The sequence below is a fragment of the Paraburkholderia sp. J76 genome (assembly GCF_905220295.1).
Taxonomy (GTDB): domain Bacteria; phylum Pseudomonadota; class Gammaproteobacteria; order Burkholderiales; family Burkholderiaceae; genus Paraburkholderia.
Window position 1 is genome coordinate 57672 of sequence record NZ_CAJMZJ010000005.1, and the last position, 55746, is coordinate 113417.

The 55746-nt window shown below is 66.1% G+C and carries 58 protein-coding genes and 1 other RNA gene (2 of these 59 running past the window's edge); 31 read left to right on the forward strand and 28 right to left on the reverse strand.

What is annotated here, in order from left to right:
- On the reverse strand, positions 1-539 hold the 5' portion of the coding sequence (locus U5768_RS11520) for a ParA family protein (protein ID WP_322030525.1). It extends 88 nt beyond the left edge of the window; only the first 539 of its 627 coding nucleotides appear in the window; its start codon is at positions 537-539; its stop codon lies off the left edge, out of view.
- 208 nt (positions 540-747) lie between these two features.
- Between U5768_RS11520 and U5768_RS11525 the strand changes: the two genes are divergently transcribed.
- On the forward strand, positions 748-1167 hold the full coding sequence (locus U5768_RS11525) for a PaaI family thioesterase (protein WP_322030526.1): 420 nt from the start codon (positions 748-750) through the stop codon (positions 1165-1167).
- A gap of 25 nt (positions 1168-1192) precedes the next feature.
- Here the strand turns inward: U5768_RS11525 and U5768_RS11530 are convergent, their stop codons facing one another.
- Complete coding sequence (locus U5768_RS11530; RefSeq protein WP_322030527.1) at positions 1193-2716, reverse strand: cobyric acid synthase; 1524 nt, start codon at positions 2714-2716, stop codon at positions 1193-1195.
- Positions 2717-2857: 141 nt separating this feature from the next.
- Between U5768_RS11530 and cobU the strand changes: the two genes are divergently transcribed.
- Genes cobU through U5768_RS11550 form a run of 4 tightly spaced genes read left to right on the forward strand, consistent with a single transcriptional unit; the run spans position 2858 to position 6282 of the window.
- A complete protein-coding gene (gene cobU, locus U5768_RS11535; RefSeq protein WP_322030528.1) occupies positions 2858-3412 on the forward strand; it encodes a bifunctional adenosylcobinamide kinase/adenosylcobinamide-phosphate guanylyltransferase in 555 nt (184 codons plus the stop codon).
- Entirely contained in the window at positions 3412-4356 is a 945-nt protein-coding gene (gene cbiB, locus U5768_RS11540; protein ID WP_322030836.1) for an adenosylcobinamide-phosphate synthase CbiB, read from the forward strand. The genes cobU and cbiB overlap by 1 nt, the downstream gene beginning before the upstream one ends.
- Positions 4349-5374 (forward strand): threonine-phosphate decarboxylase CobD, encoded by a 1026-nt coding sequence (gene cobD / locus U5768_RS11545; protein WP_322030529.1) that lies wholly within the window; start codon positions 4349-4351, stop codon positions 5372-5374. Before cbiB ends, cobD begins: the two co-directional genes overlap by 8 nt.
- Entirely contained in the window at positions 5374-6282 is a 909-nt protein-coding gene (locus U5768_RS11550; RefSeq protein ID WP_322030530.1) for a cobalamin-binding protein, read from the forward strand. Before cobD ends, U5768_RS11550 begins: the two co-directional genes overlap by 1 nt.
- A 21-nt stretch (positions 6283-6303) precedes the next feature.
- Here the strand turns inward: U5768_RS11550 and cobC are convergent, their stop codons facing one another.
- The 5 genes from cobC to U5768_RS11575 are packed head-to-tail and all read right to left on the reverse strand — an operon-like array spanning position 6304 to position 10672.
- Entirely contained in the window at positions 6304-6891 is a 588-nt protein-coding gene (cobC, locus tag U5768_RS11555) for an alpha-ribazole phosphatase (RefSeq protein ID WP_322030531.1), read from the reverse strand.
- Positions 6876-7652 carry an adenosylcobinamide-GDP ribazoletransferase gene (locus tag U5768_RS11560; RefSeq protein ID WP_322030532.1) on the reverse strand — a complete coding sequence of 259 codons (777 nt, stop codon included), beginning with the start codon at positions 7650-7652 and terminating at the stop codon, positions 6876-6878. Before U5768_RS11560 ends, cobC begins: the two co-directional genes overlap by 16 nt.
- A gap of 10 nt (positions 7653-7662) precedes the next feature.
- Positions 7663-8727 (reverse strand): nicotinate-nucleotide--dimethylbenzimidazole phosphoribosyltransferase, encoded by a 1065-nt coding sequence (cobT, locus tag U5768_RS11565; RefSeq protein ID WP_322030533.1) that lies wholly within the window; start codon positions 8725-8727, stop codon positions 7663-7665.
- 56 nt (positions 8728-8783) lie between these two features.
- Positions 8784-9617, reverse strand: a complete 834-nt coding sequence (locus tag U5768_RS11570) for an ABC transporter ATP-binding protein (RefSeq protein WP_322030534.1) — start codon at positions 9615-9617, stop codon at positions 8784-8786.
- Complete coding sequence (locus U5768_RS11575; RefSeq protein ID WP_322030535.1) at positions 9614-10672, reverse strand: iron ABC transporter permease; 1059 nt, start codon at positions 10670-10672, stop codon at positions 9614-9616. The genes U5768_RS11570 and U5768_RS11575 overlap by 4 nt, the downstream gene beginning before the upstream one ends.
- Positions 10673-10962: 290 nt before the next feature.
- On the opposite strand from U5768_RS11575, the gene U5768_RS11580 reads away from it, so the two are divergent.
- The 5 genes from U5768_RS11580 to U5768_RS11600 all read left to right on the forward strand — a co-directional run bounded on the left by U5768_RS11580 (position 10963) and on the right by U5768_RS11600 (position 13388).
- Positions 10963-11316: an ATPase gene (locus U5768_RS11580; RefSeq protein WP_322030536.1), complete on the forward strand. Its 354-nt coding sequence runs from the start codon at positions 10963-10965 to the stop codon at positions 11314-11316.
- On the forward strand, positions 11313-11627 hold the full coding sequence (locus tag U5768_RS11585) for a cell division protein ZapA (protein ID WP_042268772.1): 315 nt from the start codon (positions 11313-11315) through the stop codon (positions 11625-11627). Before U5768_RS11580 ends, U5768_RS11585 begins: the two co-directional genes overlap by 4 nt.
- 139 nt (positions 11628-11766) lie before the next feature.
- Positions 11767-11948: non-coding RNA, 6S RNA (gene ssrS / locus U5768_RS11590), on the forward strand.
- Positions 11949-12049: 101 nt separating this feature from the next.
- Complete coding sequence (locus U5768_RS11595; protein WP_322030537.1) at positions 12050-12508, forward strand: EVE domain-containing protein; 459 nt, start codon at positions 12050-12052, stop codon at positions 12506-12508.
- Between the two features lie 145 nt (positions 12509-12653).
- Positions 12654-13388 (forward strand): SIMPL domain-containing protein, encoded by a 735-nt coding sequence (locus U5768_RS11600; RefSeq protein WP_322030538.1) that lies wholly within the window; start codon positions 12654-12656, stop codon positions 13386-13388.
- A 96-nt stretch (positions 13389-13484) separates the two neighbouring features.
- Here the strand turns inward: U5768_RS11600 and lgt are convergent, their stop codons facing one another.
- Positions 13485-14420: a prolipoprotein diacylglyceryl transferase gene (lgt, locus tag U5768_RS11605; RefSeq protein ID WP_322030539.1), complete on the reverse strand. Its 936-nt coding sequence runs from the start codon at positions 14418-14420 to the stop codon at positions 13485-13487.
- Positions 14421-14587: 167 nt separating this feature from the next.
- Positions 14588-15547 carry a LysR family transcriptional regulator gene (locus tag U5768_RS11610; RefSeq protein ID WP_322030540.1) on the reverse strand — a complete coding sequence of 320 codons (960 nt, stop codon included), beginning with the start codon at positions 15545-15547 and terminating at the stop codon, positions 14588-14590.
- A gap of 134 nt (positions 15548-15681) precedes the next feature.
- Between U5768_RS11610 and ilvD the strand changes: the two genes are divergently transcribed.
- Both ilvD and U5768_RS11620 read left to right on the forward strand, forming a co-directional pair.
- Positions 15682-17355 carry a dihydroxy-acid dehydratase gene (ilvD, locus tag U5768_RS11615; RefSeq protein ID WP_322030541.1) on the forward strand — a complete coding sequence of 558 codons (1674 nt, stop codon included), beginning with the start codon at positions 15682-15684 and terminating at the stop codon, positions 17353-17355.
- Between the two features lie 122 nt (positions 17356-17477).
- Positions 17478-17837 carry a c-type cytochrome gene (locus tag U5768_RS11620; RefSeq protein ID WP_322030542.1) on the forward strand — a complete coding sequence of 120 codons (360 nt, stop codon included), beginning with the start codon at positions 17478-17480 and terminating at the stop codon, positions 17835-17837.
- A 22-nt stretch (positions 17838-17859) separates the two neighbouring features.
- On the opposite strand, the gene U5768_RS11625 is transcribed toward U5768_RS11620, so the two are convergent.
- From U5768_RS11625 to U5768_RS11635, 3 genes are read right to left on the reverse strand one after another with little or no spacing between them, the layout of a single operon-like run.
- Positions 17860-18261, reverse strand: a complete 402-nt coding sequence (locus U5768_RS11625; RefSeq protein WP_322030543.1) for a DUF2486 family protein — start codon at positions 18259-18261, stop codon at positions 17860-17862.
- A 59-nt stretch (positions 18262-18320) separates the two neighbouring features.
- Positions 18321-18737 (reverse strand): DNA polymerase III subunit chi, encoded by a 417-nt coding sequence (locus U5768_RS11630; protein ID WP_322030544.1) that lies wholly within the window; start codon positions 18735-18737, stop codon positions 18321-18323.
- Positions 18738-18789: 52 nt separating this feature from the next.
- Positions 18790-20301 (reverse strand): leucyl aminopeptidase, encoded by a 1512-nt coding sequence (locus U5768_RS11635; protein WP_322030545.1) that lies wholly within the window; start codon positions 20299-20301, stop codon positions 18790-18792.
- A gap of 134 nt (positions 20302-20435) precedes the next feature.
- On the opposite strand from U5768_RS11635, the gene lptF reads away from it, so the two are divergent.
- The 3 genes from lptF to U5768_RS11650 are packed head-to-tail and all read left to right on the forward strand — an operon-like array spanning position 20436 to position 23120.
- A complete protein-coding gene (gene lptF / locus U5768_RS11640; RefSeq protein ID WP_322030546.1) occupies positions 20436-21536 on the forward strand; it encodes an LPS export ABC transporter permease LptF in 1101 nt (366 codons plus the stop codon).
- Positions 21537-21551: 15 nt separating this feature from the next.
- Positions 21552-22700: an LPS export ABC transporter permease LptG gene (lptG, locus tag U5768_RS11645; protein ID WP_322030547.1), complete on the forward strand. Its 1149-nt coding sequence runs from the start codon at positions 21552-21554 to the stop codon at positions 22698-22700.
- 42 nt (positions 22701-22742) lie between these two features.
- Positions 22743-23120: a CbiX/SirB N-terminal domain-containing protein gene (locus U5768_RS11650; RefSeq protein ID WP_322030548.1), complete on the forward strand. Its 378-nt coding sequence runs from the start codon at positions 22743-22745 to the stop codon at positions 23118-23120.
- Positions 23121-23197: 77 nt separating this feature from the next.
- Here the strand turns inward: U5768_RS11650 and cobA are convergent, their stop codons facing one another.
- The 6 genes from cobA to U5768_RS11680 form a co-directional block, all read right to left on the reverse strand.
- On the reverse strand, positions 23198-23971 hold the full coding sequence (gene cobA, locus U5768_RS11655) for a uroporphyrinogen-III C-methyltransferase (RefSeq protein ID WP_322030549.1): 774 nt from the start codon (positions 23969-23971) through the stop codon (positions 23198-23200).
- A 57-nt stretch (positions 23972-24028) separates the two neighbouring features.
- Positions 24029-25357 (reverse strand): sulfate adenylyltransferase subunit 1, encoded by a 1329-nt coding sequence (locus U5768_RS11660; protein WP_322030550.1) that lies wholly within the window; start codon positions 25355-25357, stop codon positions 24029-24031.
- A gap of 26 nt (positions 25358-25383) precedes the next feature.
- Positions 25384-26346, reverse strand: coding sequence for a sulfate adenylyltransferase subunit CysD (gene cysD, locus U5768_RS11665; RefSeq protein WP_322030551.1), 963 nt, complete (start codon positions 26344-26346; stop codon positions 25384-25386).
- A gap of 99 nt (positions 26347-26445) precedes the next feature.
- On the reverse strand, positions 26446-27225 hold the full coding sequence (locus tag U5768_RS11670) for a phosphoadenylyl-sulfate reductase (protein ID WP_322030552.1): 780 nt from the start codon (positions 27223-27225) through the stop codon (positions 26446-26448).
- Positions 27222-27758 (reverse strand): DUF934 domain-containing protein, encoded by a 537-nt coding sequence (locus tag U5768_RS11675; protein WP_322030553.1) that lies wholly within the window; start codon positions 27756-27758, stop codon positions 27222-27224. The genes U5768_RS11670 and U5768_RS11675 overlap by 4 nt, the downstream gene beginning before the upstream one ends.
- A gap of 30 nt (positions 27759-27788) precedes the next feature.
- Positions 27789-29468: a nitrite/sulfite reductase gene (locus U5768_RS11680; RefSeq protein WP_322030554.1), complete on the reverse strand. Its 1680-nt coding sequence runs from the start codon at positions 29466-29468 to the stop codon at positions 27789-27791.
- 247 nt (positions 29469-29715) lie between these two features.
- Here U5768_RS11680 and U5768_RS11685 point away from each other — a divergent pair, with 247 nt between their 5' ends.
- Together U5768_RS11685 and U5768_RS11690 are read left to right on the forward strand one after the other, a co-directional pair.
- A complete protein-coding gene (locus U5768_RS11685) occupies positions 29716-30657 on the forward strand; it encodes a CysB family HTH-type transcriptional regulator (protein ID WP_028210583.1) in 942 nt (313 codons plus the stop codon).
- A 106-nt stretch (positions 30658-30763) separates the two neighbouring features.
- Positions 30764-31930, forward strand: coding sequence for an ABC transporter substrate-binding protein (locus tag U5768_RS11690; protein WP_322030555.1), 1167 nt, complete (start codon positions 30764-30766; stop codon positions 31928-31930).
- Between the two features lie 35 nt (positions 31931-31965).
- Here the strand turns inward: U5768_RS11690 and U5768_RS11695 are convergent, their stop codons facing one another.
- The 8 genes from U5768_RS11695 to U5768_RS11730 all read right to left on the reverse strand — a co-directional run bounded on the left by U5768_RS11695 (position 31966) and on the right by U5768_RS11730 (position 39777).
- Entirely contained in the window at positions 31966-32247 is a 282-nt protein-coding gene (locus U5768_RS11695) for a type II toxin-antitoxin system RelE/ParE family toxin (RefSeq protein WP_322030556.1), read from the reverse strand.
- A 2-nt stretch (positions 32248-32249) separates the two neighbouring features.
- Positions 32250-32573 (reverse strand): type II toxin-antitoxin system RelB/DinJ family antitoxin, encoded by a 324-nt coding sequence (locus U5768_RS11700; protein ID WP_322030557.1) that lies wholly within the window; start codon positions 32571-32573, stop codon positions 32250-32252.
- A 187-nt stretch (positions 32574-32760) separates the two neighbouring features.
- Positions 32761-33909: a Gfo/Idh/MocA family oxidoreductase gene (locus U5768_RS11705; RefSeq protein WP_322030558.1), complete on the reverse strand. Its 1149-nt coding sequence runs from the start codon at positions 33907-33909 to the stop codon at positions 32761-32763.
- 25 nt (positions 33910-33934) lie between these two features.
- Positions 33935-34984 (reverse strand): sugar phosphate isomerase/epimerase, encoded by a 1050-nt coding sequence (locus tag U5768_RS11710; protein ID WP_322030559.1) that lies wholly within the window; start codon positions 34982-34984, stop codon positions 33935-33937.
- Positions 34985-34998: 14 nt separating this feature from the next.
- A complete protein-coding gene (locus U5768_RS11715) occupies positions 34999-35967 on the reverse strand; it encodes a substrate-binding domain-containing protein (protein WP_322030560.1) in 969 nt (322 codons plus the stop codon).
- A 98-nt stretch (positions 35968-36065) separates the two neighbouring features.
- Complete coding sequence (locus U5768_RS11720) at positions 36066-37088, reverse strand: ABC transporter permease (protein ID WP_322030561.1); 1023 nt, start codon at positions 37086-37088, stop codon at positions 36066-36068.
- Entirely contained in the window at positions 37069-38556 is a 1488-nt protein-coding gene (locus U5768_RS11725; RefSeq protein WP_322030562.1) for a sugar ABC transporter ATP-binding protein, read from the reverse strand. The genes U5768_RS11720 and U5768_RS11725 overlap by 20 nt, the downstream gene beginning before the upstream one ends.
- Positions 38557-38682: 126 nt before the next feature.
- On the reverse strand, positions 38683-39777 hold the full coding sequence (locus U5768_RS11730) for a LacI family DNA-binding transcriptional regulator (protein ID WP_322030563.1): 1095 nt from the start codon (positions 39775-39777) through the stop codon (positions 38683-38685).
- A gap of 260 nt (positions 39778-40037) precedes the next feature.
- Between U5768_RS11730 and U5768_RS11735 the strand changes: the two genes are divergently transcribed.
- From U5768_RS11735 to ureG, 14 genes are all read left to right on the forward strand, one after another.
- Positions 40038-40691, forward strand: coding sequence for a protein-L-isoaspartate O-methyltransferase (locus U5768_RS11735; RefSeq protein ID WP_322030564.1), 654 nt, complete (start codon positions 40038-40040; stop codon positions 40689-40691).
- Between the two features lie 71 nt (positions 40692-40762).
- Complete coding sequence (locus U5768_RS11740) at positions 40763-41086, forward strand: rhodanese-like domain-containing protein (RefSeq protein ID WP_322030565.1); 324 nt, start codon at positions 40763-40765, stop codon at positions 41084-41086.
- Positions 41087-41481: 395 nt separating this feature from the next.
- Entirely contained in the window at positions 41482-42786 is a 1305-nt protein-coding gene (gene urtA, locus U5768_RS11745; RefSeq protein ID WP_322030566.1) for an urea ABC transporter substrate-binding protein, read from the forward strand.
- Positions 42787-42870: 84 nt separating this feature from the next.
- Positions 42871-44511, forward strand: a complete 1641-nt coding sequence (urtB, locus tag U5768_RS11750; protein ID WP_322030567.1) for an urea ABC transporter permease subunit UrtB — start codon at positions 42871-42873, stop codon at positions 44509-44511.
- 1 nt (position 44512) lies between these two features.
- On the forward strand, positions 44513-45742 hold the full coding sequence (gene urtC, locus U5768_RS11755; protein WP_322030568.1) for an urea ABC transporter permease subunit UrtC: 1230 nt from the start codon (positions 44513-44515) through the stop codon (positions 45740-45742).
- A complete protein-coding gene (gene urtD, locus U5768_RS11760) occupies positions 45739-46620 on the forward strand; it encodes an urea ABC transporter ATP-binding protein UrtD (RefSeq protein WP_322030569.1) in 882 nt (293 codons plus the stop codon). The genes urtC and urtD overlap by 4 nt, the downstream gene beginning before the upstream one ends.
- 22 nt (positions 46621-46642) lie before the next feature.
- Positions 46643-47338: an urea ABC transporter ATP-binding subunit UrtE gene (urtE, locus tag U5768_RS11765; protein ID WP_322030570.1), complete on the forward strand. Its 696-nt coding sequence runs from the start codon at positions 46643-46645 to the stop codon at positions 47336-47338.
- A 57-nt stretch (positions 47339-47395) separates the two neighbouring features.
- On the forward strand, positions 47396-48301 hold the full coding sequence (locus U5768_RS11770) for an urease accessory protein UreD (RefSeq protein ID WP_322030571.1): 906 nt from the start codon (positions 47396-47398) through the stop codon (positions 48299-48301).
- Positions 48302-48541: 240 nt separating this feature from the next.
- A complete protein-coding gene (ureA, locus tag U5768_RS11775; RefSeq protein WP_322030572.1) occupies positions 48542-48844 on the forward strand; it encodes an urease subunit gamma in 303 nt (100 codons plus the stop codon).
- 19 nt (positions 48845-48863) lie between these two features.
- Positions 48864-49169 carry an urease subunit beta gene (locus tag U5768_RS11780; protein WP_322030573.1) on the forward strand — a complete coding sequence of 102 codons (306 nt, stop codon included), beginning with the start codon at positions 48864-48866 and terminating at the stop codon, positions 49167-49169.
- 41 nt (positions 49170-49210) lie between these two features.
- Complete coding sequence (gene ureC / locus U5768_RS11785; RefSeq protein ID WP_322030574.1) at positions 49211-50917, forward strand: urease subunit alpha; 1707 nt, start codon at positions 49211-49213, stop codon at positions 50915-50917.
- A 9-nt stretch (positions 50918-50926) separates the two neighbouring features.
- Positions 50927-51544, forward strand: coding sequence for an urease accessory protein UreE (gene ureE, locus U5768_RS11790; RefSeq protein WP_322030575.1), 618 nt, complete (start codon positions 50927-50929; stop codon positions 51542-51544).
- On the forward strand, positions 51531-52211 hold the full coding sequence (locus U5768_RS11795) for an urease accessory protein UreF (RefSeq protein ID WP_322030837.1): 681 nt from the start codon (positions 51531-51533) through the stop codon (positions 52209-52211). The genes ureE and U5768_RS11795 overlap by 14 nt, the downstream gene beginning before the upstream one ends.
- 12 nt (positions 52212-52223) lie before the next feature.
- Positions 52224-52868 (forward strand): urease accessory protein UreG, encoded by a 645-nt coding sequence (ureG, locus tag U5768_RS11800; protein WP_322030576.1) that lies wholly within the window; start codon positions 52224-52226, stop codon positions 52866-52868.
- 18 nt (positions 52869-52886) lie between these two features.
- Here ureG and U5768_RS11805 read toward each other — a convergent pair whose 3' ends face one another.
- Together U5768_RS11805 and waaA are read right to left on the reverse strand one after the other, a co-directional pair.
- Positions 52887-54890: an acyltransferase family protein gene (locus tag U5768_RS11805; RefSeq protein WP_322030577.1), complete on the reverse strand. Its 2004-nt coding sequence runs from the start codon at positions 54888-54890 to the stop codon at positions 52887-52889.
- A gap of 360 nt (positions 54891-55250) precedes the next feature.
- Positions 55251-55746, reverse strand: the final stretch of a protein-coding gene (gene waaA / locus U5768_RS11810) for a lipid IV(A) 3-deoxy-D-manno-octulosonic acid transferase (protein WP_322030578.1). Its footprint extends 812 nt past the window's final position; the window shows 496 of its 1308 coding nt (coding positions 813-1308); the start codon falls outside the window, past its right edge — the gene reads right to left on this strand; it ends in the stop codon at positions 55251-55253.

A 55746-nucleotide genomic window follows, 5' to 3' on the forward strand; every position in this document is an offset into this window, starting at 1 on the left:
CCGTGCGCGGCCAGTTGCACGTAATTCTGCGTGTCGCGCAAATAGCCCAGCACCGGCAGATCCAGCCCCTCGACGAAGCGCTGCAACTGATCGGCCGAGCGCGTGCGCGCATCCACCCGCATGCCCACGACGCCCACCTGGATCGCGCCCTTGCGCACAGCCTTTTCCCGCGCGAGCCGGTTCAGAAAGTCCTGGGTGGCGAGAATATCGAACATCGATGGCTGCAGCGGCACGATCACCCTGTCCGCCAGTTCGATGATCGTCCCAAGCCGGTTGCCGTGCAGGCCCGCGGGCGTGTCGATGACCGCGTGTTCGAGTCCTTTGGGCGGCTTCGCCGGGTTGTCCAGATCGACCTGCCAGCTTTCGATGGCCGGCAGCGTCGCGGGCCGCAGATCGAGCCAGGCGTGCGAGGACTGCTGCCGGTCGAGGTCGGCGAGCGCCACCCACTCGCCTTGTGCGGCGAAATAGCCGGCCAGGTTGGTGGACAGCGTGCTCTTTCCAACGCCGCCCTTGGGATTCGCCACCACGATTACCGTCATGAATGCTCCCGTCAGGATGGCTGGCGCATGGCCAGCCGGATTGCCGTGATTGTTGCGTGATGCGTTGTTCGATACCTCGCGAGGCGACTTGCGGACGAGCCAGCGCCCCGGATCAACCGTCCGATATTATCGGCAAATTGCGCGCCGCCGAAGTCCCCCACGTGCGCTCACCGCTTTGTTCATATCAAAACCAGGAGACTGACCGACCATGAGCACGCTACGCCCCGAGATCACAATCGATTCCCTGCTCGAGCGCCAGCGCGGCCGCCTGCCCGATCTGCTGGGCTTTCGCCCGATCGCCCTGGAGCAAGGGCTGCTGCGCGCCGAACTCGACGTGCGCAGCAACCTGCTGGCCCCCAATGGCTTCCTGCACGCCGCCACGGTGATCGGTCTCGCCGACACGGCCTGCGGCTACGCGTGCCTCGCCCACCTGCCGCCCAACGCGAAGAACTTCACGACCATCGAGATCAAGAGCAATCACCTCGGCACCGCGCGCGAAGGCACGATCTCGGCCGTGGCGACGGGCGTGCACCTCGGACGCAGCACGCAGGTGTGGGACGCCAAAGTGAGCGGCCCGGACGGCAAGACCATCGCTCTCTTCCGCTGTACGCAGATGGTGCTTTACTGATCCGCCGCGCTTTTTAGCCGCGCTTTTAGCCGATCAAGCCGAACACCTTCTCCAGATCGAGCGCCGCCGCGAGCGTATCCGCCAGCCGCTCCAGCGACGCCTCGCGCAGCGCCGGATAGTCCACGGTATGCGCCTGCGCGAGCCCGGCCCAGCGCACGAGCGCGGCGCACGCCTCGGGCGTGTCGAAAAGGCCGTGCACGTAGGTGGCAAGAATCTGGCCATCCGCCGAGCGCGCGCCGTCCGGGCGCGTCGCGCCCTCTTCTCCTTCAGCGAGCCGCAGCGCAGGGCAATCGAGCGCGCGCCCGCGCGTCTCGCCCATATGAATTTCGTAGCCCGCCACGCGCGCGCGGGCCGCGTGCGCGCCCTCCAGCGCGAGCACGCCCGTTACGTTCTTCAGCGTCTTCTCGCGTGTGAGCACGGTCTCGTAGTCGAGCCAGCCGAAGCCCTCGACCGCGCCCGGCTCGCCCTCCACGCCATGCGGATCGGCAATCGCGCGCCCGAGCATCTGCATGCCGCCGCAAATGCCGATCACGCGCCCGCCATAACGCAGATGCCGCGCTAGCGCCGTCTCCCAGCCGTGGGCGCGCAGCCACGCGAGGTCGTCGCGCACGTTCTTCGAGCCCGGCAGGATCACGAGATCGGCGGCGGGCGGCGCTTCGCCCGTGCGCACATAGGTGAAATCGACCTGCGGATGGGCGCGCAGCGCGTCGAAATCGGTGTGGTTGCTGATGTGCGGCAGCGCCGGCACCGCCACGCGCAGCGTCTCGCCTTCGGCCTGCGGGCCGCTGCGGGCCGCGCCCGGCAGCATGTCCTCGGCGTCGAGCATGAGGCCGTGCAGATACGGCACGACGCCGAGCACCGGCTTGCCCGTCTGCTGCTCGAGCCAGGCGAGACCGGGTTCCAGCAGTGTGCGGTCGCCGCGAAAACGGTTGATGACGAAACCTTTGACGCGCGCGCGCTCGCTCTCCGAAAGACAAGCCAGCGTGCCGATCAGATGCGCGAACACGCCGCCACGGTCGATGTCGGCCACGAGCACGACGGGGCAATCGACCGCCTCGGCGAAACCCATATTCGCAATGTCGTTGGCGCGCAGGTTGACTTCGGCTGGACTGCCCGCGCCTTCCACGAACACCGTGCCGTAGCGCGCGCGCAGCCGCGCATAGGACTCCAGCACGGCCTCGCGCGCGAGCGGCTTGTAGTCCTGATACGCGCGCGCGTTGAGATTCATGCGCGCCTTGCCGTGGATGATGACCTGCGAGCCGAGATCGCTATTGGGTTTGAGCAGCACCGGATTGAGGTCGGTGTGCGGCTCGATGCCCGCGGCGACAGCCTGCAGCGCCTGGGCGCGGCCGATCTCGCCGCCATCCACGGTCACGGCGCTGTTGAGCGCCATGTTCTGCGGCTTGAACGGCGCGACCCGCGCACCCGCGCGGCGCGCGAGGCGGCACAGGCCGGCGACGAGTGTGCTCTTGCCGGCGTCGGAGGTCGTGCCCTGGATCATCAGCGTGCCGGCGGGTACGGGAGGCACGGCGGGAAGCGTGGCGGTCATGGAGCGCTTGTGTGGGCGGCGAAAGGCGAACGCGCATTATCCCATCGCCTCGCTGCACCCTGCAGGCCCCGGCGCGACGTTGGCCGAACGGATGACGGCGCGCCCGCCTGGCACACGGAGCGCAGCCGTTACAATCACGCGATGAATTCGCGCGATCTCACCTTCATCGTCGGCGGCGCGCGCTCGGGCAAGAGCGCGCACGCCGAACGTCTCGCCGCCGCGAGCGGCCTGCCGGTCACCTATATCGCCACCGCGCGCGCGACGGGCGACACCGAGTTCGCCGAGCGCATCGCGCACCATCGCGCGCGGCGGCCAGCGCACTGGGCGCTCGCCGAAGCGCCGGTCGATCTCGCAGGCGCACTCGACGCAGCGGCGGCGCCCGGCCAGTGCGTGCTCATCGACTGCCTCACGCTGTGGCTCGCGAACCTGCTGTGCCCAGCCGACTCCGCCTCGCCGCTGCCCGACTGGCGCGAGCGCCTCGACGCCTTCGCCGCCGCCTGCGAGCGCGCGCAAGGCACGGTGCTCGTGGTGAGCAACGAGATCGGCATGGGCGTCGTGCCGATGGGCGCGGCCACGCGCCTCTACGTGGATGAACTGGGCCGCCTCAATCAGCGCATCGCGGCGCTCGCCGAGCGCGCCACGCTCGTCGCCGCGGGCCTGCCGCTGGTGCTCAAGGCACGGCAAGAGACGTCATGATGCTCACGCTACCCGTGTCCGCCGCGCTCGCCGTGGCCGGCGTCGCCGTGGACCGCTGGCTCGGCGAGCCGCGCCGCGCGCATCCGCTCGTCGCCTTCGGGCGCTACGCGAGCCGTATCGAAGCCCATCTGAACACCGGGCGGCGCGGCCGTCCGCTCGGCCTGCTCGCGTGGCTCGCGTGGCTCGCCGCCGTCGCGCCGCCCGTCGTCGTCGCCGCGCTGTTGTGCGCGCTGCTGCCCTGGCCGCTCGCCTGGGCGACGCACGTCGCGCTGCTGTGGTTCGCGCTCGGCGCGCGCAGTCTCGCGGAGCACATCGCACCGATCGGCGCCGCCCTGGCACGGCGCGACCTCGTGGCCGCGCGCGAGCTGACGGGCCGCATCGTCTCGCGCGACACAGCAGAAGCGGACGCCACCGCGCTCTCGCGCGCCGCTGTCGAATCGGCGCTGGAAAACGGCAACGACGCGATCTTCGGCGCGCTGTTCTGGTTCGCGATCGCGGGGGGCCCTGGCGCGCTCGCGTTTCGTCTCGCCAACACGCTCGACGCGATGTGGGGCTACCGCACGCCGCGCTTCCTGCGCTTTGGCTGGGCGGCCGCGCGCATCGACGACGTGCTCAACTGGATTCCCGCGCGCCTCACCGCCGCGAGCTACGCGCTGCTCGGCGACACGCGCATGGCGCTGCGCTGCTGGCGCGAACAGGCGCATCGCTGGGAGAGCCCCAATGCGGGCCCCGTGATGGCCTCGGGCGCGGGCAGCCTGAACGTGCTGCTGGGCGGCGCGGCTGTCTATCACGGTGTGATCGAGGAACGCCCGGCGCTCGGCGCGGGCTCGCCGCCGGGCGCGCAGCACGTGGATGCGGCGCTGCGGCTCGTCGAGCGCACCACCATCCTGTGGCTCGCGGCGCTGCTCGCAATGGCCTTCGTGAGCGTGGCGACCCATGTCTGAGCATCCGGTCACGCTGGTCGCGCACGGCGGCAATCTGCACGAAGCCGCGCAGCGTTACGGCATCGCCTGGGACGCCTGGATCGATCTCTCCACCGGCATCAATCCGCATGGCTATCCCGTGCCGCCTGTGCCGCCCGCCGCATGGCGGCGCCTGCCCGAGGACGGCGACGGCTTCGCCGCGTGCGCCGCGCGCTATTACGGCGCGCCGCACGCGCGCCATGTCTTGCCCGTGGCTGGCAGCCAGGCCGCGATCCGCGTACTGCCCGCGTTGTTGCCGCGCGCGAGTGTGGCGATCGCGCCGCTCACCTATGGCGAGTACGCGCCGGCGTTCGCGCGCGCGGGCCACGCTATCGTGCCGCTCGACGTGGAGCGCGACACGCTGCCCGAGGCCGTCACGCATGCCGTCGTGGTGAATCCCAACAATCCGACGGCCGCGCATCTTTCAGCCGCGCGTCTGCTGCATTGGCATGCGCAACTCGCGTCGCGCGGCGGTACGCTGATCGTCGACGAAGCCTTTGCCGATGCATTCGGCCATGATCGATCCGAATCGCTTGCGCACGCAACCAGTCGCGAAGGGCTCGTCGTGCTGCGCTCGCCGGGCAAGTTCTTCGGGCTCGCGGGCGCGCGTTGCGGTTTCGCGCTTGGCGCACCCGCGCTGCTAGCGGCGTTGCGCGCGCATCTGGGCGCGTGGACCGTGAGCGGACCCGCGCGTCACGCCGTCACCCACGCGTTCGAAGACAGCGCGTGGCAAAGCGAAATGCGCGTACGCCTCGCGGCGGAAAGCGCGCGCCTCGCCGCGCTGTTGCGCGTTCACGGCTTCGCGCCGTACGCCACGCCGCTCTTCGCGTGGATCGCGGACCCGCGCGCGGCAGCCTTGCAGGACGCGCTCGCGCGCCGCGCGGTGTGGACGCGCCGCTTCGACGCGCCGGCCAGCCTGCGCTTCGGCCTGCCCGCATCGGAAGACGAATGGCGGCGCTTCGAAAGCGCGCTCGCGCAAGCCATGCAGGCGATCGGCTGATGCGCGCGGCCTTCCTCGCGTTATCGGTTGTCGTCGCGGCGCTCGGCCCGTGCGCCGCCCGCGCGACCGTCACCGCCATCGACGACGCCGGCAACGCCGTCACGCTTCCCGCGCCCGCGCAGCGCGTCGTGAGCCTCGCGCCCCACGTTACCGAATTGCTCTACGCCGCGGGCGGCGGCGCGAAAGTGATCGGCGCGGTGGCCTACAGCGACTACCCGCCGCAAGCGCAAAAGGTGCCGCGCGTGGGCGACAATCGCTCGCTCGACCTGGAGCGCATCGCCGCGCTCAAGCCCGATCTCATCGTGGTCTGGCGTCACGGCAACGCACAGCAACAGCTCGATCGTCTGCGCGATCTGCACATTCCGCTCTTTTTCAGCGAGCCGCATAAGCTCGACGACGTCGCGACTTCGCTCACGCGTCTTGGCGTGCTGCTCGGCACCCAATCGGCGGCGCAGGCCGCAGCGAACGCCTACCGGAGCGACATCGCGCAACTGCGCGCACGCTATGCGCAGCGCGCCCCCGTGAGCGTCTTTTATGAAGTCTGGGATCAGCCGCTGATGACCATCAACGGATCGCACATGATCAGCGACGTGATCGCGCTGTGCGGCGGCCGCAACGTGTTCGCGGCGCTCGATCCGCTCGTGCCGACGGTTTCGACGGAAGCCGTGCTCGCCGCCAATCCCGATGCGATCGTCACCGCGTCGCCGGGCGCGACTTCGCCGGATCGTCCGCTGCCGGGCCTCGAACGCTGGCGCGCGTGGCCCGCGCTCACTGCGGTTGCGCGCGGCAATCTCTTCGCCATCGACGGCGATCTGCTCACGCGCCCGGCGCCGCGCATCGCCCAGGGCGCGGCGCAGCTATGCAAGGATCTCGACCTCGCCCGCTCGCGCAGCGCCATGGCGCATTGATTCGATATCCTGATCGGTTTATCAGGCGTTCCAGCGCGCGAGCAGCCACTGCGCGTGATGAACGTCGTAACGCAGGCAAACGATGGCAGCCATCTCCAGCGGCCAGCGCAGGCAGCGCGCCAGCGGCATGCCAAGCGCACGCGCTGTGACTGTGCGAATCACGCCCGCATGCGTCACGGCCCAAACGGTGGACTTCGCGTGCGCGTCGAGCGTGTCGAACCACGCGCTCACACGCGCATCGAACTGCGCGACGCTCTCGCCGCCATGCTCGCGCGCGTGCTCGAAATTCGCGGCCCAGGCGTCGATCTGCGCGCGGTCGATCGCGTCCCAACGCTGCATTTCCCACGCGCCGAAATCCATTTCCGCGAGGCGTGCTTCGGCTTGCAGCATGTGGCCGCGCATAACTGCGAGCGCCGCCGCAACGCTCGCGCAGCGGGTGAGCGGGCTCGTTTCGATCCGTTGCGGTTCGCGCACGCCGAGCGACGCGAGCCGCCCGGCGAGCAGCGAAGCCTGCTGCGCCGCGTCGCCCGCGAGCGGCACGTCGCTCGCGCCGTAGCACACGCCGGCGTCCACCGCCACGGCGGGATGGCGGATCAGAACGAGATCCATGCGAGCCCCACGAGGTAGATGGCGATCTCGAACACCTGCTGCGCGAAGCCGAGACAATCGCCCGTATAACCGCCGATGCGGCGCACGAAGTAACGCCCCAACGCGAAGCGCAACACGGCGAGCACGACGAGCGTCGCGACGCCCGCGCGCCAGTCGGGCGCGCCGGACGCCGCCGGCCAGAACAGCCACGGCAAACCGAACACGCACGCGCACAGCCACGCGGGCACGCTCATGCGCTGCGCAACGGGCTTGGCCTTGCCCTCGGGCCGCACGTATTCGAGCGAGACGAGATAGCTGATCGCGCACGCGCGGCTCGCAGCGTGAGCCGCGATCATCAGCATCGCGGCGCGCGCGGGAGGAAGCGCGGCGAGCGTCTGCCACTTGAGCGCGAGCGCCACCACGAGACCGATCGCACCAAACGCGCCGATGCGCGAATCGTGCATGATGCGCAGCACGTCCTCGCGGGTGTACGCGCCGCCGAAGGCATCGAGGCAGTCGGCGAGGCCGTCTTCGTGAAAAGCGCCCGTCGCGAGCAGCGTGAGCGCCATCGAAAGCAGGACGGCGACGCTCGCCGGAAACACGCGCAATGCGGCGAGATAGACGAGCGCCCCAAGCGCGCCGATCAACGCGCCGACGAGCGGAAAGTAGCGCGCCGCCGCGTTGAGCCACGCGGGCTCGAAGCCGACCCAGCGCGGCACCGGCACGCGCGTGAAATAGCCTAACGCCGTGAAGAAGTAACGCAGTTCCGCAAGCGGATTCATCGTGAAGCGCTCAGGCGTGGCGATCGCTGCGATTGTCGACAGCCGCCGACTCGAAGCTCGCCATTTCGTTCAGGAACGCCACCGCCGCGCGCAACAGCGGCACCGCGAGCGCCGCGCCCGTGCCCTCGCCCAGACGCAGGTCGAGCGCGAGCAGTTCGCGCGCGCCGAAGTGATCGAGCATGCGGCGGTGCCCCGCTTCGTTCGATGCGTGCGCAAACACGCAGTAGTCGCGCACGTTCGGCGCGAGCGAGTCGGCCACGAGCAGCGCCGCGGTCGCGATGAAGCCGTCCACGAGAATCGCCATGCGCGAGCGCGCCGCTTCGAGGAACGCGCCCGCCATCATCGCGATCTCGAACCCGCCGAACGCGGCGAGCACGTCGAGCGGCTCGCGCGCGTCGGCATGATGCGCGAGGGCCGCCGCGAGCACGTTGCGCTTTTTCGCGAGGCCCGCGTTGTCGAGGCCCGTGCCGCGCCCGACGCATTCGTCGATCGGCACGCCGCACAACCGGCTCATCAGGCACGCAGCGGAAGACGTATTCGCGATGCCCATTTCCCCAAAGCCGATCACGTTCGTGCCGAGCGCCGCATGGTGGCGCACGCGCGCAGCGCCCGCGGCGAGCGCGGCGAGCGCTTCGTCGCGCGTCATGGCTCGCTCGTGCGCGAAGTTGCGCGTGCCGCGCGCGATGGGCACATCGACGAGCGCGGGCGACGGCGGCAGCGGCGTCGCCACGCCCGCGTTGACGACTTCGAGCGTGAGTCCCGCCACGCCGCTGAACGCGTTGATGGCAGCGCCCCCGGCCACGAAGTTCGCGACCATCTGCGCGGTCACGGCTTGCGGATACGGGCTCACGCTTTCGGCCGCAATGCCGTGATCGCCCGCGAACACGATCATCACGGGACGCTCGACGCGTGGCCGTGTGCTGCCCTGGATCATGCCGAGCTGACGCGCCAGCGCTTCGAGGCGGCCGAGACTGCCGGGCGGTTTGGTCCTGGTGTCGATGAGGCGTTGCAGTTCGTCGCGCAACGAGAGGTCGAGCGGTTCGACGGCGAGCAGTTCGGTAAGCGATGACGTCATGGTGTGTTTCGTTTCGATGTGATGCGGGCCGATGTGATGCGGGCGAATGCGGCACACTAGCGCGTGCCGTTCGATCCCGGCGAATGCGGTAATGAGGCGGTCAAACCGGCCGCGGGCACCAGCGCTTCGTGCCCGCCCTCGCGTATCAGCACGAGCGGATGACCAAACGCGGCGCTCGCGCGCTCCGGCGTGAGCACCTCGCGCACGGGGCCCGCGTGAAAGCCGCCGCGGCCGTCGAGCAGGAGCGCGTGCGTCGCGAAACGCCGCGCGAGATTGAGATCGTGGCAGGAAAACAGCACCGTGCGCGCTTCACTGCGCACCCAGCGCGAGAGTGCATCGAGGCACGCAATCTGATGATGGAGGTCGAGATGCGCAAGCGGTTCGTCGAGCAGCATGAGTGGCGCGCCCTGACATAACACGGCCGCCAGCGCGACACGCTGGCGCTCGCCGCCCGAGAGCGAGAGCACGTCGCGCGCGGCGAACGTTTCGAGGCCGAGCGTGGCGAGCGCGGCGTGCGCGGCGGTTCGATCGGCGTCGCCTTCCCAGCCCCAGCCCGAAAGATGCGGATAGCGGTTGAGCAGCACGGTGTCGATCACGCTCGCGCTGAATGCGTCGCGCTGGTCCTGCGGCATCAGTGCGCGGCGTTGCGCGAGGCGCGCCGGCGGCCAATGCGCGAGCGCTGTGCCCTCCACTTCGACGCGCCCCGCCGCAGGCTCGCGCAGGCCCGCGAGCGCGCCGATCAGCGTGGTCTTGCCCGCGCCGTTCGCGCCGGCCACGCACCAGATTTCGCCTGCGGCAAATTTTTGCGTGAGCGATTCCACGAGCGTACGCGCGCCCGCGCGCAATGTGAGCGCATGCACAGCGAGCAGCGGCGCGGATGTATCGCTCATCGCGCGCGCCTCGCGAGAAGCATCCACAGAAAAACGGGCACGCCTGCGAGCGCCGTGACGACGCCCACCGGCAACTGCGCGGGCGCCGCCACCGTACGCGCGACGAGATCCGCGCCCATCACGGCCACGCCGCCCGCGAGCGCGGCGGCGGGCACGAGCATGCGCTGGTCGTTGCCGAACGCGAGGCGCAGCATGTGGGGCACGACGAGCCCGACGAAGCCGATGGTGCCGCCGGTCGTCACGGCAGCGGCCGCTGCGAGCGACGCGGCAAGATAAATGCCCACGCGCAGACGCAGCACCGGCACGCCGAGCGCCTGCGCAGCGGCGTCGCCGCGCAGCAGCACGTTGAGCATCGGCGCGGCGGGCACGATGCACGCAAGGACCACGCCAAGCGCAACGAGCGCGGGCCAGGGCATGCCCGCGCCGTTGAGGTCGCCCGTGAGCCAGAACAGCATGCCGCGCAGCCGCGTGTCGGGCGCGAGCGTAAGCAGCAGCGTGATGAGCGCGCCCCAGCCCGCCGCCGTCACCGCGCCCGTCAACAGCAGACGCGGCGCGCTGTCCTGCGGCTCACCGCGCCACAACTCGCGGCGCGCGAGACCGAGCACGAGCAGGATCGACACGAACGCACCCGCGCACGCACTCGCCTGCACGCCCCACCACGCCACGCCCGCGATCATCGCCACGAGCGCGAACGCGGCCGCGCCGCCCGACACGCCGAGCACGTACGGCTCCGCAAGCGGATTGCGCAGCAATACTTGCAACAGCGCGCCCGCCAGCGCGAGCAGCGCGCCACATGCAAAGGCCGCCAGCGCGCGCGGCAAGCGCAGCGTACGCACGATTTCGCTCGCCATGTCGGGCGCGCCGTGCGCGGGCGCGAGCGCCGCCAGCGCCTGCGCAAACGTCACGCTCACACTGCCTGTCGCGAGGGATGCAGCGAATACCGCGAGCGCGGCCGCGGCGAGCACGCCCCAGATCGTGCATGCGCGGCGCGCGCTCATCGAGCGGCGCGGCAGCGCGCGCATCGGCGGCACGGGGTGGGTTTCATCGCGGCTCATGGAACGCATCGGGGAACTCGGCGGCGGATTTCAATCAGGCTCACATAAAAGACGGCAGGCATATCGCAGCCACGAATCCGGAATGTTATAACGCGCGGACCATGATCGAGACGGCACGCAGCGCGCGCCGCCCTGGCAAATTACGTTCCCGGCAGGCCTATGCATCACACGTATCGAGCGATTCGGGACTGATTCGGGTAAGAAGCCGGGTTGTTACGTCTGGAAACGACACAATTATCAAAACACGCGTTAATCCGCGCTAGAATGCCTGTCTTTAGAGGACGCAGCACATGCTCAACGAACTCGAAACACTCTCACAAAACATCGGGCGGCTGATCGAGATTAATCAGCGCCAACACGAAACACGCCTCGCACTCGAAGAGCAACTCGCGCAACTGCGTGCGCAATGCGACGAAACACGTACGGAACTCGAACAGGTTCGCGAGGAGCGCGCCGCGCTGCAAGCCGAACGCGATGCGCTCTCGGCCAAGATCGACGACGCGCAGGTGCGTCTGAATGCGATCCTCGAAAAGCTGCCGCGCGCACGCACCGGTAACGAGCGCGACAGCCAGCTCGATCTGCTCGAACCGTCGCAGAGCAACGACGACGACAGCAACGCGGCCCGCCACGGAGAAAATGCATGACCACCAAGCAGATCGAAGCGACGATACTCGGCCAAACCTATCGCCTCGTCTGTTCGCCGGAAACGGAACAGGCGCTGCTCGAAGCCGTGGCGCGCGTGGACGCCGAAATGTCGAAGATCCGCAATCACAGCAACGTGCGCGGCACGGATCGCATCGCTGTCATGGCGGCGCTTTCGCTGGCTTCGGAACTGCTGCGTCTGCAAACCAGCGTGCGACACGGAGAAGCATTCCCAGCCGAGGAAATCCGTCGTACAATGCGCCAAATGAACGAACAACTTGGCGCTGTGATTCACCAGTACGGTGTGCAATAAGCGCGGTTGAAGTCATGATTCAAACCGCAGTTTTAACCAGTGAAGTGCGCGGTAAATGCGGTATGATGATGTTCATGGATAGCAGTGAATTGTTTAGAAACTCGCGTTGCTAAACACACGCTATCGACCAGTTTAGTCAGCTTCCCTGCCTGGTTCGCCAAGGTCATATATTCCTTGAACCAATGCCATGTGCACGGTTGCGGAAATTTGTAGCACGGGCGTGCGCGTCACACAGTCTGATGTACCCGAAGTGCTGCTAACTGCGACCAATTCTGAACCCTCGGTTCAGGATGCCGGCCTAGCGGCTATGGCGGGGACCTATTCAAACGGCATCGGACCACAGTCCGATGCCGTTTTTCATTGCGTTTCCATTGTGCGGCCGCGATCGCACACCTTCTCCCTTTCGACGTGACCTTCGACTCATGCGCTACTGGCTGATGAAGTCCGAACCCGACGAAGCAAGCATCGACGACCTCGCAAACGCGCCGCAGCGCACGCTGCCCTGGACCGGCGTACGAAACTACCAGGCGCGCAATTACATGCGCGACACCATGCAGCAAGGCGACGGCGTCCTGTTCTATCACTCGAGTTGCCCCGAGCCGGGTATCGCGGGCATCGCGCAGGTGTCGTCCACGGCATATCCCGACCCTACGCAGTTCGATCCGAAAAGCCCTTACTACGACGCGAAATCGACGCACGAAAATCCGCGCTGGATGCTCGTCGACGTGGTGTTCAAGAAGAAGTGTCCGCTCATTGCGCTCGCCGCCTTGCGCGAGCACGAGGAACTCGCGGACATGCGCGTGCTCGCGAAGGGCAATCGCCTGTCGATCACGCCGGTCTCCACGGCCGAGTGGAACTTCATCACGAAACATCTGATGTGAGGCGGTTTCAACGGGGCGCAGCCGCGCACGCACACAGCATGCGGGCGCGACTTCAAGCACAATCGCGCACAAGCCGCGCACAGTCGCGCATCGCTACGCCGTTACGTGTGGATTGCGCGCGCCGCAAGTTCTGCAAGGAGCCACAATGAACCGAAAAACCGCCGTCACGCTCGCCGCTGCATTCGCTGCCGCGCTTCCCCTCGCCATGACGCTCGCGCCGGGCGCCGCGTTTGCGCAAAGCGACGCGCGTTTCCAGCAGCCCTCGGGCGTGCTGTCGCTTTCCGCGCAGGCTAGCGCCGAAGTGCCGCAAGATGTGGTCGACATCACGCTGTTCTTCGAACAGGAAGCGAGTGATCCCGCTTCGCTCACCGCCACGCTCAATCAACGCGCCGACGCCGCGCTGCAACGCGCAAGAGGCGTCGCGGGCGTGACCGCGCACTCGGGCCAGTTCTCGATCTTCCCCTCCACCGATCGCGACGGACGCATTTCCGCCTGGCGCGGCCGCACGGAAGTCGTGCTCGAGTCGCACGATTTCGCGGCGGCGTCGAAGCTCGCCGGCGATCTCTCGTCGATCATGCAGGTAGGCAACGTGCAGTTCTCGTTGTCGCCCGAAGCGCAGCGCGCCGCCGAGCAAAAGCTGCAAGGCCAGGCCATCGCGTCGTTCCGCGACCAGGCGCTCTCGGCCACGCGAGCGTTCGGCTACAGCAGCAACACGATTCGCGACGTGAACGTGGGCCACACGGGCGTGATGCCGCGCCCGATGATGATGATGAGCGCACGTGCCGCTTCAGCCGATGCGAAGATGTCGTCGCCTGTGCCGCTCGAAGGGGGCACGTCCACGGTGACGGTGAGCGTCTCCGGCTCGGTGCAGATGAAATAAGGCGCGCCTTATAAACGGATCAAGCGCGCAAATAGCAAGGCCACGGCGAAAACCGTGGCCTTTTTCATGGGCTAAAACGCGCGACGCGCGCGCGTGTCAGCTTTTCGCGCCCGCTACCCGCGCGCCGTCGTTGCCGTTCTTGCTGCCGTCCTTGCCGCGTTTTGCGCGGCGATACGCCCACGCCATCAAACCCAGGCCCACGATGATCATCGGCAGCGAGAGCCACTGGCCCATCGAAAGCCCAAGCGCGAGCAGGCCGAGGAAGTCGTCGGGCTCGCGTGCGAATTCGACCGTGAAGCGCGCGAGACCATAGCCGATCAGGAACAGGGCCGAAATCGCGCCAACCGGGCGCGGCTTGCGCGCGAAAAGAATCAGCACGATGAAGAGCGCGATGCCTTCCAGCGCGATTTCATACAGCTCGGAAGGATGGCGCGGCAGCAGGTGGTACTGCGCGAACACTTCGTTCAGGTGCCATTGCGCGGCCAGTTGCGGATGCGCGGCGAGCCACGCGGCGTCGTCGTTTGCGGCGCCCGGGAACAACATGGCCCACGGCGAATCGGGCGACGTCACGCGGCCCCACAACTCGCCGTTGATGAAGTTGCCGAGCCGGCCGAACGCGAGACCCGTGGGCACCATCGGCGCGACGAAGTCCGTGACCTGCAACCAGGTGCGGCCGCGTTGCCACGCGAACAGCACCATCGCGAAAGTCACGCCGAGGAAGCCGCCGTGAAACGACATGCCGCCTTCCCACACCTTGAAGATGTCGAGCGGATGCGCGAAATACCAGCTCGCCTTGTAGAACAGCACGTAGCCGAGGCGTCCGCCCAGGATCGTGCCGAGCACGCCGTAGAACAGCATGTCGTCGATGTCTTTCGCGGTCCAGCCTTGCGCGGCCACGTAAGGCAGACGCAGGCGCAGACGGCCGATCACGATCGCCAGAATGAAGCCGACGAGGTACATGAGGCCGTACCAGCGCACGGCGAGCGGCCCCAGATGAATGGCGACGGGGTCGAAGTTCGGGTGGATGAGCATCGTGGATGAAGTGTGGTCGGCGATATCGGTTGAAATCGGGTTGTAAGCAATCGTGCGAATGCCACGTCATGGCGTGACATTATCGCCGACGCGAGGGGGCGCGAACGAAAACGCACCTCTCACGGTGCGCAGCGGTGTAACGGCGACCGAGGGCGAGCCGCGCGCGGCTAGCCCTCGCGCCGCTGCAAACCCGCCGTCGCCGCCTGCGCGCGCACGATCTCGATGAACGCCGCGAGCACCGGGCTCACCTCGGCGCAGCGCCATACGAGCCCTGTTTCGATGGTGGGGACCGCCCCGGCGAGCGGCCGGTACGCGACGCCCGTACGCCGCAGATGGCGCAGCGACTGCGGCACGAGCGCCACGCCCATGCCGGCGGAGACGAGGCTCACGATGGTCTGCATCTGGATCGCCTCCTGCCCGACGAGCGGCGCGAGGCCCGCCGCGCCGTAGCAGTCCATGATGGTGTCGTAGAAGCCCGGGGCCAGATGGCGCGGGAAGACGACGAGCGGCGCATCGGCGAGATCGCGCAGGCTCACAGGCGTGTCGTGCCAGTCGTCGGTGGCCGGGCCGCCCAGGCGCGCGGCAAGCGCCGACGGCATCGCAACCACGAGCGGCTCGCGCGCGACCGGCTGGTAGGCAAGCTGGGCCGCGTGGCGCGGCGGCACGGGCGCGATCACGAGGCCCGCGTCGATACGCCCTGCTACCAGCTCTTCCACCTGCACATCGCTCGTCGCCTCCGCAAGCTGCAAGCGCACACGTGGGTAACGCGCGCCGAAATCGCGCAGCAAAAGCGGCAGCAAGCCATAGTCGGCGGTCGAAACGAAGGCGAGCGCAAGCACGCCCGCCTCGCCGCGCGCAAGGCTCTGCGCGAGCGGGCGCAGCGCTTCGGCGCTCGCCAGCAGGCGCCTCACCTCCGGTAGCAGATCGGCGCCCACCGCCGTCAACTCGACCGAACGGCGCGTGCGCGCGAACAGCTCGACGCCCAGCGTTTCCTCCAGCGCGCGGATGGCCTGCGAGAGCGGCGGCTGCGTCATCGACAGTCGCGCCGCCGCGCGGCCGAAATGCTGCTCCTCGGCCACGGCGACGAAATAGCGAAGCTGGCGCAAATCGGGGATAGTCGGGCTCATCGGCATCGGTCTCGCATTGACGGCGTGTTGATATCTTTTTCGACTCAATAGACCACGAATAATATATTGGACAGCGTTCTCGCGAAATCGCATGCTTCGAGACGTGCCCGAGACAAAATCCACCGGAGGTCCCCATGTCCTATAACCGTCGTTCGAAGCACATCACGCAAGGCGTCGCCCGCTCGCCCAACCGTTCGATGTTTTACGCGCTCGGCTACGAGAAGGCCGACTTCGACAAGCCGATGATCGGCGTCGCGAACGGCCACTCGACCATCACGCCTTGCAACGCCGGCCTGCAGCGCCTGACCGACGCCGCCGTTGGCGCCGTCAAGGCCGCCGACGCGAATCCGCAGACCTTCGGCACGCCCACGATCTCGGACGGCATGTCGATGGGCACCGAGGGCATGAAGTATTCGCTCGTCTCGCGCGAAGTCATCGCGGACTGCATCGAGACCTGCGTGCAGGGCCAGTGGATGGACGGCGTGGTCGTGATCGGCGGCTGCGACAAGAACATGCCCGGCGGCATGATCGCGCTCGCGCGCATCAACGTGCCCGGCATCTACGTGTATGGCGGCACGATCCGACCGGGCAACTGGAAGGGCCAGGCGCTCACCATCGTCTCGGCGTTCGAGGCCGTGGGCGAATTCACGGCGGGCCGCATGACCGAAGAGGATTTCGAAGGCGTCGAGAAAAACGCCTGCCCCTCCACGGGTTCGTGCGGCGGCATGTACACCGCGAACACCATGAGTTCGTCGTTCGAGGCGCTCGGCATGTCGCTCCTGTATTCGTCGACGATGGCCAATCCCGATCAGGAGAAGGTCGACTCGGCGGCGGAATCGGCGCGCGTGCTGGTCGAGGCCGTGAAGCGGGACCTCAAGCCGCGCGACATCATCACGAAGAAGTCGATCGAAAACGCCGTGGCGCTCATCATGGCGACAGGCGGCTCGACCAACGCCGTGCTGCACTATCTCGCCATCGCGCATGCGGCGGAAATCGAATGGACCATCGACGACTTCGAGCGCATGCGCAAGAAGGTGCCGGTGATTTGCGACCTCAAGCCCTCGGGCCAGTACGTCGCGACCGATCTGCACGAGGCCGGCGGCATTCCCCAGGTGCTCAAGATCCTGCTCGACGCGGGTCTGCTGCACGGCGACTGCGTCACCATCACGGGCAAGACCATCGCCGAGGAACTCAAGGACGTGCCGTCCACGCCGCGCGCCGACCAGAAGGTGATCTACCCCATCAGCGAGGCGCTTTACAAGGAAGGCCATCTGGCGATCCTCAAGGGCAACCTCGCGACGGAAGGCGCCGTGGCCAAGATCACGGGCCTGAAGAATCCCGTCATCACGGGTCCGGCCCGCGTGTTCGACGACGAGCAAAGCGCGCTGGAAGCGATCCTCGCGGACAAGATCAAGGCAGGCGACGTGGTCGTGCTGCGCTATCTCGGCCCCAAGGGCGGCCCGGGCATGCCGGAGATGCTCGCGCCGACTTCGGCGATCATCGGCAAGGGGCTGGGGGAATCGGTGGGACTGATCACCGATGGGCGCTTCTCGGGCGGCACCTGGGGCATGGTGGTGGGGCACGTCGCGCCGGAAGCGTTCGAAGGCGGCACGATCGCGCTCGTGCAGGAAGGCGACTCGATCACCATCGACGCGCACAAGCTGCTGCTGCAACTGAACGTGGACGACGCCGAACTCGCGCGCCGGCGCGCGGCCTGGAAGCAGCCCGCGCCGCGCTACACACGCGGTGTGATGGCGAAGTACGCGGCGCTCGCGCGGCCGGCGAACGAGGGGGCGGTGACAGGCTAAACCCGGTCGAGCCGCGCGGAAGTCCCGGCCCGCAGTCAAGCAAAGGGCGCACGTTCAGGACGTGCGCCCTTTGCTTTTATAATGCGACGACACAGCCGGCGCGTACGCGGGCGGAGACCAGTATGAAAGGAAAGTCGCAAGCGAAGAACAAGACAGCGACGCTCGCCGCCGCGCTCGCCATCGGCATTGCCGGCGCACTCGGAGCCGCCCCTGCCCGCGCGCAGCCAAGTCCGGCCGGCCTCGCGCTCGCCCAGCAGCAGAACTGCATGAGCTGCCATTCGGTCACGCGCAATTTCATGGGCCCCGCGCTGCGCGACGTCGCCGCGAAATACGCAGGCAAGCCCGAGGCGCAGGCCTACCTCACGCACAAGATTCTGGAAGGCAGCACCGGCGTGTGGGGCGTGGTGCCGATGCCGGCCAACACGCAACTGAACCCCGCTCAGGCAGCCGAACTCGCGAGCTGGGTCCTCACGCTCAAGTGAAGCGGTGAGGCCGGGCTAAAAGTCAGGCCGAAGGCGGTTGCCCCGCGCGCGCCGCCAGTTCTTCGCGCACGGCGGCCTTCACCCAGTTTTTCAGTTCCGTTTCGAGCGCGAGGCCGATCTCGCGCGACACCTGGCCCACGAGCCAGTTCGAATGTTCCTGCATCGCGGCGCTGCAGCGCGCCTCGATCACCGCGCGGCCTTCGCCGGTGAGCCAGGTCAGGCAGCGGCCGCGCAGTCGCTCGACGAGTGCGTCGGCGTCGTGCGCGAAGAGGCCTTCCTCGCGCTCGGCCACGGCGGCCTTCACGGCGGCGGCCGTCGCGCTTTTCGCCTCTTGCACGTTGTGCGCGCGCAGCGGATTGCCCGCCACCATGACTTCGCTCAAGAGCGGAATCGCATTGTCTTCCGGGTCGTGCATGCCGGGCATGTATACCTCCATCGATCGGAGCAGTCGGCCTTGCGCCGGTACGCCTCTCGCGTCCGGCCTCAGCCGCCCTGCTTGTAGTTGTTGAGCGCGTAACCGCGGTCGCGGTAGAAACGATAGCGCTCGCGGCCCGACGCGAGTTCGTCGGGCGCATCGCCAATCACTTCAAGCAGGCGCTCGAAGCGCGCGAACTGAGGCGGCACCTGCGCGCCGAGATTGAGCAGCACGCGATGATGCGGCGCACGCTCCAGGTCCGTTGCCAGCACGATGGGCGAGTCTCCCGCGTGCGGGCTGCCGGCCATGCTGTGCGGCACGAAGTCGAGCGGCGAAAAGGTCCACAACATTTCGTCGAATGCGCGCAGGCGCGCGGGCTCGGCAAGCACCACCGCCTGCTCGCCCGCCTGGTACGCCTTGCGCACGAGGCGGCACGCATACAGCAGCGAGTCGCCCACGTTCGTGTGGAAATCGATGCGCGTCATGCCCGCACCGCTTTACACAACGTGAGATGCGCAGCAATCGCCATACCTGCCTTCATTGCGCCGCGCGATCGATGAGGAACTGCGCCAGCAGCGGCACCGGACGGCCCGTTGCACCCTTGGCCGCCCCGCTCTTCCACGCCGTGCCCGCGATGTCGAGGTGCGCCCACGGGTAGCTTTCGGTGAAGCGCGAAAGGAAGCACGCCGCCGTCACGCTGCCCGCCGGGCGGCCGCCGATGTTGGCGAGGTCGGCGAAATTCGACTTGAGCTGGTCCTGATACTCGTCGTCGAGCGGCAGGCGCCACGCCGGATCGTTCGCTTCGCGCGAAGCGTCGAGCAGTTCGCCCGCGAGCGCGTCGTCCTTCGAGAACAGGCCGCTGTTGTGATGACCGAGCGCGATGATGCACGCACCCGTGAGCGTGGCGATGTCGACCACCGCGGCCGGCTTGAAGCGCTCGGCATAGGTGAGCGCGTCGCACAGGATGAGGCGGCCTTCGGCGTCGGTGTTGAGCACTTCGACCGTGAGTCCCGCCATCGTCGTGACGATGTCGCCCGGCTTCGTGGCGTTGCCCGCGGGCATGTTCTCGCAGGTCGGGATGATGCCGATCACGTTGATCTTCAGGCCCATTTCGGCGACCGCGCGGATCGTGCCGAGCACCGAGCCCGCGCCGCACATGTCGTACTTCATCTCGTCCATGCCTTCGCCTGGCTTCAGCGAGATGCCGCCCGTGTCGAAGGTGATGCCCTTGCCGACCAGCACGATGGGCGCCGACCTGGCGCTTGCGCCCTGGTAGTGCAGCACGATGAACTGCGGCGGTTCGACCGAGCCCTTTGTTACAGAAAGAAACGAGCCCATCTTGAGCGTCTCGATCTGGCGCTGGCCGAGCACCTCGACCTTGAGCTTCCAGTCGCGCGCGAGCTTCTTGGCCGTGGCCGCGAGATAGGTGGGCGTGCACACGTTGCCCGGCAGATTGCCGAGGTCGCGCGTGAGGTCCATGCCGTTGGCGAGCGCGACGGCCTGCTTCGCCGCGAGCTTCGCGGCCTTTTCCTCGGCGGCGTCAATGCTGAACACCACGCGCTTGAGCGAGCGTTGCGAGACGTCGGGCTTGCTCTTCATCTGCGTGAAGCGGTAGGTCTCGTTGCGCAGCGCGAGAACGGCGGCGCGCACGCCCCATTCGCCCGTGCGCTCCTTCACCGGCAGGTGCGCGAGCGTGAACGTGACCTGCGCGATCTTCGTACCGAGGATCGCGCGCCAGGCGGCCCTGACCGCGTCGCCGTATGCCTTCTGACCGAAGGTGTCCTGCTTGCCGAGACCCACGAGCAGCACGCGCGAGGCGCCGATGCCGCTTACTTCCGGCAGGAACAGCGTGGAGCCGGGCTTGCCGTCGATGTCGCCAGCCTTGACGACGCGCGCGATTGCGCCGCCAATTGCGGTGTCGATCGCGAACGCCGGGCCCGAGAGCGTTTGCGCCTCGAACACGCCGACTACGACACAATCCGACTTGCCGGTCAGGAAGGAGCCTTCCCCGCCTTTGCTCCAGTCACAGGCTTTTATGCTAAAGTCCATCGCGCTTGTCCTCGGATAAAATCAGGGCTTAGGATGAAAGCCGCAATTATCCGCTATTTTTCCCGCGGCGGCTCCTGGGCGGTTGCGCGAGCTGCGCGCCTCCCGGCACGGGCCGCCCGCCCTGCCCATCAAGAATGATCTTCGAACGTTCCCTGCAGCGCGAACTCGCGTACACGGCCGGCGCCGTGTTCATGGTTCTGCTCACGATCATGCTGACGACGATGATGATCCGCATCGTCGGCTTCGCCGCGTCCGGTCAGATCGACCCGCGCGACGTGCTGGTGCTGATCGGACTGACCGTGATCGGCTATATGGCCGTCATGCTCATCGTCACGCTCTTCGTGTCGATCCTGTTCGTCCTCACGCGCTGGTACAAGGATTCCGAAATGGTCGTGTGGCTCTCCTCCGGGGTGAGCCTCACGCGCCTGATCAAGCCGGTCGCCACCTTCTCCGCGCCCATCATCCTGCTGATCGTGTTCTTCGCGTTCATCGGCTGGCCGTGGTCGAACGCGCAGAGCAAGCTCATTCGCGCGCGCTTTCAGCAACGCGATGAAGTGTCGCTGCTCGCGCCCGGCCAGTTCCGCGAATCGCCCACCACGCATCGCGTGTTCTTCATCGAGAGCATGAGCCCCGACCAGGGCCGCGTGGAGAACGTGTTCGTCACGAGCACGGAAAACGGCAAGGTGAGCGTGATCGTTTCCAAAACAGGCCACACCGAAACCCAGAAGGGCGGCGACCGCTTCGTCGTGCTCGAAAATGGCCGCCGCTACGACGGCGAACCGGGCCACCCCGACTTTCGCATCAGCGAATTCGCGCGCTATGGCGTGAAGATCACGAGCCAGCCGGTGGTGAACACGCCCACGTCCAGCACCACGTCCACGCCGGGCCTGCTGCGCCATCCCACCGACGACAACCTGGGCGAACTCGCCTGGCGCGCCGGCCTGCCGCTCATCGCGATCAACCTGATGCTGCTCGGCATTCCGCTCGCGTACCAGAACCCGCGCCGCAGCCGCACGATCAATCTCGTGATGGCGGTGCTGATCTACCTCACCTATTCGAACCTGCTCAACGTCGTGCAGTCGCAGATCGAGCAAGGCAAGATGCCGTTCGGCGTCGGCCTCGTCTTGCTGCACGCCGTGGTGCTCGCGCTCGTCGTGTTCATCTTCTGGATACGCGTGCGCAACCGGCCGCTCTTTACACGTGCGATGTTCCGGCGCGCCTCTTCAGGAAACTGAGAGGGAAACTGACCGATGCGCATCTACGAAAAATACTTCGCTCGCCAGGTTTACCTGACGTTCATCTTCATCCTGTTCGCCTTCTCCGGCCTGTTCTTCTTCTTCGACCTCATCAACGAGCTGAACTCGGTCGGCCACGGCAACTACAAGTTCCAGTACGCGGTGCTGCGGGTGGCGCTCCAGGCGCCCTCGCGGCTCTACGAGATCATCCCGGTCGCGGCGCTCATCGCCGCGATCTACGTGTTCGCGCAAATGGCCGCGAATTCGGAATACACGATCTTTCGCGTGTCGGGTCTCGCCACGAACCAGGCGCTGCGCTCGCTGCTCAAGATCGGCGTGCCGCTCGTGCTGCTCACCTATCTGATCGGCGAAGTGGTCGGCCCTTACACCGACCAGCTCTCCGAGCGCGTGCGTCTGGAGGCGCTGGGCTCGGCGGTGTCGAGCAACTTCCAGTCGGGCGTGTGGGTGAAAGACACGCTCACCGCGCGCGCCGACGGCGAGCAGGTCACGCGTTTCGTGAATGTGGGCGAACTGCTGCCCAACGCGACCATCACGAACGTGCGCATCTACGAATTCGATTCGAAGTTCCGGCTTTCCAACGTTCGGCTCGCAAAGAGCGGCACGTTCCAGCCGCCGGGCCACTGGCTGCTCAAGGACGTGACGGATACGCAGCTCATCGGCGTGCCGCCGCCGCAGAACCAGCCGGCCGATGCGCTCGATCCGGTCTACCGCGCTACACAGACGTCGGCGCCCGAATACTCGCTGCGCTCGGAACTCACGCCGAACATTCTCTCGGTGCTGCTCGTTTCGCCCGACCGGATGTCGATGTTCAACCTGTTCCGCTACATCCAGCATCTGACCGAGAACCATCAGGACGCGCAGCGCTACCAGATCGCGTTCTGGCGCAAGCTGCTCTACCCGTTCGCCGTGTTCGTGATGCTCGTGCTCTCGCTGCCGTTCGCGTATCTGCATACGCGCGCGGGCGTGGTGGGCATGAAGGTGTTCGGCGGGATCATGCTCGGCATGAGCTTCCAGCTCGTGAACACGCTGTTCTCGCACGTGGGTACACTGAACACCTGGCCCGCGCCGCTCACGGCGGCGACACCGGGGCTCATCTATCTCGCGGTTGGGCTGATCGGACTCAAATGGGTCGACCGGCATTGATGCCGCAAGCGCTCGACCGCTGACTCGTAGAGGCGCGCAAGCATGGGCACGCACGGCATGATCCTTTTCGGCCACGGCGCGCGCGACGCGCGCTGGCAAGAGCCGTTTGCGCGCCTCGCCGCGAAGCTCGCCGCCGCGCGCGGCGACGCAGGTCCGGTCGGCCTGGCCTTTCTCGAACTCATGACGCCGAGCCTCCCCGATGCCATCGCCGCGCAAACCGCGGCCGGCTGCGACACGATCACGGTCGTACCCGTGTTCTTCGGCCAGGGCGGCCACGTGCGCCGCGACCTGCCCGCGCTGATCGCGCAGTGCCAGAGCGAGCATCCGGGCGTGCATCTGCGTTGCGCGGGAGCCGTCGGCGAAGACGATGCGGTGCTCGATGCGATCGTGCGCTATTGCATCGAAATCGAACGCGGCTAAAAACACTCACGCATAAAAAAACCGGGCTCGCTTTTCAGCGAGCCCGGTTTGCTTTCCTGGCCTTTTTCGCGTGGTGCTCAGGCGGCCGCGCGGCGGGGTTGATGGTCCCCGTGCGCCTGATCCTCGCACTGCGCCTGCCCTGCCCTTTCGGCGAATGCATCGCCGATCATGAGCAGGCTCGGCTGCGCCGGGTCGAGCCACTCCTGAGCCTCGCCCGCTTCGAGGGCCGCCAGCGTCAGCGTCAGCGTGCGCTCGCGCGCGGTGCTGCACGCTTCCACGATCGCCACCGGCGTCGCGCCCGCGCGGCCTGCCTCGATGAGCTGGCGCGCGATTTCGGGTGCGCTGTCGCGGCCCATGTAGAACACGAGCGAATCGGCGTTGACCTGCTCGCGAATCGCCTCGCTGCCCGCCGCGCGCGAATACGTGGCAAGCGCCACGCTGCGGGCCACGCCGCGCAGCGTCAGCGAGCGTTGCAGCGTCGCCGCGCTGGCGAGCGCCGCCGTGATGCCCGGCACGACTTCGAACTCGATGCCGGCCGCTTCGAGCGCGCGCATTTCCTCGTCGGCGCGGCCGAACAGCATCGGGTCGCCGCCCTTCAGGCGCACGACCACGGCGTGTTCGCGCGCTGCATCGACAAGCTGCTTGTTGATGAAGTGCTGCGCCGTGGAACGCTGCCCGCAGCGCTTGCCGACCGCGATGAACTTCGCGGATCGCGGCGCGTAGTCGAGCATGGCGGGTTCGACGAGCGCGTCGTGCAGCACGACGTCGGCGAGCGCGAGCAGCCGCGCGCCGCGCACCGTGATGAGGTCCGCTGCGCCCGGTCCCGCGCCGATCAGATATACCTTACCCATAAGCTTCGAATCCATTGTTGCGGCCGCGCGGCCGCAACCTGCCCGCGCGCTGGCGCGTTACGCCGAGAACGCGCGGATCATACCCGCGGCCACCGTGTGATGCGTCGCTTCGTCGATCAGCACGAATGCGCCGGTGCCGGGATTCGCATCATACAGGTCGCAGACCAACGGCTTTTGCAGCGACAGCGCCACGCGGCCGATATCGTTCATCGCGAGTTCCTGGCGATCGGTGGCGTGCGAAAGCGTGTGCACGTCGAGCACCTGTTTAACCGCGCCGATCTTCGCGAACACCGTGCTCGTGGTTTGCTTGAGCAGATACTTGCGCTGCGGCGAAAGCGGCTCTTCGTCGAACCAGCAGAGGTCCGCTTCGAGCTTCTTCGCGGGCTGCGCTGCGTCCGCTGCCGGCACGAACGTGTCGCCGCGCGAAACGTCGACGTCTTCGGCAAGGCGAATCGTGACAGTCTGGCCCGCGAACGCGCGATCGACCTGCGCCGTGCCGCCCGGCACCGGCGCGATGATTTCCGCAACGGTCGCGCTGCGGCCCGCCGGCAGCACCGTGATGGTGTCGCCGAGCTTCACTTCGCCCGCTTCGACGCGGCCCATGTACCCGCGGAAGTCGTCGGCGCTGGAGCCGTCCTGACGCGCGACCCACTGCACCGGGAAGCGCAGCGCTTCGCCCGTGGCCTGCGCGACGGGCAGTTGCTCGAGCACGTCGAGCAGCGGCTCGCCTGCGTACCACGGCATGCGCTCGCTCGCGGCCACGATGTTGTCGCCCTTGAGCGCCGAGACCGGCACGAAGCGCACGTCGGAGAGACCGAGCTGGCGTGCGAGCGCGACATACGCTTCGCGGATCAGGTTGAACGTCGCTTCGCTGTAATCGACGAGATCCATCTTGTTGATCGCGACGATCACGTGTTGCAGGCCGAGCAGATTGACGATTGCGCTGTGACGCTTGGTTTGCGGCAGCAGTTGCGTTACGCCGTTCTCGACCGTGACACGCGTGGGGTCGATCAGGATGATCGCGGCGTGCGCGGTCGAAGCGCCCGTCACCATGTTGCGCGTGTACTGTTCGTGACCCGGCGTATCCGCGATGATGAACTTGCGCCGCGCCGTGGCGAAATAGCGATACGCCACGTCGATCGTGATGCCTTGCTCGCGCTCGGCTTCGAGGCCGTCGGTGAGCAGCGACAGGTCGATCTCGTCGCCCACCGTGCGCTTGTTCTTCGCGCGCGAGAGCGCCGAAAGCTGGTCGGAGAGAACGGCCTTGCTGTCGTACAGCAGGCGGCCGATCAGCGTGCTCTTGCCGTCGTCCACGCTGCCCGCCGTGATGAAGCGCAGCACGCCGAGGTCTTCAGGTTGATGCGCGGGTTGCTCAATGCGAACCATGTCTAATCTTTCCTCTTACGTGCTCTTTAGAAATAACCTTGCTTCTTGCGCTGTTCCATCGCGGCTTCCGACGTCTGGTCGTCCATGCGCGTCGCGCCGCGCTCCGTGATTTCGGTCACGGCCGTTTCGGCGATGATCTTCTCGACGTTGTCGGCATCGCTCGCCACCGGGCACGTGCAACTGATATCGCCCACGGTGCGAAAGCGCACCTGCGCCATTTCGCTGACTTCGCCTTCCTTCATCGGCGTGAGCGGCGTGACCGGCACGAGCAGGCCGTTGCGGCGCACGATCTCGCGCTGGTGCGCGTAGTAGATCGACGGCAGTTCGAGCTTTTCGCGCTCGATGTATTGCCACACGTCCAGTTCCGTCCAGTTCGAGATCGGGAACACGCGCAGGTGCTCGCCCTTGTGCAGGCGCGCGTTGTAGACGCTCCAGAGTTCCGGGCGCTGCGCCTTGGGGTCCCACTGGCCGAATTCGTCGCGAAACGAGAAGATGCGCTCCTTCGCGCGGGCCTTCTCTTCGTCGCGGCGCGCCCCGCCGATCATGGCCGTGTAGCCATATTGCTCGATGGTTTCGAGCAGCGTGACCGCCTGTGCGGCGTTGCGCGAATCGGTTTCGCGGCGCAGGCGCACGGTGCCGCGCTTGATCGAATCTTCCACGTGACCGACCACGAGTTCCGCGCCGATTTCGGCCGCGCGGCGATCGCGGAAGTCGATCACTTCCTCGTAGTTGTGGCCCGTGTCGATGTGCACGAGCGGAAACGGCAGCGTAGTCCTGCGGTTCGCGCCGAGGCCGAACGCCTTCAAGGCGAGCGCGAGCACGACGACCGAATCCTTGCCGCCCGAGAACAGCAGCGCCGGCTTGCTGCATTCGGCGACGAGTTCACGCAGGATGTGGATCGACTCGGCTTCGAGCCAATCGAGATGGTCCATACGGTTCGCCGTGACCTGGAGCGGTGCGTTCACTGCTGAGTCGAGCGTGGTGCTCATATTCGGATCCTTCGTTTATTCGCGCCCTTTTTACAGGCGCGCAGTACTCGGTATTCGGTCGCGCGCCGGCATTCAAAAGCGGCGCGACAAAACTCAATCTTAGTTCGCCTGGCTGATCGACGACACTTCGGACGACACTTCGGCGACCGGAATGGCGGACACAGACGTAATGTGCAAGCCACATTCCTTCGTGTCGCGCGATTCCCACCACCAGCGTCCCGCGCGGCTGTCTTCGCCGGGTCGGATCGCGCGCGTGCACGGCTCGCAGCCGATGCTCGGGTAGCCGCGCGCATGCAGCGGGTTCACCGGCACCTCGAAGGCGCGCAGGTAAGCCCAGACATCGTCTTCGGTCCAGTCGGCGAGCGGATTGAACTTGTCGATGTTGCGCGCTTCGTCGCGTTCTTCCTCGTGCAGTTCCGCGCGCGTGACCGACTGCTCGCGGCGCTGCCCCGTGACCCACGCGGAAACGTCCGAGAGCGCGCGATTGAGCGGCTCGACCTTACGGATTTCGCAGCAGCGCTTGCGCAAATCCACGCTCTCGTAGAACGCGTTCAGGCCGTGCTGGGCGGCGTATTCGTCCACGGCGTCCTGTTGCGGATGAAACTGCTCGATCTCGTAACCGTAGCGCTCGCGCACCACGTCGAGCATGCCGAGCGTTTCCGCGTGCAGACGGCCCGTGTTCAGCGAGAAGATGCCGATTTTTACGCCACGCGAAAGGATCGCGTGAGTGAGCAGCATGTCTTCCGCTGCGAGGCTGCTCGCCAGCTTCACGTTGGCGTGACGCGCGGCAATCGAATCGAGCAGCGCGTCGAGGCGCTCGATCTTCGCCTGCAGCTCAACCGCGATTTCGCTCGCTGCCGTGGAAAAAGCGGTACTCATGCTGCCGCGCCTTGCTGGGCCACACGGCGGCGGAACAGCGGCGACGGCTCGTCGAATGCGCCCTGGTATTGCACCGTGAACTCGGTGAACGCCTTGAGCGCGTCGTGGATGTCCTTATCGGCGCGCACGGCGAACGCGTCGAAGCCGCAGCGCTCGTGGAAACGCAACTGGTCGCGCAGCACGTCGCCGATCGCGCGCAGTTCGCCCTTGTAGCCATAGCGCTCGCGCAGCAGGCGGCCGATCGAAAAACCGCGGCCGTCGCGGAACACGGGGAAGTCCACGCCGATCACGGCGAGCTTGTCGAAGTCGGCGGCGATATCGGCCGGCTCGCTGTCCGGCGCGAGCCACACGCCGAGTTCGTCCTTGCCGCGCGAAGCGACGAGCGCGTCGCGCTGCGCCTGCCAGTACGCGAGCGGAACCAGCACCTTGCCCGCGGGCAGCGCCGGCACTTCGGGCAATGCGCCGTCTTCGGCCGCACGCACGACTTGCCAGTTGTCTTCAACGATCTCGCGTTTTTTGATGATCAATGCCATTGCTCGTATCTCGTCTCTCGTTGCGTGCGGTTAAGCGTGGGCCGCCTGGCGCGATGCGTAGACGCGCTCCTTGAAGGGCGCGATGCCCACGCGGTCGTACGTGTCGATGAAGCGCTCGCCGTCGATACGCAGTTCGACGAACGTGTCCACGACCTTCTGGATCACGTCGGGCATCTCTTCCGCCGAGAACGACGGCCCGATCACGCGGCCGAGACGCGCGCCGTTGGCGCCGTTGCCCTGCTCGCCGCCGAGCGACACCTGATACCACTCCGAGCCGTCCTTATCCACGCCCAGAATGCCGATGTTGCCGACGTGATGGTGACCGCACGAATTCATGCAGCCCGAGATATTGAGCGACAGGTCGCCGAGGTCGTAGACGAAGTCGAGGTTGTCGAAACGCTCCTGGATCGCCAGCGCGATGGGGATCGACTTCGCATTGGCGAGCGAGCAGAAGTCGCCGCCCGGGCACGCGATGATATCGGTCAAGAGGCCGATGTTGGCCGTCGCGAAACCTTGCGCCTTCGCCTTTTCCCACAGCGCGAACAGGTCGCGCTTCTTCACGTCGGCGAGAATCAGGTTCTGCTCGTGCGAGACGCGGATCTGGCCGAACGAATATTCGTCGGCCCAGCCGGCCACGGCTTCCATCTGCACGTCGGTGGCGTCGCCAGGCGCGATGTTGCGCGGCTTCAGCGAGATCGTGACCGACGAATAGCCCGACACGCGGTGCGGGCGCACATTGCGCTCTACCCAGCGCGCGAACGCGCGGTCTTCCAGCAGATGCTTTTCGTACGACGTATCGGTGTCGGCGAGCTTTTCATACGCCGGCGGCACGAAGTACTGGGAGACGCGGTCGACTTCTTCCTGCGTGAGCGTCGAGGGGCCGTCCTTGAGGTGCTGCCACTCTTCTTCGACCTGCTCGGCGAATTTCGCGGGCGAGAGCGCCTTCACGAGAATCTTGATGCGCGCCTTGTACATGTTGTCGCGGCGGCCATAGCGGTTGTACACGCGCAGCACGGCTTCGCAGTAGGTCAGCAGATGCTGCCACGGCAGGTCGCGCTTGATGATGGCGCCGACGATCGGCGTGCGGCCGAGGCCGCCGCCCGCGAGAATGCTCGCGACGATTTCGCCCTGCTCGTTGCGATCGAGGTAGACGCCCAGATCGTGGATCTGCACGGCGGCGCGGTCTTCCTTCGTGCCCGACACGGCGATCTTGAACTTGCGCGGCAGCCACGCGAACTCGGGGTGGAACGTCGACCACTGGCGCAGGATTTCGGCCCACGGGCGCGGATCGACGATTTCATCGGGCGCGACGCCCGCGAACTGGTCAGCGGTGATATTGCGGATGCAGTTGCCCGAAGTCTGGATGCCGTGCATCTGGACGGAAGCGAGCTTGCGCAGGATTTCCGGCGTCTCTTCGAGCTTGATCCAGTTGTACTGGATGTTCGAGCGCGTCGAGAAATGGCCGTAGCCGCGGTCGTGCTCGCGCGCGATCGTGGCGAGCATGCGCAACTGGTCGCTGCGCAGATTGCCGTACGGAATCGCGATGCGGTGCATGTACGCGTGGCGCTGGTAGTACAGGCCGTTTTGCAGGCGCAACGGGCGGAATTCTTCTTCGCTCAATTCGCCCGACAGGCGGCGGCGAACCTGGTCGCTGTATTGCGCGACGCGTTCGTCGACGATGGTCTGGTCGTACTGATCGTATTGGTACATTCGGGGACCCCAGGGTTGGTTCAACGCGGCGTTCCGGTTACGCCGCGCTCCGACTTCTCGACTACGCTCTCTTTCCGCGCTGTCCTGCCTCTAGAGGCGGTCGCGTCCTTCAGGCGCGCCGGTCATTTGTTAATGACCAAAACAGATATCCATATTGGAAAAGTTGGAGGAATGGTAATAAACTCGCCTTATATTTCAAACGACTCAAAAATCAGGTCGATATGCCAATAGGTAATAAAGGTTATCTATGAACCTCCACCAGTTCCGCTTCGTGCGCGAGGCCGTGCGCCAGAATTTCAACCTCACGGAAGCGGCGAAAGCTCTGTATACAAGCCAGCCGGGGGTCTCCAAGGCGATCATCGAGCTGGAGGACGAGCTTGGGGTCGAAATCTTTACGCGCCACGGCAAGCGCGTGCGCTCGCTCACGGAGCCGGGCCGGATCATCCTCGCGTCGGTGGAGCGCATCCTTCAGGAAGTGGAAAGCTTGAAGCGCGTGGGCAAGGACTACGCGGCGCAGGACCAGGGCAACCTCACCATCGCGGCCACGCACACGCAGGCGCGCTACTCGCTGCCTGCCGCCATCGCGGAATTCAAGCGGCGCTTTCCGAAGGTGCATCTCTCGATCCTGCAAGGCAGCCCAACCCAGGTCGCGGAAATGGTGCTGCACGACCAGGCCGACCTCTGTATCGCGACCGAAGCCATCTCGGGCTACAAGGAACTGGTGTCGCTGCCCTGCTTCACGTGGCATCACGTGGCGGTGATGCTGCCCGATCACCCGCTGCTCGAACGCAAGCCGCTTTCGCTGGACGATCTGGCCCAATATCCGCTGATCACCTACGACAATGCGTTCGCCGGGCGCACCAAGATCAACGACGCGTTCCGCCTGCGCGCCCTCTCGCCCGACATCGTGCTCGAAGCCATAGACGCCGACGTGATCAAGACCTACGTGGAGCTTGGCCTGGGCGTCGGGATCATGGCCGATATCGCCTTCAACGCCGAGCGCGACCGGCACCTGCGCGCGGTGCCCGTGGGGCATCTGTTCGGCAGCAATGTCACGCGCGTGGCGCTCAAGCAGGGCGCTTACCTGCGCAGCTATGTGTATACGCTCGTCGAACTGCTTTCGCCGAGTTTGAACCGCAAGCTCATCGAGCAGGCGCTCAAGGGCGAGCACGAGACTTACGAGCTGTAGCGGTCTATCCGGCTCGTTGCCGGGCCGCGCCGGAACAAAAATCAGACACAATCCGCATTACAAGAACATCACTTCTCGCTTCCCTTTACGCCTGGAGACTCAACGGATGAAGCTGTACACGTCATTGCGCCCGCTCGCCGCGGCGGCCACGCTTGCTGTTGCGATATTCGCTCCGGCGGCCCACGCCGACATCAAGATCGGCATCGACCTGTCGAGCACGGGGCCGGCCGCCGCCATCGGCATCACGAGCAAGAACGCCATGCTCATGTGGCCCGACACTATCGCGGGTCAGAAGGCCGACTACATCGTGCTCGACGACGGCTCCGACCCAGGAGCGGCCGTGCGCAACATCCACAAGCTCATCAACGAAGACCACGTGGATGTGATCGTCGGGCCGAACATCACGCCGGCGGCACTCGCGGCGCTCGACCCGGTGGCGCAAGGCAAGACGCCGATGATCACGCTGGTCGGCTCCGGTTCGGTGGTCGAGCCGCAGCAAGGCGCACGGGTGTGGGCGTTCAAGATGGCGCAAACCGACGCCGCGATGGCCGACGTCATGACACGCTACATGGCCGCGCACGGCGTGAAGACCGTGGGCTTCATCGGCTTCGCGGACAGCTATGGCGATAGCTGGCTCAACGAATTCACGAAGTACGCGAAGGAACGCAACATCCAGCTCGTGGCGACCGAGCGCTACAACCGCACCGACGCGAGCGTGACGGGCCAGATCCTCAAGCTGATGGCGGCCAAACCCGACGCCATGCTGATTGCCGGCGCCGGCACGCCGACCGTGCTGCCGCAACGCACGCTGATCGAGCGCGGCTACAAGGGGCCGATTTACCAGACGCATGGCATCGCCACGCCTGAATTCATCAAGCTGGGCGGCAAGGACGTGGAAGGCACGCTGTTCCCGACCCAGCCCGTGGTCGTGGCGCGCACGCTGCCGGCGGACCAGCCGGCGCAAAAGGCGGCGCTCGCCTTCGTCGATGCGTACGAGGCGAAGTACGGCCCGGGCACGGTCACACAGTTCGCAGGCGACGCGGCAGGCGTATACCCGCGCTTGCAGGACGCCGTGGCACGCGCGCTCAAGACCGCGCAGCCGGGCACCGAAGCGTTCCGTGTGGCGTTGCGCAGCGAACTGGAGCACGCGCACGAAGTGGTCGTGCCCAACGGCATGGTGAACACGAGCCCGACCGACCACGTGGGCCTCGACCAACGCGCGAGCGTGATGGGCACGGTGCGCGGGGGCAAGTTCGTGTATCTGGGCCAATAAGCGCTGCGCGACGCACGGCGGCGCCCTGCCGCCGTTCAGTCGACCGTGTCCGGCCAGCGGCGCGAGCTGTGCAGGACACGCAATATCGTGAGCGACTCGTTCGCGTACCGGTAGGCGAGCACGAACGGTGTGGATTCGACCACCAGCTCGCGCGTGCCGCCCACGCGGCCCACCCGGCCCAGGTTGGGAAAGTGCCGCAGACGCCGAACAGACGCCGAAATCCGTTCGTCCCACACGATCGCCCTGCGCGGGTTGTCTGCCACGGTAAAGTTGAATGTCGCTTCGCGGTCGGCCAGCGCGAGTGGCGACCAGCACACCTTCAACTTTTCGCCTTGCGGTTGCGCGCCGGCTCGGGCTGGCCGGCCGCCGCCGCGCGGCGCATCGCGAAGTGCGCCTCCACCTCTTCGTCGGCCACAGCCGGCCGCGGGTCTTCCAGCGCTTCGCGCACCTTCGCCCGGAACCACGCGTCGTGCGCCACCGGATCGACGGCGAAATCGAACGGCAACGCGCCCTCGTTCGCAATGCGCGTAAGCAGAATGCGCACGGCGTCCGATACCGTGAGCCCCATGTTGTCGAGCACTTCGGCCGCGCGCTGCTTGAGCGCGTGATCGATGCGAACCTGTACCAATGCGTTTGCGTTCATCGACTCACTCCCTGGTCTGGTCGCCGGCCGTGGGGCTAGCCTTGCGGCTGACCTCGTGGCCGACCTTGTCGAGTACGCATTGTAATTCAATTGAATGACATTAGACATGCTGCACCTTTGAAGCGGGTTAAACATGTCGCAAGTTTCGCTGCCCGGCTCTGCGCGCTCAATTCATCCGAATGGCCATTCACGGCCGCACGATATCGCGCCACGCGCCGTTCGCCGCGCTGCTCGCCAGCACGGCCTCGATGAAGCGCAGCCCTTCCACGCCGTCGTCGACCGTGGTCAGCAACCGGCTCCCGGGCGGCGCTGGCTCGCCCGCCTCGCGCGCGCGTATCTGCGCGGCGGCGTCGCGATAGAGTTGCGCGAACGCCTCCAGATAGCCCTCGGGATGCCCGGGCGGCACACGCGTCGCATGCAGCGCGGCGGCCCCCGTCACGCGGCCGCGCGTCAAGCGCTGCGCCTCGCCGCCCTGCGGAGTGAACCACAGCACATTGGGTTCTTCCTGATCGAACGCGAGCGCCGCCTTCGTGCCGTACACGCGCAGCCGCAACGCGTTCTCCGCGCCGCTCGCCACCTGGCTCGCCCACAGCATGCCGCGCGCGCCGTTGGCGTAGCGCAGCATGGCCTGCACGTGATCGTCCACGCGGCGACCGGGAACGAAGGTATGCACTTCGGCAGCAAGCGATTGCGGCACGAGCGCGCTCACGAACGACGCGAGGTGATACGCATGCGTGCCGATGTCGCCCAGGCACCCCGCCGGCCCCGCGAGCGCGGGATCGGTGCGCCAGACGGCCTGACGGTTCGCGCCGCCCTGCTCGACCGGGTTGGCGAGCCAGTCTTGCGCATACTCGACCTGCACGATGCGCACCTCGCCGATCTCGCCCGCTTCGACCATCTCCCGCCCATGCCGCGCAAGCGGATAACCCGAATACGTATGCGTGAGCGCGAACACGAGATTCGCATCGCGCGCGTGCTGCGCGAGCGCCTCGCCCTCGGCGAGCGAGACCGCGAGCGGCTTGTCGCAGATCACATGAATGCCCGCCTCCATGAACGCATGCGCAACCGGCGCATGCAGATGGTTCGGCGTGACGATGGCCACGGCGTCGATGCCATCCTCGCGCGCACCTTCCACGCTCGCCATCTCGCGCCAGTGCGCATAGCTGCGCGCGAGTCCGAGCGCCTCGGCGCTCGACTGCGCGCGCGCCGCATCGGAAGACAGCGCGCCGGCGACGAGTTCGAAGCTATCGTCGAGCCGCGCCGCGATGCGATGCACCGCGCCGATAAAAGCGCCCTCGCCGCCGCCGACCATCCCGAGCCTGAGTCTTCGTGTCATCGCCTCGCTCCCTCGAAGATCGCGTTCACAGCCCGAGCACGGCCTTGAGCTGCGCCGCGTCGACGCCGCTGCCCGCGAAGTCGTCGAACGCGTGCTCGGCCACGCGGATGATGTGCCGCTTGATGAACTCCGCGCCCTCGCGCGCGCCATCGTGCGGATGCTTGAGCGCGCACTCCCATTCGAGCACCGCCCAGCCCGGATAGTCGTACTGCGTGAGCTTCGAGAAGATCGCGCCGAAGTCGATCTGCCCGTCGCCAAGCGAACGAAAGCGCCCCGCGCGTTCCACCCATCCGCTATAGCCGCCGTACACGCCCTGTTTGCCCGTGGGGCGGAATTCGGCGTCCTTCACGTGAAAGGCCTTGATGCGCGCGTGATAGATGTCGATGAACGCGAGGTAATCGAGCTGCTGCAGCACGAAGTGGCTCGGGTCGTAGAGGATGTTCGCGCGCGGATGCTCGTTCACGGCCGCCAGAAAGCGCTCGAACGTCACGCCGTCGTGCAGGTCCTCGCCCGGATGCAGTTCGTAGCAGACGTCCACGCCCGCTGCGTCGAACGCATCGAGAATCGGCCGCCAGCGGCGCGCGAGTTCGTCGAAGGCGGCTTCGACGAGACCCGCCGGCCGCTGCGGCCACGGATAAACGTACGGCCACGCCAGCGCGCCCGAAAACGTCACATGCGAGGCGAGGCCGAGGTTCTTCGAAGCGCGCGCGGCCAGCATCAACTGGTCGATGGCCCACGCCGTGCGCGCTTCGCGTTTGCCGCGCACCTGCGGCGGCGCGAAGCCGTCGAAGAGCAGGTCGTAGGCGGGATGCACGGCCACGAGCTGCCCCTGCAGATGCGTGGAAAGCTCGGTGATCGTCACGCCCGCGTCGTCGGCCTGCTGACGCAGGTCGTCGCAATACGCCGTGCTCGACGCGGCCTGCGCGAGATCGACGAGGCGCGCGTCCGCGGGCACCTGGATGCCCTTGTAGCCGAGCTGGGCCGCCCAGCCGGCCATGTGCCCGAAGCTGTCGAACGGCGCGTCGTCCCCGAGAAACTGCGCGAGGAATATGGCTGGGCCCTTGATCGTCTTCATCGCAAGCCTCGTGCTTAGAACGGCGAATCCGGGAAGTAGAACTGCTTCGCGTTCTCTTTGGTGATGAGCACCGACGGGATGATCGTCGTGGGCGGCAGCGCCTTGCCCTGCAAGCGCGCTTCGGCCGTGAGCTTGATCGCGTCGTAGATGAACTTCGGCGAATACGACACATCGGCCTTGATGAGCGGATCGCCGTCCATCACGCGCTTGACCATCTCCTTCGACCCGGCCCCGCCGAACACGATCTTGATGTCGTTGCGCTTGGCCTGGTCGATCGCCTTGAGCACGCCCACGGCCATGTCGTCGTCGGCGGCCCAGACGGCGTCGATATGGTTGAAGCGCGTGAGGTAGTCCTGCATCGTGCGGAACGCGTCGTCGCGGTTCCAGTTCGCATACTTCGCGTCGAGGATCTTGATGCCCGGATAGTTCTTCATGACCGACGTGAACGCGTTCCAGCGCTCGTTGTCGAGCGTCGTGGGAATGCCGCGCAGCGCGACGATATTGCCCTTGCCGCCCAGTTGCTTCGCGAGGTATTCGGCGGGAATCTTGCCGAACGCGGTGTTGTCGCCGGCCACGTAGGCGTCCTGCGCGCTCTTGTCGGTCAGGCCGCGATCGACCACCGTCACGTACACGCCCTGCTTCTTCACCTGAGCGACCGGCTGCGTGAGCGAGGCCGATTCATACGGAAAGATCACGAGCGCATTGATCTTGTTGACGGTCACGAGGTCCTGCAACTGGTTCGCCTGGTCGGGCGCGTTCGCCGCCGTCTTGACGATGACCTTCAGGTCCGGGTGTGCCTTTTCGAGTTCCTTCTTCGCCTCGTTCGCCCACCAGACGATGCCGCCGGTGAAGCCGTGGTCGGCCGTGGGAATGGCCACGCCCAGCGTGACCTTGTCGTCTGCGCGCGCCGCGCCCGCGCCGAATGTCGCCGCTACGCCAAGCGCCAGCGCGCCCGCACACATCGTTCGAATCATCTTCTTCATGATGCTGTCTCCTATGCGCTCCCGCGCCCGTTCTTGCGTTGAGTGTTCGCTGCCTCCTTCGACTGCCCGACTGCCTTGCCAAATCTGCTTCGACATCCTTATCGTCTGCCGCGCTGCAGGAATGCCACTGCGATGATCGCCACGCCCTGCACCGCCGCGTTCAGATACACGCTGATGATGCTCGTGAGATTGAGAATATTGGCGATGACCGAGAGCAGCACCGCGCCGACCACGGTGCCCGCCACGCGCCCCTCGCCGCCCTTGAGCGCGGTGCCGCCCACCACCACGGCGGCGATCGCCTCCAGCTCCCACAGCAAACCGGTAGTGGGCGTGGCGGAGCCGAGACGCGGCACGTACAGGACGGTCGCCACGCCCACGCACACGCCGAGCAGCACATACGTCGCGCACTTCACGCGATCGACGCGTATTGCCGCGTAACGCGAGACCTGTTCGTTCGAGCCGATCGCCTGCACGTGCCGCCCGAACGCCGTGCGGTTGAGAATGAGCGCGCCGCCCGCGGCCGTGAACGCGAACACCCACACAGGCACCGGAATGCCGAAGAGGCTCGCGTAATACACCGGTCCGTAGAGATCGACGAGATTGTTCTGCAGCGTGAGCGCGCCGCCGTCGGCGAGCCACGTGAGCACCGAGCGGAAGATGCCGAGCGTGCCGAGCGTGACGATGAACGGCTCGATGCGTCCGCGCGTGATCAGCAAACCGTGCGCGAGCCCGAACAGCGCGCCCAGCACGAGCGCGATCGCAATGCCGATCGCGACGATCGCAAGCGGCGCCATGGCGTGTTCGCTCGCGGCGAGCGTATTCATCACCCAGATCATGACGCCCGCGATGAGCGCCGCCATCGAACCGACGGAAAGATCGATGCCGCCCGAAATGATCACGAACGTCATGCCCACGGAGATGATGCCGATGAACGACGTGCGCGTGAGCACGTTGAGCAGGTTGCCCGCCGTGGCGAAATCGCGGTTGAGCAGCGTGCCGAGCACGCATAGCAGGATCAGGCCGATGAGCGGCCCGACGCCCGCGAGCCGGTGCACGAATCGCGCCGCGGCCGAGCGGGCGCCACGGCCTTCGGCGGCCGCGTCAGTGGGTGCCGGTTGCATGAGCGATCAGCTCCTCTTCGTTTAGATGTTCGCGCCCGAGCGTGGCGACGAGGCGGCCCGCGCGCATCACGGCCACGCGATGCGCGAGCCCGATCAGCTCGACGAGTTCGGACGAGATCACGACGACCGCGCGCCCCGAAGCCGCGAGCCGCTGGATCAGGAAATAGATGTCGCGTTTCGCGCCCACGTCCACGCCGCGCGTGGGTTCGTCGAGCACGATCACGCGCGGGTCGGGCTGCAAAAATTTGGCGAGCGCGAGCTTCTGCTGGTTGCCGCCCGAGAGCATGCGCGCGCGGCTGTCGAGGTCGCCCGTGCGGATGCCGAAATCGCGCACCGCCTTTTCCAGCGCGCGGCGGCCGGCCTTCAGGTCGAGCAGCGGATGGCCGTAGCGCTCGAGCGTCATGAGCGTGAGGTTGTCCTGCAGCGTGAGGTTCATGTGCAGCCCGCGTCCTTTTCTGTCTTCGCTCAGGTACGTAATGCCGTGGCGCATCGCGTCGCGCGGGTGGCGCAGCGTCACGGCGCGGCCGTCGATCTCGATCTCGCCCGCGTGCTTGTGGCGCAAGCCCACGATCGCCTCGAACGCCTCGCTGCGCCCCGCGCCCACGAGCCCGGCGAAACCGAGGATCTCGCCCGCGCGCACCTCGAAGGAGAGATCCTCGACCCAGCCCGGCACCGAGAGATGCGTCACGCGCAACGCCACGGGCGCTTGCGCGGGCGCTTCGCCTTTCTCGGGAAACATGTCGGAAACGTCGCGGCCCACCATGAGGTTCGCCATCTGCTGGCGCGCGAGCCCCGCCGTCGCGCTCGCGGCCACGAAGCGGCCGTCGCGCATCACGACCACGTCGTCTGTAATGCTCTCCACTTCGTCGAGCTTGTGCGAGATGTAGACGAGCGTCGTGCCGGCGGCGCGCAGCTTCGTCATCAGCGCGAAGAGGCGCGCGGTTTCGGCGGGCGTGAGCGTGGCCGTGGGCTCGTCCATGATGAGCAGGCGCGCGTGGCGCGAGAGCGCCTTGGCGATCTCCACCAACTGTTTTTCGGCGACGATCAGATCACGCACCTTCACGTCCGGGTCGCGCGCGAGGCCCACCTGCGCAAGCAGTTCGCGCGCTTCGCGGCGCATGGCGGCGTCGTCGACGAGCCAGCCTTTGCGCTTTTCGTGGCCGAGGAAGATGTTCTGCGCGATGGTCAGATGCTCGGCCAGATTGAACTCCTGGTGGATCAGCACGATGCCGGCGGATTCGGCCTCGCGCGATCCTGCGAAGCAGCGTGGCGCGCCGTCCACGAGCATTTCGCCCGCGCTCGCTTCCTCGTAGCCCGCGAGGATCTTCATGAGCGTGGACTTGCCCGCGCCGTTCTCGCCCAGCAGCCCGTGAATGCGCCCCGGCGCCAGCTCGAAGCTCACGCCGTGCAGCACGCGCACGGGACCGAAGTCCTTGCGGATGTCGTTGAACTTCACGGCGACGCTCATAAGCGTGCGCTCCTCCAGTGGCCTTGTCGGCGGGTTTTGGCAGGCGGCTTTTTTCGCCGCCTGCCTCGACACCGCTGGTCTCCCCTGCTATGTATTCGCTGATGTTTTCCGGCTTGTTTGCGTGCCTCACCCGCTCTCGCGCACCACGAGCCGGTGCGGCAGCAGCACGCCCGGCACGCTCGCGCGCGGGTCGGCGAAACGCCGCAGCAGCAGGCGCGCGGCCGTCTCGCCCAGTTCCCGCATGGGCTGTGCGATCGTCGTGAGCGGCGGGTCGATCTGCGCGGCCAGCGCGATATCGTCGAAGCCGACCACGGCGACGTCGCGCGGCACGCGCCGTCCCGCGCCGCGCAGCCCGTTCACCACGCCCACCGCGAGCGTGTCCGACACCGCGAAGATCGCGTCGGGCGCCTCGGCCGCCGGCAACCGCATGAGCGCGGCGGCAGCCTGCGCGCCCGCATCGTAGTCGAGGCAGTTCACGTTCACGCGCCAGGCGTCGCGCATCGCGATGCCCGCCTCGGCCAGCGCGTCGCGCCAGCCGTCGCGGCGCTGCTGGGCGTAGAGATAGTGCTCGTCGGAGTTGATGAGCGCGACACGTCGCCGCCCCTGCGCGATCAGATGACGCACCGCGTCGTGCGCGGCCCGGTAGTTGTCGATGCCCACATACGGCACGCCCACGTCCGGGTCGAACTCGCAGCAGGCCACCCACGGCAGCGCCGTCGATTCCGCCGCCGTCGCCTGCGCCGTCACCTGGTTAGCATGCTGCACGGTGGCCGGGTCGAGGCAGATCGCCCCGTCCGCGCGATGGCGGCGCAGCAGGTCGAAGTAGCCGCGCTCGCGCCCGGCGTCGGCGCCCGTGTCGCACAGCAGCAGGAAAAAACCGTGCTGGCGCGCGACGCTGTCGATGCCGCGCACGATCTCCGCGTAAAACGGGTTGCCGAAGTCGGGCACCATGGTCAGGAGCAGGCGGCTTTCGGCGGTGCGCAGGTTGCGCGCGAGTTCGTTCACGCGATAGCCGCTCGCCTCGATTTCGGCGAGCACGCGCTCGCGCGTCGCCGCGCGCACGTTCGCGTGGCCGTTGAGCACGCGCGAGACCGTCGCGACCGAAACGCCCGCGCGCTGCGCCACCGCCGCGATCGAGCCGCCGCGCGCGGCGGTGGCGGCGGTGTGGGCGCCAGCCGCTTCGTCTTGCGGTTGCGCTGATCGGGACGAGCGAAGGGACATAGGCCGGGACAATCGCGCCGTGAAATGTAATCGATTACATTTTTGGTACGAGAACCGCAAAACCGCAAGGCTCGCGAAGCCAGGACAAACACCGATCCGTTAATGGCGTGGGAACCGGCCCCAGCAGCGTCTCCCGCTGCCGGCGGCGCGGCCGGGCCAGAGGCCGGTTTGCTACAATTCTCCGATTGCCCGTCGCCCTTTTTGCCGGGCTTTGACCGAACCAGTCCCGACCACAACGCCGATTACAACGCCGAGTCATCATGAACATCGAACAAGCGCGTTTCAACATGATCGAACAGCAGATTCGCCCCTGGGAAGTGCTCGACCAGGACGTGCTGAACCTGCTCTCGATCGTCAAGCGTGAGCATTTCGTCCCCGAGGTCTATGCCGCCCTCGCGTTCGCCGACCTCGAAGTGCCGCTGCCGAACGACCAGCACATGCTGGCGCCGCGCGTCGAGGCGCGCGTGCTGCAGGAACTCGCGGTGAAGAAGCACGAAAGCGTGCTGGAAATCGGCGCGGGCTCCGGCTACATGGCGGCGCTGCTCGCGCACCGGGCGCAGAAGGTGCTGACCGTGGAGATCGACACGGAACTCGCCGAATTCGCGCGCGCGAACTTCGTGAAGAACGGCGTGCTCAACGCCGAAGTGGTGCTCGGCGACGGCGCGCGCGGCTGGGCCGCGAATGCGCCGTACGACGTGATCTGCGTGTCGGGCGGCCTGCCGGTCGTGCCGCAGGAACTGCTCGAACAGCTCAAGGTGGGCGGGCGTCTCGCCGCTTTCGTGGGCGGCGCGCCCGTCATGGAAGCGCAGATCATCACGCGCATCGACGAAAAGCAGTACCGCATTGCCGGCGTGTTCGAGACGTACGTCGAACCCCTGCAAAACGCCGTGCATCCGCCGCGCTTCAAGTTCTAAGCGCGCGGCCAACCAGTCGCATCGCCGGGCGCCTTCGAGGTGGCCCGGCCTTTTACCCGATCGAGTGTTCCATGCAGAATCTGACCGCCCCCGCCCTCGCCGAATGGCTTGCCGACACCGGCCGCCCGGCCCCCGTGCTGCTCGACGTGCGCGAGCCGTGGGAAATCGAAACGGCGAAGATCGCCGGCAGCACGTCGATCCCCATGCGCGAGATTCCCGCGCGCAGCGAGGAACTGGACGACGAAGCGCAGATCGTCTGCATTTGTCACCACGGCGCGCGCAGCGCCCAGGTGGCGATGTTCCTCGAATCGCGCGGCTACACGAAGGTGTTCAACCTGCAAGGCGGCATCGACGCGTGGTCGCGTCAGGTCGACCCCAAGGTGCCGACGTACTAAAGAGACTCACGTCAGCTAACTGGAAGGGCGCGGCTCACTGGCCGCGCCCTTTGTCATTTCTGGCCCGCTTGAGTGTGGCTCCGCACGCATGCACAACGATGCAGCGCGCCCTCGCGAACCCCTCTCCCCGCTTCATGCACGCACGCACTGAGTCGATGCAGCGCGCCCGAACATGCATCTCGCTGCACCACAATCGCCCGCCCGTTGCGCTCCCCGCGATGCGCCCCGCATCGCCGCGCGCCTTATGGCGCAAGCCTCGCGCTTTACCTTCGCGCTGGCACAACGCTTGCAGAAGGGTGTACGCAAGACTGGCCACACACACCGGGCGGCGCGCAAGACCATAAACAACCCACGCGCCACGGCCCACGACTCACTCACGGACAAGAGGCACAAAAATGAAACGTCGCAGTCTGTTGAAACTCGGGACGATGTCGGGCGCACTCGCGGCTGCGGGGCGCATGCCGTTCGCGCACGCGGACACCGGCAGCGGGCCGATCAAGGTAGGCATTTTGCATTCGCTCTCGGGCACGATGGCCATTTCGGAGACCTCACTAAAAGACACCGCGTTGATGACGATTGCCGACATCAACAAGAACGGCGGCGTAATGGGGCGTCAGATCCAGCCTGTCGTGGTCGATCCGGCCTCCAACTGGCCGCTCTTCGCCGAAAAGGCGCGCCAGCTCCTCACGCAGGACAAGGTGGCGTGCGTGTTCGGCTGCTGGACCTCGGTGTCGCGCAAGTCGGTGCTGCCGGTGTTCGAGGAACTGAACGGCCTGCTCTATTACCCCGTGCAATACGAAGGCGAAGAGATGTCGCGCAACGTGTTCTACACGGGCGCCGCGCCTAACCAGCAGGCCATTCCTGCCGTGGAATACCTGATGAGCGCCGAAGGCGGCGGTGCGAAGCGCTTCTTCCTGCTCGGCACCGACTATGTGTACCCGCGCACGACCAACAAGATCCTGCGTGCGTTCCTCCACTCGAAAGGCGTGAAGGACAGCGATATTCAGGAGGTCTACACACCGTTCGGCCACAGCGATTATCAGACGATTGTCGCGAACATCAAGACGTTCTCGCAAGGCGGAAAGACGACCGTCGTTTCGACCATCAACGGCGACTCGAACGTGCCGTTCTACAAGGAACTCGGCAATCAGGGCATCAAGGCCACCGACGTGCCCGTGGTCGCGTTCTCCGTGGGCGAGGAGGAATTGCGCGGCATCGACACGAAGCCGCTGGTGGGACACCTCGCGGCGTGGAATTACTTCATGTCGGTGAAAGGCCCGAACAATACGAAGTTCAAGGAGCAATTCGAATCCTGGGTGCAGACGAACAACCTGCCCGGCGGAGCCAAGCGCGTGACCAATGACCCGATGGAAGCGACCTTCGTCGGCATCCATATGTGGAAGCAGGCCGTGGAGAAGGCAAAGAGCACCGACGTCGACAAGGTGCGCGTGGCCATGATCGGCCAGAGCGTGGCGGCTCCCTCGGGCTTCACGCTCACGATGGACGGCAACCACCACCTGCACAAGCCGGTGATGATCGGCGAAATTCGCGGCGACGGTCAGTTCAACGTAGTGTGGAGAACGAAAACCGCGATTCGCGCGCAACCGTGGAGCCCGTTCATCGCGGGCAACGAAGGCAAGCCCGATGTGGTCACCTCGACCACGCTGCCTGGCTTTCTGCGCCGCTCGCGCGTGGCCTGACGTAGTATTCGCGCGCGCTTGCGCGCTCCGTCTGCGGGCCGCGGCAAGCTGTTGCGCCGCGGCCCGCATCAAAAAGAAAACATCATGGCTCTCTCACTCCCGAGGTACGCGCGCGCGGGCTTGCGCCACGCGCTCGCCGCGGCTGCGCTTTTCACCGCGCTGTGCACTGGCGCGCACGCGCTCGATGCGGCCGACGTCGCGCCGCTCGCCGGCGACGACTTCGACGCGAAATCCGCCGCCATCGACAAGCTCATCGCCACGCACGACGCCGCTTCGCTCGCGCTCCTCAAAGCGCTCGCCGAGGACAACGTCACGGCGACAGATTCCGGCGAAGTGCTCGTGCAGGATGGCGACAACGCGCGCGACGCCGCAACGGGCAAGCCCGTCGCCGCCAACGTCGCATCGAGCGCGCAGCCCATCACGCTGAACAACATCCTGCGCTCGAAGGTAGCGGGCGCGGTCTCGGGCCTGCAACTCGCCTCGCCTGACCTGGAAACGCGCCGCGCCGCCATCGCGCAACTGCTGAAGAACCCGGACCCGGCCATGAAGCCGATGATCGACGCCGCGCGCGCGAAGGAAACCGACCCGGCGCTCAAGCGCCGCCTCGACACGCTCTGGGCCATGACGGCGCTGCACGATCCGGATGCGGCAACGCGTCTCGAAGCCGCGAAGCTCGTCGCGGCGCGCCACGATCTCGACATGTACGAACTGCTGCGCCCGCTCGTCGCGAAGAACGCGAGCGGCGCGTACAACGAGCCCGACGCCGCCGTGCGCGCCGCGGCACAACAGGGCATCGACGCGCTCGACGCCATCCAGCGCCGCAGCGAGATCGCCGGCACGCTGTTCGCGGGCCTCTCGCTCGGCAGCGTGCTGCTGCTCGCGGCGCTCGGTCTCGCCATCACGTACGGGCTCATCGGCGTCATCAATATGGCGCACGGCGAGTTCCTCATGATCGGTGCGTACGCAACCTATGTCGTGCAAACGCTCGTGCAGCGCTACGCGCCCGGCGCGTTCGACTGGTATCCGCTCTTTGCGATTCCCGCTTCGTTCGTCGCCGCGGCGCTCGTGGGCGCCGTTATCGAGCGGCTCGTGATCCGCCATCTTTATGGCCGCCCGCTCGAAACGCTGCTCACCACGTTCGGCATCAGCCTCATCCTCATTCAGGCCACGCGCATGATCTTCGGCGCGCAGAACGTGCAGGTCGAAAACCCCTCGTGGATGAGCGGCGGCGTGAGCGTCATGCCCAATCTCATCCTGCCGTACAACCGCCTCGCGATCCTCGCGTTCTCGCTGATCGTGGTGGGCGTCGCGTGGACCGTGCTCACGAAAACGCGTCTTGGCCTCTTCGTGCGCGCCGTCACGCAAAACCGCCGCATGGCCGCATGCGTAGGTGTGCGAACCGCGCGCGTGGACGCGTGGGCCTTCGCGTTCGGCGCGGGCGTGGCGGGCCTCGGCGGCTGCGCGCTCTCGCAGATCGGCAACGTCGGGCCCGATCTCGGCCAGAGCTACATCATCGATTCGTTCATGGCCGTCGTGCTGGGCGGCGTCGGGCAGATCGCGGGCACCGTGATCGGCGGCTTCGGGCTCGGCCTCGTCTCCAAGGCCATCGAGCCGTTCTGGGGCGCCGTGCTCGCGAAGATCGCCGTGCTCGTGCTGATCGTGCTCTTTATCCAGAAGCGTCCACAAGGGCTTTTCGCCCTCAAGGGCCGCAGCGCGGAGGCATGACATGACGAGCGTCACTTCCCCTTCCACGCGTCACGCGCTGGGCGCACCGCATGGCGAATCCGGGCGCGCCGAAACCTTCGCGCTCGGCTTGCCCGCGCGCCCCGCCCTGCTCTCGCCGCGCGCCTGGCTCGCGCTTATCGTGCTGATCCTCGCAATCGGCGTGGGCGTGCCGCTTTGCGCCCTGGTGCTCCCGCAATCGAGCGCGATGCATCTTTCCGCCTATGCGATGACGCTGGGCGGCAAGCTCATGTGCTATGCGATCGCCGCGCTCGCGCTCGATCTCGTGTGGGGCTATTGCGGCATTCTGAGCCTGGGCCATGGCCTTTTCTTCGCGCTGGGCGGCTACGCCATCGGCATGTATCTCATGCGCGAGATCGGTCACGACGGCAAGTACGGCAGCAATCTGCCCGACTTCATGGTGTTTCTCGACTGGCATGCGCTGCCGTGGTACTGGCAAGGCACTGAGCATCTCTGGTACGCACTCCTGCTCGTCGTGCTCGCGCCCGCCGCGGTGGCGTGGGTGTTCGGCTTCTTCACGTTCCGCTCGCGCGTGAAAGGCGTCTATCTTTCGATCATCACGCAGGCCATGACGTTCGCCGCGATGCTGCTCTTCTACCGCAATGAAACCGGCTTCGGCGGCAACAACGGCTTTACCGACTTCAAGCGCATCGCCGGCATGCCGATCACGCATCCGGGCACGCGCACCGTGCTGTTTTTGCTCACGTTCGCCGTGCTGGTGCTCGCGTTTCTCGGCGCACGCGCCATCGTCACGTCGAAGCTCGGCCGCGTCGTGACCGCCGTGCGCGACGGCGAAACGCGCCTCATGTTCCTCGGCTACAGCCCGCTTGGCTACAAGCTGTTCGTGTGGACCGTCTCGGCCGTCCTGTGCGGCATTGCGGGCGCGCTTTACGTGCCGCAGGTCGGCATCATCAACCCCAGCGAAATGTCGCCAGGCAACTCGATCGAAATGGCGATCTGGGTGGCTGTGGGCGGACGCGGCACGCTCATCGGGCCCATCATCGGCGCATTCGCCGTGAACGGCGCAAAGAGCTTTTTCACCGCGCATTTCGCCGAATACTGGCTGTTCTTCCTCGGCCTCATGTTCGTGCTCGTGCCGCTCCTTCTGCCCAACGGCATCATGGGACTCATCGAACTCATCCGTAATCGGATCACTGCGCGGATCACTGCGCGGATCACTACGCGGACCGCCGCGCGGAGCGAACGCCCATGAACGGACATAGCCTGCTCAACGACCCGCTCAACCACAATCCCTTCGACGACGCCCTCAAGTACGACGAACTCGCGCTCTCCGGCGTGGCCGATCTCGGGCACGTGGTCGAGCCCGGCGCCATCGACATCTCGCACGGCACGATCCTGTATCTGGAAGACGTGACCGTGAGCTTCGACGGCTTTCGCGCGCTCAACAAGCTCTCGCTCGTCATCGACGCGGGCGAATTGCGCTGCGTGATCGGCCCGAACGGCGCGGGCAAAACCACGATGATGGACGTCATCACGGGCAAGACCGCACCCGATTCGGGCAAGGTGTTCCTCGGGCAGACGCTCGACCTCACGCGCATGAACGAGCCGGCCATTGCGCGCGCGGGCATTGGCCGCAAGTTCCAGAAGCCCACGGTGTTCGAGCAGCATCCCGTATGGGAAAACCTCGAACTCGCGATGAAAGCCGACAAGGGCTGGTTCGCCACGCTGCGCGCGCGCCTGGGGCGCGAGGCGCAGGCGAAGATCGAGGAAACGCTCGAAGTGATTCGCCTGGAAAGCGACGCGCGGCGGCTCGCGGGCGAGCTGTCGCACGGCCAGAAGCAGCGCCTGGAAATCGGCATGCTGCTCATGCAGAAGCCGCAACTGCTGCTGCTCGACGAGCCCGCCGCCGGCATGACCGACGACGAAACCATGGAACTCGCCACGCTGCTCAACCGCTTGCGCGGCAGTTGCTCGATGATGGTGGTCGAGCACGACATGGAGTTCGTCGCCGCGCTTGCGGGAGAAGCCGGCCGCGTGACGGTGATGGCCGAAGGCAGCGTGCTTGCGCACGGCACGCTCGACGACGTGAAGCGCGACGAAGCGGTGATCGAATCGTATCTGGGCCGCTAGGTCCGCATCGACATTATCAGCCATGCTAACTATCGAATCGCTGAACCAGTACTACGGCGGCAGCCACATTCTGCGCAACGTCTCGATGACGGTGCCCAACGGCGAACTCACCGTGCTGCTCGGGCGCAACGGCGTGGGCAAAACCACGTTGCTGCGCTGCCTCATGGGCGTCGTGCCGACGAAGAACGGCTCCATCGCATGGCGCGGCGAGGCGCTCACGAAGCTGCCCACGCATGCGCGCGTGGCGCACGGCCTCGCTTACGTGCCGCAAGGCCGCGATATCTTTCCGCGCTTGAGCGTCGAGGAGAATCTGCTGGTGGGCGCGGCGAGCAAGAAGCGCATGCCGTCTGGCGTGCCCGCGCATATCTACGAACTCTTTCCCGTGCTCAAGGACATGAAGGCGCGGCGTGGCGGCGACCTCTCGGGCGGCCAGCAGCAGCAACTCGCCATCGGCCGCGCGCTGATGAGCGATCCGCAGTTGCTCATTCTCGACGAGCCCACCGAAGGCATTCAGCCTTCGATCATTCAGGACATCGGCCGCACGTTGCGCCGGCTCGTGGAAGAGATGCACATGACGGTGCTGCTGGTCGAGCAGTATTACGATTTCGCCAAAGCCATCGCGGACCGCTACTGGGTGATGAGCCGTGGCGAAATCGTCGCGGGCGGCGCGGGCGCGAGCATGGATGCCGATGGAGTGCGGGAGTTGATCGCGGTTTGAGCGTGGATGGAGCATGCTATTCTCCACGCCATTCTCCGCTTGCCCTCCTTGCCACGCATGTCGCTCCACGTCGATCACGCCGCCCTCGCCAACGCCACGTTTCGCAGCACCGCACACCAGGAATGGGCCGCGAAACTCGAACTCGGCTTCGAGCGGCAGGGCACGCGCACTGCGCTCACGCATCGCCTGCACGCGGGGCCGTTGCGCGTGCAACGACCGCTCTACCCCGAAGGCGATGCGATCTGTCACGCGGTAATCGTGCATCCGCCGGCAGGCATTGCGGGCGGCGACCGGCTGGACATCGACGTGAACGTGGGCGATGGCGCGCACGCCGTGCTCACCACGCCGGGCGCGACCAAGTGGTACAAGTCGAACGGCCGCGTGGCGCGTCAGCGCATCCATGTACGCGTGGGCGCAGGCGCGAAGCTCGACTGGCTGCCGCAGAACAACCTCGTATTCGATCACGCCCACGCCGAACTCGAATTCGCGCTCGCGCTCGGCGAAGGCGCCACGGCCATCGGCTGGGACGCGACGCAACTGGGCCGCCAGGCCGCGGGCGAGCGCTGGTCGGCGGGCATGGTGCGCTCGCTCACGCGCGTGACGCGCACGGCGCCGGAACGCGGCGGCGACGATCAACTGCTGTGGCTCGAACGCGCGCTCTTCGACGCCAACGACCCGCTGCGCGACGCGCCGCAAGGCCTCGCGGGCTACCCCGCTTTCGGCGTGTTGTGGGCAATCGGCCCCGCGTGCAACGAAGCGCTGGCGCAAGATCTCGCCCCCATGCTGCCGTTCGACGATGCGCAGCGCGCGGGCGCGACCTGCGTCGCGCCTGGTGTCCTGCTCGTGCGCGTGGTTGCGCGCTCGATGGAACCGCTGCAGAACACGCTCACGCAATGCTGGACGGCACTGCGGCCGTTCGTGCATGGCGTAAAGGCCGCGCCGCTGCGGCTGTGGACCACCTGAGATTGAAGCGCGCACCGATGTGGTGCGCACGATGCGCGAACGCACAGTGGCGCGGCGTTGCCACGCCAGTTCGGTGCAAAAGTCACCCGTAGTTGGTGCATCCACGCTGTCCCCTTCACTGGCACACACCTTGCTGTGAGCTTGCATCGATTCGCGCGCGCCGCGCGCGAGGCCGCAAGCTGTCCGTAACCAGGCTCACGTAAGCTGGGCCGACAGCCTTGCCCCAACCGACCCGGAACGATGAAGCTCACGCCACGCGAGAAAGACAAGCTCCTGATCTTCACCGCCGCGCTGCTCGCCGAAAGGCGCCGCGCCCGCGGCCTCAAGCTCAACTACCCCGAGGCCGTCGCGTTCATCAGCGCGGCGCTGATGGAAGCGGCCCGCGACGGCAAGACCGTCGCCGAGGTCATGTATTACGGCACCACGCTGCTCACTCGCGACGACGTGATGGAGGGCGTGCCCGAGATGATTCCCGACATCCAGGTCGAAGCGACCTTCCCCGACGGCACCAAGCTCGTCACCGTTCACCATCCGATTCCCTGAGTCGAAAGGAACCGCGCACATGATCCCCGGCGAAATGCTGATCGACGACGGCGAAATCGAACTCAACGCAGGCCGCGAAACCGTCACCGTGAAGGTCGCGAACACGGGCGACCGCCCTGTTCAGATCGGCTCGCATTTCCACTTCTACGAGGTCAACGCCGCACTCTCGTTCGACCGCGAAGCCGCACGCGGCTTTCGCCTGAACATTGCAGCAGGCACGGCCGTGCGCTTCGAGCCGGGACAGGAGCGCACCGTGGAACTCGTGGCGCTCGCGGGAGACCGCGCCGTCTACGGCTTCAACGGCCGGGTGATGGGCCCGCTCTGAGCGCGCCCGGACGAACACAGCGATTTCATCAGGAATCCGATATGACATTGAAGATCGTCCGCCGCGCCTATGCGGAGATGTTCGGCCCGACCACGGGCGACCGCGTGCGCCTCGCCGACACCGAACTCATCATCGAGATCGAGCGTGACTACACCGTCTACGGCGACGAGGTGAAATTCGGCGGCGGCAAGGTGATCCGCGACGGCATGGGTCAATCGCAGCGCCTGCATGCCGAAGTCGCCGATACGGTCGTGACCAACGCCGTGATCGTCGATCACTGGGGCATCGTGAAGGCCGACATCGGCATCAAGGACGGCCGCATCTGGAAGATCGGCAAGGCGGGCAACCCCGATGTTCAGCCGGGCGTGACGATACCGATCGGCGCGGCGACCGAAGTCATCGCGGGCGAAGGCCAGATCGTCACGGCGGGCGGCATCGACACGCATATCCATTTCATCAGCCCGCAGCAGATCGACGAAGCGCTCGCCTCCGGCGTGACGACCATGCTGGGCGGCGGCACCGGGCCCGCCACCGGCACCAACGCCACCACGTGCACGCCAGGCCCGTGGCACATGGAGCGCATGCTCCAGGCCGCCGACGGCTGGCCGATCAACCTCGGCTTTCTCGGCAAGGGCAACGTGAGCTTGCCCAAACCCGCGGAGGAGCAGATCGCCGCTGGCGCGATCGGCCTCAAACTGCACGAGGACTGGGGCTCGACGCCGGCCGCTATCGACAACTGCCTGAGCGTTGCGGACGCAACCGATACGCAGGTGGCCATTCACACCGACACGCTCAACGAATCGGGCTTCGTGGAAGCGACGGTGGCCGCCTTCAAGGGCCGCACGATCCACACGTACCACACCGAAGGCGCGGGCGGCGGCCACGCACCCGACATCATCAAGGTGTGCGGCGAAGCGAATGTGCTGCCCTCTTCGACGAACCCCACGCGCCCGTACACCATCAACACGCTCGACGAACATCTCGACATGCTGATGGTGTGCCACCACCTCGACCCGTCGATTGCCGAAGATATTGCGTTTGCCGAGTCGCGCATCCGCCGCGAAACCATTGCCGCCGAGGACATTCTTCACGATCTCGGCGCGCTCTCGATGCTCTCTTCGGATTCCCAGGCAATGGGCCGCGTGGGCGAAGTGATCATCCGCACGTGGCAGACTGCGCACAAAATGAAGGTGCAACGCGGCGCCCTGCCCGAGGACGGCGCGCGCCACGACAATTTCCGCGTGAAGCGCTATGTGGCGAAGTACACGATCAATCCCGCGCTCACGCATGGCATTGCGCACGAAGTGGGATCGCTCGAACCGGGCAAATGGGCCGACCTCGTGTTCTGGGAGCCGGCGTTCTTCGGCATCAAACCCTCGCTCATTCTCAAGGGCGGCATGATCGCGCTGGCGCAGATGGGGGACCCGAATGCCTCGATTCCCACGCCACAGCCCGTGCACTACCGCGAAATGTTCGCCACGCGCGGCCGCGCGCTCGCGCAAACGTCGCTCACCTTCGTTTCGCAGCTTTCGCTCGACAAGCGCGTTCACGAGCGCTACGGGCTGCAAAAGCGCGTGGTCGCGGTCCGCAACTGCCGCAGCGTGACGAAGGCCGACATGATTCACAACGCGTGGCAGCCCACGATCAGCGTCGATCCCGAAACGTACCAGGTTGTCGCCGACGGCCAGTTGCTCACCTGCGAACCCGCCACGGTCCTGCCGATGGCGCAGCGTTACTTCCTGTTCTAAAGTTTAGTCATGCGTACGATCGACAAACGACTCACCGCGAAGCTTGCGCCAGTGCTCATGCAGCGCGCGGCCACCCTCACGCTCGCTTATGACGCGCGGTGCAAGAGCCGCTTCGCGGCCACGCTCGACACCGGCGAGGAAGTGGGCGTGGTGCTGCCGCGCGGCACCGTACTGCGCGACGGCGACATGCTCGTGGCCGACGACGGCGGCCTCGTTCGCGTGATCGCGGCAGCCGAGAGCGTATTGCGCGTGCGCGCGCCCGACCGCCTAACGCTTACGCGTGCCGCGTATCACCTCGGCAATCGCCACACGCCCGTCGAAGTGGGCGCGGACGAGCTTAAGCTCGAAGCGGACCCGGTGCTCGAAGACATGCTCAAGCGTTTAGGCGCGCAGGTGGATCGCGTGCAGTTGGCCTTTCAGCCCGAAGCGGGCGCATACGGAGGCGGCCACCGCCACGGCCACGACGAAACCTTCGCCGAAGACTACGCGCTCGCGCAACGCGTGTACGGCGAACATCACGGGCACGCGCATACGCACGGAGAAGATCACGCGCATGACCACGATTGCGGACACGATCACGGTCATTGCGACGGCCATGCGCACGACCACAGCCATGAACATCGCTGAACTCACGGCACTGCTGCATCTCGCGTCGCCGGCGCTGCCCATCGGCGCGTTCAGCTATTCGCAGGGACTCGAAGCGGCAATCGACGCGCAACTCGTCACGAACGCCGATGACGCCGCGCACTGGATAGCGGGCGGCCTCGCGAACGTGCTCGCTTGCGGCGAGTTGCCGTTCGTGGCCCACCAGATGAAACGCTGGCGTAAGCATGACGCGCACGCGCTCATTGTCGCTAACGAGGAATTCGTCGCGAGCCGCGAGTCGGCGGAATTGCGGCGCGAAACCGCGCAGATGGGCTGGTCGCTGCGTCAACTCTGCGCGCAACTCGAATGGGGCGACGCACAGCGGCGCGCAACGCTTGAACGCATGACGCCCATTGCGCAGCCCACGGCCTACGCATTCGCCGCCTGGGCGCACGACGCCGCGCCAGAAGCCGCGCTCGCCGCCTACGCGTTTAGCTGGATCGAAAACCAGACGGCCGCCGCGCTCAAGGCGGTGCCGCTCGGCCAGCTCGCGGGCCAGCGCATCATCGTCGCGCTGCGGCCCGAGATCGAAAAAGCCGTGGCGCGCGCGCTCGCTACCCCGCCTGAGGCAATAAACACCTTTGCGTCGCAGCTTGGCGTGCTTTCCGCGCGACACGAATCGCAATACTCGCGGCTTTTCCGCTCCTGACACACACGAACCATGAATTCGCACGCACCCAGCAAACGAACGAAGAAACTGCCGCCGCTGCGCGTCGGCGTGGGCGGCCCGGTCGGCTCCGGCAAAACAACCTTGCTCGAAATGCTCTGCAAGGCCATGCGCGAGCGCTACGATCTTGTCGCCATTACCAACGATATCTACACGAAGGAAGACCAGCGCCTGCTGACCGTTGCGGGCGCCCTGCCCGCCGAGCGCATCATGGGCGTGGAGACGGGCGGCTGCCCGCACACGGCGATCCGCGAAGACGCGTCGATCAACCTCGAAGCCGTCGACCAGATGCTCACGCGCTTTCCCGACGCGGACATTGTTTTCATCGAATCGGGCGGCGACAATCTCGCGGCGACGTTCAGCCCCGAGCTTTCGGACCTCACGATCTACGTGATCGACGTGGCGGGCGGGGAAAAGATTCCACGCAAGGGCGGCCCCGGCATCACGAAGTCGGACCTGCTCGTCATCAACAAGACCGACCTCGCGCCGCTCGTGGGCGCGAACCTCGACGTCATGGCCTCCGACGCGAAAAAGATGCGCGGCGAGCGGCCCTTCGTGATGTGTAATCTGAAGGCGCTCGATGGGCTTGGGGAAGTGATTGCCTTCATCGAAAAGCGAGGCCTCTTCGTCGCGGATTGATGCACCGCCACCGATCTCTCAGATCGACGAATCGATGTAATCGGCATGCTCTACGATCCAGTCCGGGTTTAGATGGGACCTGTCCACATAGAGCGCCGACCCTTTCCCCGTGAGACGGATGCAGGCTTCATCCACACAGAGTCGCGATTCGGGGTCGATGAGTGAGGCATGATCGCGCTCCGCTAGCGCGATCAGTTCCTCGCGAATGCTCTGTTGCAGACCATCGATTTTCACGCGCCCCCCGGCCTGATCTGGATCGAAACGTCCGATTCTCGGCAAGAACACGTGCGGGTCGAACGGATCACCCACCGGATTATCGAGCAGCACATAGACCTTTTTGTGCTGCGCCTGCAATTCCTTGATCTCCCCATCCAGCGCGGCGAATGCGGCCGCTCTTCCAACGGGCGTGTCGAGATTCCATTGCTTCCCGTTGCTGACGATGTAATAGCCCATGCTGTTGAAGTAATAGCTCCAATATCCGCCGATCACGACGTTCGTTACCCGGCTGTTCGCCGCCTTCGCCAGCGCATCGCGACGGATCGAACCGCATACAGAATCGGCCTGGAGATCGTGATCGAAGACGTGCGGGATGGGCGGGCAAGCAGCGGCAACAGCAAAAATAGCTCCATTTCTTGATCCGCTACTTTCTTCATCCCGGTAGATTCGTTCGGCGTACTGAGCGACGTGCGAATCGCCCATAAAAAGCGTCGTAGCCTTCCGGTCTTGATGCAACGGGAAGATACCGTCGCGCGTTTTCCCGTCCGCGCTCGTTGCCGTCAGGAAGTCCCAGCCGCCCCGCGTCGCGAGCTTGACGGTGTCGATACGCGACGCGATAAGCGCGTCCTTGATCGCGACGCCGCTGCCCAGCATCAACACAAGGCCTGCAAACAGCAGAAGCGCGGTTCGGTTCGAAGCACGATGCCAGCGTATCTTCCTCTCGACGAAACGGTGCGTGAGCCATGCGAGCAACAGGGAAAGCGATATCACCGCGATCTTTGTGATGTGACCATTGTCCGGCCAGATAAAATGCGCAAACGACAGCAATGGCCAATGCCAGAGATAAAGCGGATAGCTGATCAGTCCGCAAGTTACGAACGGGCGACTCGAGAGAATGGTGCGATTGATCCACGCGCCTGAACCCGCGGCGATGACCAGGAAAGTCCCCATCGTTGGCAGAAGTGCCCAGAATCCCGGAAACGCTCGCTCGTGATTGGTCAGCAGAAATCCCGACAGCAACAGGCCCATACCCAGCGCACAGAGCGCGTTGCCATAACGACCGACCAGATCGGAGCGGTGCAAAGCGGCGTAAGCAAGCGAGCCGCCAATCATCAACTCCCAGAAGCGGGAAAGGGGCGAGTAGAAGGCCGCAACCGGATCGCGCCAGGCAAGCCAGACGCTCAGGCCAAAGGACACCGCAATGATCGCGCCGTTCATGGCCGTGAACCGCCAGCGATGCGTCCATGCATAGCTCAGGAGCAAGGGCCAAAATATGTAGTACTGCTCTTCGACCGCAAGGCTCCAGAGGTGCAACAAGGGTTTGGCATCGTGGTCGCTATCGAAGTAACCGCTCTCGCTCCACAAAACAAAATTCTGCGAAAAGGAAGTCCCGCCGATGATGTGTTTTCCGAGTTGCCGGTACTCGTCGCGCAGTAGCACGAACCAGCCGGCAGACGCACAAAAGAGCAATACGAGAAGCAGCGCGGGAAAGATCCGGCGAATACGCTTCCCGTAAAAATCAGCAATACTAAATTTTTCCCGCTCGAGACCGGAAAGGATGATGGTGGTTATGAGATATCCGGATATGACGAAGAAAACGTCGACGCCGATGAATCCGCCTGCCATACGGCTTGGGAACGCATGAAAGAGAATGACTCCCGCCACCGCGATCGCGCGCAATCCGTCGACGTGGGGACAATATTCGTGCGCCGCTACGCTGCGAGGCGCGGCTCGGCTGGGCGCGCTATCGAGGATTTCCGTCGCGGACGGAACCGGCAGCACCTGCTGGGTAATCGTCGGTAGCATGAGCGGTCCTTCGCTGGCTGCATATCGGTGAAACGGACGCCAGCGAACCGATATCTGGCAATGCGTTCCTTACGATGACGCGGCTCGAACGCAACTCAACCACGTGAACCCAGTACACGCGCGCCCCGACTTGGGCGTATGTGCGCATACGTACACATCGCCGCGCGTAACGGCGTGGTTGAGGCATGCAACCACTTGACCCTTTCACGCATCTATGAAACACCCTTCAGGTGTCTGTAAATCGCCCTTCATGTCGCCGCGTTTGACCCTTTCAAACAGCGAACTTTCAAATAACAGACACCGTGAAATGCGCAGCGATGCATTCGTTTCCAGTTAGTTTTCCTGTATTAATTGCGGACGTCACACGTCCGAAACGAGAGCCTGCAGCACGTCCACCGTGCGCGCGGTCGCGCCACGGTGGCGCGAAGCAAATGCGGCAGCAGCCGCGCCCATGGCGACCCGGCGCGACTTGTCGTTGAAGAGTTCGCGCAAGGCGCGCGCGAGATCGGCGGGGTCCTGAACCTGGAGCGCCGCGCCCGCGGCCGTGGCGTCGGCGGTGGCCTGCGTGAAGTTGAACACGTGCGGCCCGATCAGCACCGGCACGCCCACGGCGCACGCTTCGATCAGGTTCTGGCCGCCAAGCGGCAAGAGACTGCCGCCGATGAACGCGAGGTCGGCGGCAGCGTAATAAGCGCCCATCTCTCCCATCGAATCGCCGAGCAGCACGCTCACGTCCTGCGGCAGCAGTCGCACGCCCTCGTGCGCCGAAGCCGCCGAAGCCGCAGCCGGCGCCCAACGCGAGCGCCGTTCGAGCTTGAAATTCTTGCGCTCCACGAGCGCGGCCACTTCGTCGAAG

Bases quoted from the DNA above. Each gene is read 5' to 3' on its own strand.
- U5768_RS11690 (WP_322030555.1), top strand. From the start codon at position 30,764: ATGAAGCTGTACACGTCATTGCGCCCGCTCGCCGCGGCGGCCACGCTT.
- U5768_RS11630 (WP_322030544.1), bottom strand. From the start codon at position 18,737: ATGACGCGCATCGATTTCCACACGAACGTGGGCGACTCGCTGCTGTAT.
- U5768_RS11595 (WP_322030537.1), top strand. From the start codon at position 12,050: ATGCGCTACTGGCTGATGAAGTCCGAACCCGACGAAGCAAGCATCGAC.
- cobC (WP_322030531.1), bottom strand. From the start codon at position 6,891: ATGGATCTCGTTCTGATCCGCCATCCCGCCGTGGCGGTGGACGCCGGC.
- U5768_RS11725 (WP_322030562.1), bottom strand. From the start codon at position 38,556: ATGAGCGTCGCCGTGAAGTTCAACGACATCCGCAAGGACTTCGGTCCC.
- lptG (WP_322030547.1), top strand. From the start codon at position 21,552: ATGCGCATCTACGAAAAATACTTCGCTCGCCAGGTTTACCTGACGTTC.
- ureC (WP_322030574.1), top strand. From the start codon at position 49,211: ATGACATTGAAGATCGTCCGCCGCGCCTATGCGGAGATGTTCGGCCCG.
- U5768_RS11720 (WP_322030561.1), bottom strand. From the start codon at position 37,088: ATGCAACCGGCACCCACTGACGCGGCCGCCGAAGGCCGTGGCGCCCGC.
- U5768_RS11780 (WP_322030573.1), top strand. From the start codon at position 48,864: ATGATCCCCGGCGAAATGCTGATCGACGACGGCGAAATCGAACTCAAC.
- cbiB (WP_322030836.1), top strand. From the start codon at position 3,412: ATGCTCACGCTACCCGTGTCCGCCGCGCTCGCCGTGGCCGGCGTCGCC.
- cobD (WP_322030529.1), top strand. From the start codon at position 4,349: ATGTCTGAGCATCCGGTCACGCTGGTCGCGCACGGCGGCAATCTGCAC.
- U5768_RS11530 (WP_322030527.1), bottom strand. From the start codon at position 2,716: ATGACCGCCACGCTTCCCGCCGTGCCTCCCGTACCCGCCGGCACGCTG.
- ureA (WP_322030572.1), top strand. From the start codon at position 48,542: ATGAAGCTCACGCCACGCGAGAAAGACAAGCTCCTGATCTTCACCGCC.
- U5768_RS11525 (WP_322030526.1), top strand. From the start codon at position 748: ATGAGCACGCTACGCCCCGAGATCACAATCGATTCCCTGCTCGAGCGC.
- U5768_RS11610 (WP_322030540.1), bottom strand. From the start codon at position 15,547: ATGAGCCCGACTATCCCCGATTTGCGCCAGCTTCGCTATTTCGTCGCC.
- U5768_RS11585 (WP_042268772.1), top strand. From the start codon at position 11,313: ATGACCACCAAGCAGATCGAAGCGACGATACTCGGCCAAACCTATCGC.
- U5768_RS11805 (WP_322030577.1), bottom strand. From the start codon at position 54,890: ATGCTACCGACGATTACCCAGCAGGTGCTGCCGGTTCCGTCCGCGACG.
- U5768_RS11740 (WP_322030565.1), top strand. From the start codon at position 40,763: ATGCAGAATCTGACCGCCCCCGCCCTCGCCGAATGGCTTGCCGACACC.
- U5768_RS11625 (WP_322030543.1), bottom strand. From the start codon at position 18,261: ATGCCCGGCATGCACGACCCGGAAGACAATGCGATTCCGCTCTTGAGC.
- U5768_RS11550 (WP_322030530.1), top strand. From the start codon at position 5,374: ATGCGCGCGGCCTTCCTCGCGTTATCGGTTGTCGTCGCGGCGCTCGGC.
- U5768_RS11795 (WP_322030837.1), top strand. From the start codon at position 51,531: ATGAACATCGCTGAACTCACGGCACTGCTGCATCTCGCGTCGCCGGCG.
- U5768_RS11560 (WP_322030532.1), bottom strand. From the start codon at position 7,652: ATGAATCCGCTTGCGGAACTGCGTTACTTCTTCACGGCGTTAGGCTAT.
- ureG (WP_322030576.1), top strand. From the start codon at position 52,224: ATGAATTCGCACGCACCCAGCAAACGAACGAAGAAACTGCCGCCGCTG.
- U5768_RS11680 (WP_322030554.1), bottom strand. From the start codon at position 29,468: ATGTACCAATACGATCAGTACGACCAGACCATCGTCGACGAACGCGTC.
- U5768_RS11600 (WP_322030538.1), top strand. From the start codon at position 12,654: ATGAACCGAAAAACCGCCGTCACGCTCGCCGCTGCATTCGCTGCCGCG.
- urtA (WP_322030566.1), top strand. From the start codon at position 41,482: ATGAAACGTCGCAGTCTGTTGAAACTCGGGACGATGTCGGGCGCACTC.
- cobA (WP_322030549.1), bottom strand. From the start codon at position 23,971: ATGGGTAAGGTATATCTGATCGGCGCGGGACCGGGCGCAGCGGACCTC.
- U5768_RS11700 (WP_322030557.1), bottom strand. From the start codon at position 32,573: ATGAACGCAAACGCATTGGTACAGGTTCGCATCGATCACGCGCTCAAG.
- lgt (WP_322030539.1), bottom strand. From the start codon at position 14,420: ATGCTCATCCACCCGAACTTCGACCCCGTCGCCATTCATCTGGGGCCG.
- urtB (WP_322030567.1), top strand. From the start codon at position 42,871: ATGGCTCTCTCACTCCCGAGGTACGCGCGCGCGGGCTTGCGCCACGCG.
- lptF (WP_322030546.1), top strand. From the start codon at position 20,436: ATGATCTTCGAACGTTCCCTGCAGCGCGAACTCGCGTACACGGCCGGC.
- U5768_RS11710 (WP_322030559.1), bottom strand. From the start codon at position 34,984: ATGAAGACGATCAAGGGCCCAGCCATATTCCTCGCGCAGTTTCTCGGG.
- cobU (WP_322030528.1), top strand. From the start codon at position 2,858: ATGAATTCGCGCGATCTCACCTTCATCGTCGGCGGCGCGCGCTCGGGC.
- U5768_RS11685 (WP_028210583.1), top strand. From the start codon at position 29,716: ATGAACCTCCACCAGTTCCGCTTCGTGCGCGAGGCCGTGCGCCAGAAT.
- urtE (WP_322030570.1), top strand. From the start codon at position 46,643: ATGCTAACTATCGAATCGCTGAACCAGTACTACGGCGGCAGCCACATT.
- U5768_RS11570 (WP_322030534.1), bottom strand. From the start codon at position 9,617: ATGAGCGATACATCCGCGCCGCTGCTCGCTGTGCATGCGCTCACATTG.
- ilvD (WP_322030541.1), top strand. From the start codon at position 15,682: ATGTCCTATAACCGTCGTTCGAAGCACATCACGCAAGGCGTCGCCCGC.
- U5768_RS11730 (WP_322030563.1), bottom strand. From the start codon at position 39,777: ATGTCCCTTCGCTCGTCCCGATCAGCGCAACCGCAAGACGAAGCGGCT.
- U5768_RS11650 (WP_322030548.1), top strand. From the start codon at position 22,743: ATGGGCACGCACGGCATGATCCTTTTCGGCCACGGCGCGCGCGACGCG.
- U5768_RS11715 (WP_322030560.1), bottom strand. From the start codon at position 35,967: ATGAAGAAGATGATTCGAACGATGTGTGCGGGCGCGCTGGCGCTTGGC.
- U5768_RS11770 (WP_322030571.1), top strand. From the start codon at position 47,396: ATGTCGCTCCACGTCGATCACGCCGCCCTCGCCAACGCCACGTTTCGC.
- urtD (WP_322030569.1), top strand. From the start codon at position 45,739: ATGAACGGACATAGCCTGCTCAACGACCCGCTCAACCACAATCCCTTC.
- U5768_RS11635 (WP_322030545.1), bottom strand. From the start codon at position 20,301: ATGGACTTTAGCATAAAAGCCTGTGACTGGAGCAAAGGCGGGGAAGGC.
- U5768_RS11580 (WP_322030536.1), top strand. From the start codon at position 10,963: ATGCTCAACGAACTCGAAACACTCTCACAAAACATCGGGCGGCTGATC.
- U5768_RS11675 (WP_322030553.1), bottom strand. From the start codon at position 27,758: ATGGCATTGATCATCAAAAAACGCGAGATCGTTGAAGACAACTGGCAA.
- U5768_RS11660 (WP_322030550.1), bottom strand. From the start codon at position 25,357: ATGGTTCGCATTGAGCAACCCGCGCATCAACCTGAAGACCTCGGCGTG.
- urtC (WP_322030568.1), top strand. From the start codon at position 44,513: ATGACGAGCGTCACTTCCCCTTCCACGCGTCACGCGCTGGGCGCACCG.
- U5768_RS11705 (WP_322030558.1), bottom strand. From the start codon at position 33,909: ATGACACGAAGACTCAGGCTCGGGATGGTCGGCGGCGGCGAGGGCGCT.
- ureE (WP_322030575.1), top strand. From the start codon at position 50,927: ATGCGTACGATCGACAAACGACTCACCGCGAAGCTTGCGCCAGTGCTC.
- cobT (WP_322030533.1), bottom strand. From the start codon at position 8,727: ATGACGTCATCGCTTACCGAACTGCTCGCCGTCGAACCGCTCGACCTC.
- U5768_RS11620 (WP_322030542.1), top strand. From the start codon at position 17,478: ATGAAAGGAAAGTCGCAAGCGAAGAACAAGACAGCGACGCTCGCCGCC.
- U5768_RS11575 (WP_322030535.1), bottom strand. From the start codon at position 10,672: ATGAGCCGCGATGAAACCCACCCCGTGCCGCCGATGCGCGCGCTGCCG.
- U5768_RS11670 (WP_322030552.1), bottom strand. From the start codon at position 27,225: ATGAGTACCGCTTTTTCCACGGCAGCGAGCGAAATCGCGGTTGAGCTG.
- cysD (WP_322030551.1), bottom strand. From the start codon at position 26,346: ATGAGCACCACGCTCGACTCAGCAGTGAACGCACCGCTCCAGGTCACG.
- U5768_RS11735 (WP_322030564.1), top strand. From the start codon at position 40,038: ATGAACATCGAACAAGCGCGTTTCAACATGATCGAACAGCAGATTCGC.